This window comes from Vreelandella andesensis, from assembly GCF_003989795.1.
Classification (GTDB): domain Bacteria; phylum Pseudomonadota; class Gammaproteobacteria; order Pseudomonadales; family Halomonadaceae; genus Vreelandella; species Vreelandella andesensis.
In genome coordinates, this window is record NZ_RZHG01000012.1 from 57672 (window position 1) to 102119 (window position 44448).

Here is a 44448-nt window from a genome sequence, read left to right on the forward strand (position 1 = left end):
CATCAATACACGATTAGGCAGCGTCAGGTGGCCAACGGTCAGCGGTCGGAACAGATGCGGGTAAGCGGGCGTATGGTTCATCACGGCACTCCTTTATATTGTTAGGCTTTATAGTGTTGTACGAAAACTGCCTGCGCTCGCCGACTTTTCGTACTCTATCCAGAACGTCTTGTTAAGAATATTCAAACAAGCGTATGACATACGCTGCCTGACGTACAGCCCTTTACCCCCCCTTAATCTGTCACCTTTTAGCAGCCTTGCGAAACCATCAACCTTTGTGGCAAAGCACTTGCTCCTCTTGCGAAAGCACGTCACATTACCAGGCTAACGATAAGGGAACGCGCTATGCCATTGATTTACTTTTTACCTCCATTGGCCACTGTATTGATTTGGTCAGGGAATATGACGATTAACCAACTGGCCGTGGGTGCCATTGCGCCCAGCAGTATCGCTTTTCTGCGTTGGCTACTAGCACTAGCAGTAATGACACCCTTTGTACTCCCTGCGGTGTTACGTCATCGCGATGAAATACGCCGTCACTGGCCTAAACTGGCCTTGCTGGGACTACTTGGCATGGGGCTGTGGCAAGGGTTAGCCTACGTGGCAGCAGAAACAACGACTGCCACCAATATGGGCATTTTGGCAGCCATGGTGCCGCTGCTCACCGTACTTCTAAGCGCACTGATCCTACGCGAACCGCCTACACTTGGCGGCGTTGTTGGAGGTGTTTTGGCTTTTATTGGTGTCACCGTATTACTTGGGCGAGGCAACCCTTTGTCTCTATTGCAACTGCAGGTAGCCGCCGGTGACGCATTAATGGTGGTTGCCGCTACCTGCTACGCCCTCTACGGCGTCATGTTGAAGCGTTGGGCGATGAACCTTCCCCCTTGGGTAATGCTGTATGCCCAGGTCTGCTTTGCGGTTCTATTCCTACTGCCCCCCTATTTGATGGGTCCGATGACACCGGTGGACGGCCAAAATATAGGGTTAATCCTATACGCTGGCATTCCTGCCTCCATCATTACCACTTTTTTATGGATGCGCGCGGTGCGCCAAATCGGCGCGAATCAGTCGAGCATATTTATCAACTTGATGCCGCTATTTAGCGCATTGATTGCCATGGCGTTTTTAGGTGAACAGGTCGCTGGGTTCCACTTTATGGGCGGGCTACTCATCCTGGCAGGGGTCATCATGGCGCAAACGCTGACACGCCCGTTGGGGCGCACCGTCGCGACGGATAAAACGAGCAACGCTCAGCAATGATACAATAGGCTAACTTCACTCGACGGCCGGGAACCCCTGAATATGTCCCTAGAAGAATTACACCTTAATCTTCGCAACCTCACCAGCGATGACTACGAGCAGCTCAAAACGCTGATGGACGCGGTATATCACGACATCGGTGGTGCGTGGCCAAAGCACACCATTGACAAGCTCATCCAAGAATTCCCCGACGGCCAAATTGCCATTGAGGACGACGGTATGCTGGTGGGCGTAGCGCTGACGGTACAGGTCGATTATGACGAGTTTTCCAACCCGCATAAATATGACGACCTGATCGGCCATCGTGAAACTATCCTCAACGATGAGGATGGCGACGCTATGTACGGGCTAGATGTCCTTATCCATCCCGATTATCGCGGCTACCGCCTGGGCCGGCGTTTATATGAAGCGCGCAAAGAACTGTGCCGTTCGCACAACTTGCGGGCCATTCTAGCGGGTGGACGAATTCCCGAGTACCACCAGCACGCCAATGAGCTCACCCCAGCGGAGTATATTGACAAAGTTTCACGTAAAGAGATTTACGACCCGATTTTGTCGTTTCAGCTGGCGAACGACTTCCAGGTTAAACGCTTACTGCGTAAGTACTTGCCGGAAGATGAGCAGTCTCGCGGCTATGCCACGCTGTTAGAGTGGAACAACATTCTGTTCGAGCCCGCTGAAAGTGTGCTGGATACTCGCCCAACTCAAGTACGCATTGGTGCCGTGCAGTGGCAAATGCGTGAGTTCGCCTCAGTGGAAGCGGCCCTTCAACAAATCGAGTACTTTGTTGACGCACTGTCAGATTATCAAAGTGACTTCGCAGTCTTCCCGGAGTTGTTCAACGCACCGCTGATGGGCCTGCAAGACCGCTCGGCCCAGCAGGATCAAATGGGCGCGATTCGCTTTTTAGCAGGTTTCACTGATCGATTTAAAACCGAGCTTTCGCGGATGGCGGTGTCTTACAACATCAACATCGTCGGTGGTTCCATGATTGAAGTCGGTGACGATGACCGGCTCTACAATATTGCTTATTTGTTCCACCGGGACGGCGAAATCGAAAAACAGTCGAAGCTGCATATCACGCCGCAGGAGCGCCGCGACTGGGTAATCGAAGGCGGTGATAATCTGCAGGTGTTCGACACCGATGCAGGCCGCGTTGGCATTTTGATCTGCTACGACGTCGAGTTCCCAGAACTTGGCCGCCTGCTCGCTGACCAGGATATGGATATTCTGTTTGTACCGTTCTGGACAGATACCAAAAACGGCTACCTGCGTGTGCGCCACTGCGCCCAAGCGCGTGCTATTGAAAATGAGTGCTACGTAGTACTGTGCGGCAGCGTCGGCAACTTGCCCTCGATTGAGAACCTGGACATCCAATATGCGCAATCGGCCGTGTTCTCGCCGTCGGACTTCGCCTTCCCGCATGATGCAGTATTGGCGGAAACTACGCCTAACACCGAAATGATCTTCTTCTCGGATCTGGATCTGACCCGACTGACGGTTGTGCGTGCCGAGGGCTCGGTGACCAACCTGAAAGACCGCCGCAAAGATCTATTTGACCTGCGCTGGCGCGACTGGTCCTGGAAGTCTGGGGCTAATCTGGAAGAGTAAACCCATCACGCCGCCCACCAGGGCGGCGTGATTTTTTAAGCGCATCACTTGGTTCAATCAGGCCAAATAAGATGAGCGGGAACACGCCCTTTACTATCGAACACCACGCCTTCATCACGCAGCTTTTGATGCTGACGTTCAGCACCCCCGTGCTTGGCCAGTGTTAGCGAAGCCGCAATCACGCGATGCCAGGGCAATTGATGCCCTTCTGGTAAATGGCGCATTGCCGAACCGACCATGCGTGGCGTCGCCCCTTCAGTCATCGCGGCAATACGCCCATAGGTGGTTACCCGCCCTGCAGGAATCTGATCAACGATGGTATAAATCTGTTCGAGCAGTTCTGGTCGTGGCATTGTTTTCTCGCTGGCGCTTCGGCCCGCTGTTCAATGGCCTAAAAGGCCTCTTTGAGTGCCGAAGCGCTTAGCATCCCCCATGTTCAAACCTTTAGCAAAAGTGACCTCGAAATAAGGCCAACGCATTAGCGCATCGCGTTTATTTACGCATTGGCCACGCATTGGGGTCTACTTTGTTCGCCAACTTGGGGAATTTGCTTGGGTCAAATACGGGCTCTTTGCCCGCTTTAAGCTGGGCGTCGTAGTCGCGAAACAAGGCAAAGGCAATCGGCGACAACAGCAAAATAGCCACTAAGTTAATCACCGCCATCATTCCCATGGAAAGGTCCGCAAAATTCCAGATAGCCCCTAAACTGGCTACCGATCCCACCATCACCATGCCCAGTACCGCCAAGCGGTAAATCAAGACGGCGATGGGAGCACGACGGCCCGCTAGGTACTCAATATTAGATTCACCGTAAGAGTAGTTAGCGATCACCGAGGTAAACGCAAACAGCAAGATCGCCACGGCAATAAACATACCGCCCCAGTCGCCAACGTGACTAGAAAGTGCCATCTGAGTAAGCTGAATGCCATTATTTTCTTCGCCCGCCAGCAGTTCAGGCCCGGCCATAATGATGATAGCCGCCGTGGCAGTACAAATAACCAACGTGTCTAAGAACACCCCGAGCATTTGAATAAAGCCCTGCGCGGCAGGATGGTCTGGCCGAGTGCTGGCAGTCGCAGCCGCATTGGGTGCCGAGCCCAGTCCGGCTTCGTTGGAAAACAGACCGCGCTGAATACCATTCATAATGGCTTGGGAAATGGCATAACCCATGGCACCACCGGCGGCTTGCTCTAGACCAAATGCACTTTTTATGATGGTCATAAAGGCAGCGGGCAAGTCGCTAATATTGAGCGCTACCACGGCCAATGCTAGCACTAGGTACAAGAGTGCCATTAGCGGCACCACTAGCTCAGCAACTTTAGCAATCGATTTCAAGCCGCCAAAGATGATGGGGGCAACTACCGCCATCAGAACTAACCCCATGACCCAGGTGGGAATAGCAAATGCCTGCTCCATGGCCTGGGCGATGGAGTTAGCTTGAACGCTGTTAAACGCCAATCCAAACGCAATAATCAAACAGATCGAAAACAGCACCGCCAACCAGCGAAGCCCCAGACCACGCTCAATATAGCGTGCTGGGCCGCCACGGAACGTGTTATCACCGTGATCGACTTTATAGGCTTGAGCTAGGGTAGATTCTACAAAACTGGTCGCCATACCAACCATAGCAGTCATCCACATCCAGAAGATCGCGCCGGGGCCACCGAAATAAATCGCCACTGCGACACCCGCTAGGTTACCGGTGCCAACCCGTGCCGCCAAACTGGTGGAAAGTGCCTGAAACGACGATATACCGCCGTTAGACTGGCGTGAACTGCGCAACAGTTTGAACATGTGCCCAAAATAACGTACCTGGATACCCCGGGTCATGATGGTGAAATAGAGGCCAACACCGATCAGCAGATAAATCAGCACACTGCCCCATAGCAGCCCGTTGCCGCGATCAACCATCGCCGTCAACAGAGGAGGAAAAGTAAAATCCATAGATAACACGCCTTTTTTATGACAATGAAGGCGCATCATTCTTCACGACTGCACTAAAATGGCAAGAAAAATGGAAAAATTCCTTTCAGGCAGCAATTATCACTAACAAGATTTATTTCACCCACTTGCGCCGCTCACGTATGCTGTCGCTTTTTCAGTGGAATCGGTAGGAAACAGATGTCACCTACGTTACTAAAAGGCATTGGGCTGGTCATTGCGCTAGTGATACTCGGCATTATGTGGCGATGGCTTCAGCAGCAGGGCTTACTCACCCAAGCCAATCTGAGCGAATTAGCATCCACCATCGGCCAATGGAAGCAAGCTCCCTGGATGTTTGCTGCGGTGATAGGGATTTATACCGGCTCGTTGCTGGTTATGTTTCCGCTAAGCCTGTTGGTCGTGTTAACGGGGTTGCTGTTTGGCCCATTTTGGGGCCTGGCCTATGCTACCTTGGGCACGCTCAGTTCTTCAGTTGTATCTTACTGGGTAGGCCATTGGATGGGGCGTGATGCGCTCATGCACTATGGGGGGCGACATTTGCGCGGCCTTTCCGGCTATTTATCCAAGCGTGGCATTCGCACCATGACGATCATCAATCTGCTGCCCTTAGCGCCATTCACGCTCACCAACATGCTAGCAGGCGCATTTCACCTAAAGTTCCGCGACTATATGATTGGCTCGACGTTAGGTATTGTTCCAGGGCTAGCAGCGGTAATACTGCTGGGTAGCCAGCTTGGGGCACTATTCTCCGCAGCGTCTCGCCAAGAATGGGTACTCGCGATGTTAGGCCTTTCCGCTGGCGTAGGGTTGCTGTGGTTGCTAAAACGTATAGCAACCTCGCGCTCCGCTAAAAGCAAAAACAGCGAGACCTGAGCTGTAGGTTATTTCGCATGATATTTGGCCAGCACCTCGGCATAGAAATGTGCCACTGCCCCTGCGAACTTAGCGATATCGTAGTCACCAGCAAAGGTCTTTGCTTGCTTACCTAAGGTATCCCGCAATGCTTTATCTTCGACCAACGTCATCAGCCGCTGGCCCCATTTTTGCCTATTTTGCGGTGTTTTATAGCCATTAAATCCCTCTCTCACTACGTCATCAATACCACTAGAGCGTACCGCAACAACCGGCAAGCCAGCAGCCATGGCTTCTAAAATCACCATGCCCTGAGTTTCAGAGGTTGATGCAAACACAAAGATATCCCCTAAGTGGTAATAGCGCGGCATCTCCTCCGGCGGTACGGCTCCTACCAACGTCACTTGCTGCTCTAACCCTAACGCTTCTATATGCTGCTGAATGGTTTTTCGATCCGGGCCATCTCCAATCAACAACAAGCGCAGCGACTGATTCCCCTGGCTTTTCAATTCCGCCAATGCCTCCAACATGAAGCCAATATTTTTTTCTTGGCTAATTCTTGAAACACTCACTAAAACGGTATCTGCCGGGTCGATAGAAAGCTGTTGGCGCAGCTCTGTTAGCGCATCGCTATCCGTGTCGGCGAATCGCGCTGCATCAATGCCTGTGGGCTGGATCAATGTCGGCGTTTTCACCCCAATCATGCGCAGATACTCTTCTGCCGAATAGGTGGGAACGATGACGCCCTGACAACGGTTAGAAAAATGCTTGATCAAGGTATGAGAAATCAAATTACGAAACAGAGCCCCCGGAAGCGGCACAAAGTGGGCGTAGTGCTCTAGCCGAGTGTGATAAGTATAGATAACCGGCACACGTAGCCTCTTTCCCATCCACAATCCCATCGACCCCAGCCAAAACGGATGATGGACGTGAATAACATCGGGTTTAAAGCGGCGCAGGCAGCGACGAAAGCGTGCGCTAAACGGGTTGGTCAAACGGAACTCTCGCTTCTCACCAAACGCCATTACGGTGGGTATGCGCATGATCGTCTCATCGTCTTGCCACGCGTCCCGATAACGAGGCACCAGCAGCTGTACCTGATGTGTTAAATCGCTAAGCCCTTGACGAAGCCGTTCTACGGAAACCGATACGCCAGATACAAAGGGGAAGTAATTATTCGATATCATCGCCACCCGCAGGGACTTTTCCAGATACGGCGTTGGATCAATATCAAAATCTGGGTAATAGTGCCGCTCTTCAAAAATCAGCCGATATAAGCGCATCGAAAGCAGTGTTAAAAGCCCCACAATAAGTAGAAACCGAGGGTAGCTGACATAAAAAAACGCATATATGTTTGACCAGATACTTGCTGCCATCCGCCACCAGCCCGGACGATCCACATTGAGGCGAATGGGCGTTATGGTCACGTCTTCACCATTGACACCTACCACCACATAGTGATGAAAACTGTCATCGACATCCAGCAAAATGCCGCCAGCACCTCCCGTGGTAACGTAATCCACGCCATTCACCGTTTCGTGTGAGTAGAGCGACAAGTTTGCCGAAAATACGCTGTCCACCTCGTACTGCTCGGCCAAGCGCATGATTCCTTCACTCAGCCGCGAGTCACTGAGATAATTATTGGCCTCGAACAAGGGCGCATCGCCAATCACGTTATGCAGCGGCAAACCAATAAACATAAAACGATGCTGCGTTTGTGAGGCGGCCAACTCACGCTCTAACCAGTCTAACTGCCATGAAGTAGACGACTTACCCGTGCCATCCAAAAAGATAAAATGGCTTTCTCCCGCAACAAAGGAGTAAAAGTGCGGACCAAAATATTCATAAAACAGGTAGCTGCCGAAATCACTATCTTCGTTATCGCCATAGGTCAACACATACGGCACGCTTAGCTGCTCTAGGCTTTGATAAATCGCTTTGTAGCTCTCCTGCTGCCCTCCGCTCACCGCGTTGCCCGCCGACACCATAAAATCAATATTGCCCTGGTTCAGCCTGGGAATAATCTCTTCTCGAAATACACTGACCGAATTATTGATATTACCCACCACCGCAAAACGGTAATCGTCTCGTCCAGCGAGCTGATTGCGGATATCCGCCACTTCTTTAGTATGCAAGGACTCAAATTCAGGCTCAGCAACATAGAGCCATATCTGGTGGATAACCAGCCCCGTTACTAGCGCAAGGTTGAGCACAAACAGAAGTCTTAACCAGCGCTGACGAGTCAGGCGAGAAAAAAGTCGAAGCATGTAAGAGGCGCTTATTAAAAAAATCGTTAGAAAGAAATGGCCGGTTCGTCAATTCGCTTCGCAGCCAGTTATCGTTGCCAGCAGGCGGCGCGAGCCACCCTGCTCGCGATGCTCCCCCAACCACAAACCCTGCCACGTCCCTAGCGCTAAACGGCCGTCACGCACGGCTAACGTCAGCTGAGTACCTAGCAAGCTTGATGCGACATGGGCAGGCATGTCGTCTGGACCTTCAAGCGTGTGACGAAAATAACTAAGCTCTTCAGGTACTAAGCGGCGAATAAAGGCATCTAGGTCGTGCCGAACGTCAGGGTCAGAATTTTCGTTTAGCGTAAGCGAAGCAGAGGTATGCATTAATTGCAGATGCAGTAATCCTTGACTGCATTCGGCTAAGCACGGCAGCGCCCTGGCGATCTCATTGGTAATCAAATGAAAGCCCCTGGGCATTTCCGATAAGTGAATCTCTTGTTGATGCCACATAAACATTCCTTTGTTGTTGATATTATAAGAGGTTATTAGGTATAGGAATACCGTAGCCTATTTACGTTACTTGCCGGTAAAAGAGACGGCGGAAGAAGCCGTTCGTAGCGCTTATTTCGTCATACTGATAGATTTAACATTTATATACTATGCAGTAATGAGGAGCGTGTAATGCTCACTTCCCCACGAACATCAAGAAAGAAAGCAGTAAAAGCCGTTGGGCTAATGGCCTTTAGCGGTCTTGTGTTAACGGGATGCACAGGCATTCCCGACGGCACTGAGCCTGTCACAGGCTTTGAGCTTAACCGCTATTTAGGTCAATGGTATGAAATCGCCCGCCTGGACCATTCCTTTGAGCGCGATTTAGACTGTGTGACGGCAAACTACAGTCTGCGTGACGATGGCGGGGTGCGTGTTATCAATCTTGGATACAACCTTACAGAGCAAGAATGGAATGAAGCCGAAGGCCGCGCCTACTTTATTGATGATGAAAACGTTGGGCGATTAAAGGTCAGTTTCTTTGGCCCTTTCTACGGTGGCTATAACGTTCTAGAACTGGATGACGACTATCAATGGGCGTTAGTTTCAGGTCCAAACCGCGATTACCTATGGATTCTCTCACGCACACCAACCATGGAAAGCGCTGTAGAAGAGCGTCTGCGCCAACGCGTCGCCGAACTAAACTTTCCCACCGATGAATTGATCGACGTCGTACAAGATCAAACCTGTCCCAACAATTAATAACAGAAGGAGCCACTATGGCCCACCGTATTGCAGTTATCGCTGGCGACGGTATTGGCACTGAGGTCATGCCGGAAGGCATTCGCGCCCTGGAAGCTGCCGCAAAGCGCTTCAACCTTGATCTCGCTTTCACAACGTTTGAATTTGGCAGCTGTGACTACTATTTAGAGCACGGCAAAATGCTGCCCGACGACTGGTTCGAGCAGCTCAAGGATTTTGATGCGCTGTTTTACGGCGCCGTCGGCTGGCCCGACAAAGTGCCTGACCATATTTCGCTGTGGGGATCGCTGCTCCAATTTCGCCGTCAGTTTGACCAGTACATCAACCTGCGGCCCTGCAAACTCATGCCTGGCATCAAAAGCCCGCTAGCCGGCCGCGAGCCGGGTGATATCGATTTTTACGTGGTGCGCGAAAACACCGAAGGCGAGTATTCAAGTGTCGGTGGCAAGATGTTCGCAGGCACCGAGCGTGAAATTGTCCTGCAGGAGACGGTGATGAGCCGCATCGGCGTCGATCGCGTATTGAAGTATGCGTTTGACCTTGCACAAACCCGACCTCGTAAAAAACTCACCTCGGCCACCAAGTCCAACGGCATCTCAATCACCATGCCCTACTGGGATGAGCGTGTTGCCGAAATGGCCAAACAGTATCCCGACATTGCCGTGGACAAATTTCACATTGATATTCTGACCGCCAACTTTGTGCTGCATCCAGATTGGTTTGATGTGGTGGTGGGCAGTAACCTGTTTGGCGATATCCTTTCAGACCTTGGCCCCGCCTGTACAGGCACTATCGGCATTGCGCCTTCTGCTAACATCAACCCTGAAGGCAAATTCCCCAGCCTTTTTGAGCCGGTTCACGGCAGCGCACCAGACATCGCAGGCAAGGGTGTTGCCAACCCCATTGGCCAAATCTGGTCGGGGGCGATGATGCTAGAACACCTAGGCTACAAAGAAGCTTCAGAGGCGATGGTAAACGCCATTGAAGCCATATTGAGCGAAGGCAATAGCCAAGTGCTCACCCGTGATATTGGCGGACAAGGGAATACGCGCAGCCTAGGCCAAGCGATTGCTGAACGTATTGGCGGCTGACACAAACGCGAATGTTTTCGACGTCCTTCTTGGATTTTGTTAATGCTCCCCTGTTCTCGCCTTGCGCTTTTCGCGCTTCAGCACTAGTTTTTCTACATCCACTTATCTTGCATACATCTTTCTTAAAATTCTCTGCTAGAAAACAGCCACGGAGATAGGCATGACGATTTTCGAAGCATTACGAAAGGATCACGACATCCAGCGGGATTTGTTATCACGCTTGGTAGAAACCCAAGGCGACAGCGAAGAACGCAACACGCTCTACCAACAAGTGCGCGCCGAGCTTAACTATCATGCTAACGCCGAAGAACGAGCTCTCTATATCCCCATGATGAATATCGACCTGACCCAAGAAAAAGCTCGCCACAGTGTCGCAGAACATCATGAAATTGATGAAATGTTAGAGCTTCTAGACGATACCGAATACAGCGCAACCAACTGGCTAACCCACGCCAAGCAGTTACAGCATTTAGTCACCCACCACCTGGATGAAGAGGAACATGAGGTATTTCAACTGGCAGGTCGCGGCCTAAAAGAGCAGCAAAAGTCGTCGCTTGCCGAGCAGTATCTATCCGAAATGAAGCGCCAACGTTCAGAATAAACGTATAAATTTAGCAAAAACTAAACATGAAAACGCTTATGCAATAGTGGGCATAAGCGTTTTTTTTATCGATGGATTTTCATGTTCGCACCCGCGTTTTTCATGCTATCGACGTCTGCCCTTGTGGTTATGCTTCAGCGTGTTAAAGGTACACCATTACAAAAAACTGACGCACCCTGCTCAAGGAAAACTTCATGCTTGGCCAATGGCTTGATTGGACACTCGATGACAAACACCCTTCTCCGCGCTCAGGCCGCTTTGGCAGCGGCACCTACCAATTGCATGCGCAGGGGGTCTTAGAGATAACCCCAACTACCGTTCGCCCAGCGGCTCATGCCTGCGTGTTTTCAGCCGCAATACACGGTAACGAAACAGCCCCTGTAGAACTGCTGGGCAACTGGCTATCTGCGCTAGAGGCAGGCACGGTAACCCTTGGTGCTCCAGTGCTAGTAATTTTAGGCAACCTTCCCGCTTTGAAGACTCAGCAGCGGTTTGTTACCACTAACCTCAACCGCCTTTTTCAACGCGGACTGGCCGAAACGGGCGAAGAACCTGATCGGGCTCGCGAGCTAATGTCAGCAGTAGACGCCTTTTATGCTCGTCATCAGGCACTTCCCAGGCTCCATTACGATTTACATACGGCTATTCGCGACAGCCTCTACACTCGTTTCGTTGTAGAGCCCTACGCGGAAACCGTGATCGACCCGGAGCAGTGGGAATGGCTGGCAGCAGCAGATATGCAAGCGGTGCTACACCAGCATCAGCACAGCTGGACGTTTTCTCACTACAGTAAGCACTACCACGCCGCCCAAGCCTTCACCTTTGAGTTAGGTCGCGTTGCGCCGTTTGGAGAAAACGATATGGCTGCATTAACGCCAATGTTAACGCTCATTAGCGCACTTGGCGCTGGAGAACAGCCACCCCAAAAGCCCGCTAAAACGATGACGTTTTATCAAGTGCAACATGAGCTAATGCGCGAAGCAGAAACATTTAGTCTCTGTTTTGACGACGACGTGGCCAATTTCAGCCGCTTTGAACCGGGTACATGTCTCGCAAAAGATGGCGTAGCGGGTGATTTCATTGTAGGAGACACGCCGCTGCATGTGGTATTCCCCAATGCAACGGTAGAGATTGGCGCGCGGGCAGCGCTTCTGGTTGTTCCTATCCACGCCAGCTAACGATTGACACGTCCATACTAAGCAAAACTGTTAAAAATTGTTTTAACAATAATAACGTAGAGGCATTTCCAGGCTGATAAACGCGCATTAAAACAAACGTTTTTTCTTATTTATCAAATAAGGAAAGCACGTAATATGTGTAAGGCCTGATAGAATCGCCCCTTTTTTCGCGCCAGCCGCCTATTAAGCACGTGTTTTAAACCTGTTGCTGCTGCGGCAACCCTGTACTGGAGCCACTGTTATGGCTGATACGCCTACTCCCCTTGAAGTGCGCAATATAAAAAAGCGCTTTGGCGATACAGAAGTCCTGAAAGGCCTCTCTCTCGAAGCCCAAAAGGGTGATGTTATCACTCTGATTGGTGCATCGGGGTCTGGCAAAAGTACCTTCTTGCGCTGTATGAACCTCCTCGAACAGCCTGACGAGGGTGAATTGTTCGTCCATGGCGATCAAATTCGTTTTAAAACAACCAGACACGGCCGCGAACCTGCCGATTGGAAACAGGTTGTGCAAATGCGTGCCAAGCTGTCGATGGTGTTCCAGAGCTTTAATTTATGGGCCCACATGACATTGCTTGAAAACATCATCGAAGCGCCTATCTATGTACTAAAAAAACCCAAAAAAGAAGCTATCGAGCACGCACATGCACTGCTCGAACGCGTTGGGCTAAGTGCGCGCGCCGATGCCTACCCGGCGCAAATGTCCGGTGGTCAGCAGCAGCGTGGCGCGATTGCTAGGGCGCTCGCGATGGACCCAGAAGTCATGCTGTTTGATGAGCCTACGTCTGCCCTTGACCCGGAACTAGTCGGCGACGTGTTGAAGGTAATGCACGGCTTGGCCGATGAAGGGCGCACCATGGTGGTGGTCACTCATGAGATGAGCTTTGCCCGAGATGTATCCAGCAAGGTGATTTACCTGCACCAAGGGTTGGTAGAAGAAGCTGGTCCGCCTGCTGATGTGTTAGGCAACCCGCAGTCACCGCGCTTAAAGCAATTCCTGGCCCCCAAATATTGATCAGCGAGGCACACCATGCTTGATTTGCAAGGTTATGGCCCCCGCCTGATCGAAGGGGCGGGCGTTACAATTCAATTAGCGGTACTGTCGCTCATCTTAGCCATAATACTTGGCTTGTTAACGGCAACTGCCAAAATGTCACGCAACTGGTTCTTACGACGCACAGCGACGGTGTACACCACCGTGATTCGCGGCGTGCCGGACTTGGTGCTGATGATGTTGCTGTTCTTTGGTGGCCAGATCGGCGTCAACGCCATCAGCGACATGCTCTACTACAACTATGAAATTGATATCTATATTAATTTCAATGCTTTCGCAGCGGGTGTGATCACCATTGGGTTCATTTTCGGGGCCTACATGGGTGAAACCTTTCGCGGTGCATTTATGGCGGTAGATAATGGCCAGATCGAAGCGGGAAAAGCGTACGGCATGAGTAATGCCTTGGTATTCAGGCGCATTCGCTTTCCACAAATGATGCGCCACGCACTCCCCGGCTTATCCAACAATTGGATGGTGCTGCTTAAAACAACCGCACTCGTCTCAGTGATTGGCTTGACTGATATGGTTCGCGTGGCCGCAGAAGCTTCCCGTGCCACCCATGAACCCTTTGCTTTTCTACTTCCTGTAGCGGCGGTTTATTTGCTGATTGCTAGCGTATCCGAGTGGATTTTCGTGCGGCTACAAAAACGTTACGACATCGGCTTTGGGGGGCAGTGAAATGCTGGATATTTCTGCGTGGTTCAACGACCTGCTAGCTGGCAATTTAATTTTCACCCCCACCACGTTAGGCTACTACTGGGAAGGGTTAGTCATGACGACCCAGCTTGTATTCCTTTCATTGGTAGCAGGATTAGTGCTGGCAGTACCGCTTGCCATTATGCGCAGCTCAAAGCATAAATGGATTAGCTTACCGATCTATTTTTACACCTATATCTTTCGTGGCACGCCACTGCTGATTCAGCTATACATCATTTACTACGGCGTGGTGTTTATCGATGGCATCCAGGAAACATTTTTTTGGCCAATCCTTCGGGAAGCGTTCTACCCTGCCTTGATCGCTTTCACACTCAACACGGCAGCGTATACCACCGAGATTTTCCGAGGGGCTATTAAAGCGACGTCCAAAGGGGAAATTGAAGCTGCCAGGGCCTACGGCATGTCACAAAGCCTAATGATGCGGCGCATTATTATGCCCAGTGCCTTTCGGCGTGCCTTGCCCGCTTATGGCAACGAAGTCATCTTTATGCTGCATGCCAGCGCCATTGCCAGTGTTGTCACGCTGATGGATCTGACAGGGGCTGCCCGCTTCGTTTATGCGCGTTTTTACGCACCGTTTGATGCTTTCTTGTTTGTAGCGGCGATCTACCTTTGTCTTACGTTTGCCATTTTGTATTTCTTCCGATTTCTGGAGAAAAAGCTGCTGGCTCACTTACGGCCACAAAACACTTAGTAATAAAAACCACCTTGTTTGCTTTACCGTCAAACAAACGTTGGTTCATAGCACTGTTCCCTCTTTTCGTTCGCCCCAACCTAGGGTACGTTAAAAGGGATCACTTCTAGTGAATCTGATTTCTACGGAGTATAAGAATGAAAAAATTACTAACACTGTCTGTGCTTGGCCTTGCCATTGCTGCAGCGTCCTCTGCCCAGGCGCGGGACTACGACAATGTGCGCATTGGTGTCGACGTTCCCTACGAGCCAATGGAATACCGCACCGCCGATGGCGAGCTGACGGGGTTTGATATTGACCTTGGCAACGCACTATGTGAGCGCATGAGCGTGACCTGTGAGTGGGTCGAGCAAGAGTGGGACGGCATTATTCCTGGTCTAATGTCACGTAACTACGATGCCATCATATCTTCCATGACAATCAATGATGAGCGCCGCGAGCAAGTACTGTTTTCCGACCCCTATATCACTATGCCGTCTGCCTGGTTCGCACCCAGCGGCTTAAATATCAGTGAAGCCAATGAAGAAACCCTGAAAGGGAAAACGATTGGCGTGCAGCGCGGGACACTGCAAGATAATTACGTGACCGATAACTTTAACAGCGTTGCCAACATCAGCCGCTATTCCACTGCCGATGACATGGTGCTGGATATGGAAGCACAACGTTTGGATATCGTCTTCCTCGACTTCCCGATCGGCCAGTCGACGCTGTTAGAAAGTGAAGAAGCAGAATACGTCGTGGTTGGCGAGCGCATTAGCGAGCCAAAAGAGTATTTCGGTGACGGCTTTGGTATCGCCTTCCGCCAACGCGACGAAGCGCTGGCTGAGAAATTCAATAAAGCCCTTGCGGAACTTCAAGAAGACGGCACTTACGACGAAATCTTCGCTCGCTACTTTGGCGAAGAAGAGTAAGCGATAGCAGCCCGTGTATGCCTCCCCCTATCGGGGAGGCTTATACCGCGAGAAGCCATCATGCACACACACTACTTTTCAGCGCCGGCTCTGCCCTCAGCTCTATGCGCTCTTTGCCCAGATAATTGCAGCGAGATCGCCTGCTTTTATCTGAGTGAGTGGTTCGACGAATAGCCTTCCCCTTTTGGCACGCCCGTGCCATCCCACGCCCCTGCGCGTGATCTTAGTAATGCAAAAATAACGCATTACGCCCCTGCGCTTAGCGCATCCCACATGCTTTAGCTCATAAATAATCGCCGCTAGGCATGTTATCAATACCTAAAAATCGCTTCAGGAGACTACTATGCGTTATGCAACGCTACCCCTCGCCGCTATCTTAGCGGTTGGCTTTTCGACAGCTTTTGTTGCCCCCCATGTCGACGCCCGTGACTACGATGATATTCGTCTTGGTGTCGATGTCCCTTATGAACCTTTTATGTACCGTGAAGCAGACGGCACACTTAGCGGCTTTGAAATCGAGCTTGGCAACGCGGTTTGTGAGTACCTAGAAGCCAACTGCACCTGGGTCGAGCAGGACTGGGATGGTATTATTCCCGGCCTTCTCGCCCGTAATTACGATGCCATTATGTCATCCATGGCGATTACTGATGAGCGTGCCCAGCGTGTGCTGTTCTCAGAAGCCTATTACACAACGCCCAGCGCTTGGATCACCACGCAAGGGCGAGACATCGACATTGAAGACCGCGCCAGCCTAGAGGGTCTAACCGTGGGTGTTCAGCGGGCAACACTGCAAGATAACTACGTTACTGAGCTATACGGCGACGTACTAGAGATCCGTCGCTATACCGGTGTCGATGACGTAGTCACCGACTTAATGGCCGAGCGATTGGATCTTACCTTTATGGACTACCCGATTGCTGAAGCTGCGATTGAAATTGACACACCGGAAAGTGATTTCCAGCGCATTAGCGATTTTATCAAACAGCCTGAGCATATCTTCGGCAAAGGAGTTGGTGTGGCGTTTCGCCAACGCGACGACGCCCTGGCAGAGCGCTTCAACGAAGCACTAAGCGCCCTGAAAGAAGACGGCACCTACGATGAAATTATGAACCGCTACTTCAACTACGATGTACGCTTATAAGTACGGCCTGTAAGTACGGCCTGCAAGTACGGCCTGTAAGTACGGGCTATCAGTACTGATTATCAGTACTGACGATAAGCACGTTCTCTGCGCCGACCACTGGTCGGCGCACATTTACCACCTGCTGATTCCCTTGGGAAGCACATGCTGACTCTTGTTAAAAACGCCCAGCTTTTCTCGCCAGAACCCCGCGGCCTGTGCCATCTGCTTATCGCCGACCAGCGTATTGCAGCCATTTTAGAGGCGTCTGAACCGGTCAACCTAGGGCCATTAATTCCCACCGTCGATCTTGAAGGGCGTCGGGTCATTCCTGGCTTAGTTGACCCCTTGGTGCACTATATCGGTGGCGGCGGTGAAGGTGGATTTGGCAACCGAACGGCAGAACTCAGCTTGGAAGATGCCTATGCCTCAGGCGTCACGACGCTCGTTGGCGCCCTAGGCACCGATGCACTGACACGCACTCCCGCTAATTTGATCGGCAAAGCCCGCGAACTCGCCGCTGGGGGCTTAACCGCCTATGCCTACACCGGTTCTTATCAACTTCCTCCGGTAACGCTTACCGGCTCCATTGCCAGCGATATTCTCTATATTCCAGAGTTTATTGGCGTGGGCGAAGTCGCTATTAGCGATCACCGAGGGTCTCAACCAACCACCCAGGAGTTAACGCGACTTGCTTCCGATGCTCGTACTGCAGGCTTGCTGGCAGGAAAATCAGGGATAGTCTTCATCCATACCGGCGATGCCGACACCCACTTGGAACCGCTGCGCAACGTCGCGAAACACAGCGCAATTCCGCTTTCACAGTTCTACCCTACCCATATCAATCGTACCGCTGAATTATTTAAAGATGGCCTGCGCTTTGCTCGCGAGGGCGGGTTTATCGACTTCACTACCAGCACGACACCAGAGTTATTAGCAGGCGGCGAGGTACCCGCAGCAGAAGCCGTCGCCAGAGCGCTAAAAGCGCGCATTGACCCCCGTCAGATAAGCCTATCTTCAGATGCCAATGCCTCGCTGCCAGAGTTCGACGACCAGCGCCGCTTTGTGGGGTTAAAACCCGGCAGGCTAAACAGTTTATTTGAGGTGCTCGGCGAATGTATCGATGATCACCAAGTCGCGTTTGAGCATGCCGTCAGGTGTGCATCGACAACCGCTGCCGATACGCTAAAACTGCCCCGTAAAGGTCGCCTTACGGCAGGAACAGACGCAGACTTTATCGTGCTTGCCGAAGCGCGCTGGGCCATTGATCAGGTGTGGGCGTTGGGCAAACCCGTTTATGATAGTAACGCATGATATTGAAAGCCCCAGTTGAATGAGAGCCCCCGTTGAAGCGCTCTGCAGCAATATGGCTAAACGTGTAACGAACTTGCTCAGTCAAACCGAGTCTGTCATCCAGTAAGGAAATTCTCAAGGAAGTCTCATGGCTGAACAAACGACTGCAAATGCATCAACAGAGGCGGCTTCTTCCCATGATGCGCGCCCCTCTTCTCATTGGACCGCCTGGGGGCAATGGCTAGCGCTATTCACCATGACCGTGGATCACCTCACCCGCTATGTGCTACCGGGTGAGTGGGATTTAAGCTGGGCGGGTTCTTCTATTGGCCGCATCGCATTTCCGCTGTTTGCGGCGATGGTGGCCTGGCACGGACTGTTTAATACCCGTAACCCACTGCGTTACTCCCGCCGTATATTAGTGATTGGCCTAGTAGCTCAGTTACCTTACATGCTGATGCCACGCACATCCGACGACTTTATCCTTAACGTCTGCTTCACGCTTGCTTGCGGCTTAGCGTTGGGTGCGCTGGTTCGCCAAGGCTGGCAGCATTATCAACAGCAAACCCTTGGGTTAGCGTGGATAATGCTTGGCGCAGCCGTCGGGGTGACCGTTTGGTATCTGCTGGGTTTCTGGGTGGAGTACGGCCATAACGGTTTGCTACTAATTCCGCTATTAATGTTCGCCTTGCAGGCGTTAAACGAAACTCGCGACGCGCTGAAATCGCGCTTTTGGGCGGGTTTGGCCGCGTTTCCCGTGCTTTGGATTGCAGGGCAAATGAATGCTTCAGATATGGCAAAGTCGTTCACCGTAGGCACCTGTGTGGTGGTGCTAATGCTGGCGGCAGGTGCTGCCCAACGTATTCCCCCCGTCGCCCTGACCATGCCGCGCCGCCTATGGCTTGCTTGGTATCCAGGACACTTTGCCTTGATTGCGCTATGGCTGCTACTTAGCGGCCAACTGGCAGGTTAACCAACCAAAAAGCCGCCCTCGTTGGGCGGCTTCGCAGTAATAACCACTCAATCTAAAGCGAGGCTTCAAAACTCCACGCTACTGGCGGCGCATCGGGCAATAATGCTTGGCAAGCACGCACCTTTTCAAGCAGTTCAGCATGCGTGTCAGCGATGATATTGACATGTGCCAGCTTGCGCCCTGCACGCTCTTCCTTGTCATAACGGTGCAGGTGGGTATTGCCAATCGCCAGCATCGCGGCGTTGCCACCTTCCTGGCCAATCACGTTCACCATGCAGGTAGGCGCAATAGCTTGAGTACTGCCTAGCGGAAGACCTTGTACAGCGCGCAGATGGTTTTCAAACTGGCTGGTGACCGCGCCATCCATGGTCCAGTGGCCAGAATTGTGAACCCGTGGGGCCATCTCGTTAGCTAGCAAGTTGCCATCTCGTGTTTGAAATAACTCCAACGCCATCACGCCAACGTAATCCAGTTCATCCAACAGCATGCGAATATAACTGTCGGCGGTCTCTTGAACGCTGGCAGCTAAATCCGGCAACGGCGCAACGGAATAGCGCAAAATACCGCCCACATGCTGGTTTTCCGCCATGGGGTAAAACACGACCTCCCCATCGCGACCGCGCACAGCAATCATCGAGACTTCACGGACAAAATCGACAAATGCTTCAACGATTAGTTGTTGGTGGCCAATGCTGTTCCACGCCTCTATGGCCTGCTCCGGCGCTTTCAACACCGCCTGCCCTTTTCCGTCGTAACCCTCTGTCACCGATTTAGCGACAACAGGGCAGCCCAACTCATTAGCGGCCGCCTCAAGCTGTTCGGCGCTCTCAACAACACGATAAGCGGGGGTAGGTATGCCTAATCGGTCGAATAAGGCTTTTTCTTCAACACGGTTTTGGCACACCGCAATTGCTCTGCTACCAGGGTACACAGGCTTGTGTTGTTCTATTTGCTCAACCAGAGCCACCGGCAGGTGCTCAAATTCATAGGTCACCACATCGACCTTATCGAGAAATTCCGCTAAGTGCTGGTTATTGGGGTCGACAATCACCTCACCAATACCAGCGCTCGGGTTACCGGTCGTGTCTAAAAAGGTGAACCGATTGCCTAGCGGGTACCCAGCCAATGCCAACATGCGACCAAGCTGACCTGCACCCAACACACCGATGTTCTTTGAGATGCCAGCGTTCATTAACAGGGCTCCTTAATTCGCTTCCGCATCGGGGCGAGGATCTGGATTATCCAGCACCGTTTGGGTTTGCTCAGCGCGGAAGGTCTCAACCGCTTCACGCACCGCGGCGTCTTGCAAACCGACAATCTGCGCTGCCAACAAGCCAGCATTGGTCGCGCCCGCTTTACCAATCGCCAACGTACCAACGGCAATGCCACCCGGCATTTGCGCAATTGAAAGCAGCGAATCCAGGCCTTTCAATGCTTTGGATTCCACCGGCACCCCCAGCACCGGCAGCGGCGTTTGGGAAGCCACCATGCCGGGCAAGTGGGCAGCACCGCCAGCGCCCGCGACAATCACTTGCAGGCCACGCTCAGCGGCGCTTTTGGCGTAATCGAACAACAAGTCAGGGGTGCGATGAGCGGAGACAACGCGGGTTTCATAAGGAACGCCCAGCCGCTCTAACATCGCCACCGCGTGTTCCATGACAGGCCAGTCAGATTTCGACCCCATGATCACGCCCACTTTGGGTGCGCTGTTCGACATGCAAAAACTCCTCGGCCAAAGGGCCTGCTATAGCAATCAAGCGTTTAATGTGCCGTGTGTCGCAAGCGGCTCACCAGGAAATTAGAAGGCGCATAGTTTACCAGAGCCAGTCGCTGAGAGCGCGTTTGTAAATAGATCGAAATTTTAATCAAAGTAGCATTGAAAAGCGCGCGACTTGGCGGCATTGTGTGCTTGTCATTTCAGACTGATGGAGTCACATGAGTACGGCATACTCAACTGCTCACGCAGAAACGCTAGATCCTCCGCGAAGCAGCCCTGACCTCGATGTCAGGGATTTAGAAAAACGTACGCGCCTCATGCGTATTATTACCCGCCTGATCGCAGTATCAGACCTGGGAAGCCGCGAAATAGCCCGACGGGCTGGGCTTCCAGTGCAAAAGATCAGCGACCTGCTCGCCGGAAGGTTAGAGCATCTAGGCATTGACGAGCTCAATGTTCTACGTCGCACTTTAGAACTGGAGACGCCATAGCAACAGCTGCTATAGAGAATTTTTTAAAAAGCTATCTTAAAAACCATCTTAAAAGCTATCTTAAGAACCATCTTAAAACCTGTTTTACATGTGCTTTATTCCTATAATCCCCGTCCCAGCTCCTGGGACGGGGTCTCCGCTCTTCCACCGCTCTACAGCGGCGACCCAACAACGACACCACCCAGCGCCACGATAATTACGACTATCCACGCCGGTAGCTTCCAAACGGTAAGTAACAAAAAGCCCGTTAGCGCCAACACAAATTCATAAGGCCCAATAATCGCGCTTGTCCATACCGGTTGATACAGCGCCGCACCTAAAATACCGACTACTGCTGCATTAGCCCCGCGCATCAATGCCTGGGCGCTCTGCCAGCGGCGAAAATGATTCCAAAAGGGCAGCACTCCCACCAACAGCAAAAAACCGGGAATAAAGATCGCCAGCAATGCCAGCAGCGCACCAACAGCTCCATTCATACCCGGCAGCAGCGCGCCTAAATACGCAGCAAACGTGAACAGTGGCCCTGGTACCGCCTGCGCAGCGCCATAGCCTGCCAAGAATTCATCTGCACTCACCCAGCCAGACTGCACCACTTCCGCTTCTAACAGTGGCAAGACGACATGCCCGCCGCCAAACACCAGCGCGCCAGAACGATAAAACGCATCCGCCACCGTTAGCCACAAGGCACTGCCCGCCAGCAACGGAAGCACTACTAGCAGCGAAGCGAATAGCCCCAGCGCGATCATCCCTGCGCAGCGGGAGACCGGAAACTGCAGTGGCTCGCCAGGCGCGGCGGCGGCACTACTGCGGCATAGTACCAACCCCGCCATACCGCCCAGCACAATAGCGGCTACCTGCCCCAGCGGCCCGCTGACCATTACCACAACCAATATCGCCGCCAGCGCAATTCCGGCGCGGGTTTTATCTGGGCATAGGGTACGCGCCATCCCCCATACGGCGTGGGCCACAATGGCCACCGCGACGACTTTCAAGCCATGAATAATACCGCTGGCAATTGGACCATCCAGCACCGCCGCGCCAAAAGCAAATAACACCAACACAATGGCAGAAGGCAGCGTAAAGGCCAGCCATGCGATTGCCGCTCCCCACGGCCCAGCGCGCATCAGGCCTAAGGCAAAACCTACTTGGCTGCTCGCTGGCCCCGGCAAAAATTGGCACAGTGCAACAAGATCAGCATAGGCGCTTTCACTTAACCACTGGCGGCGTTCCACAAAGGCCGTACGGAAATAGCCCAAGTGTGCCACCGGGCCGCCAAACGAGGTGAGACCCAGAGCCAAAAACGCCCAAAATACTTCGCTTACCCGCCCGCGTGGCAATCCCTGTTGTGTCATTTTGCTCACCATTCACCCAATGAAAAAGCGCAAGGCTTTATTACTAGCCCTTGCGCTTGAACGCTTTATGACACGATTAATCAACATCGTTAAAAAGCAGACTTAAAAAACAGACTTAAAAAACAGACTTAAAAGGCAGAGTTAAAAACCAGAGTTAAACCTGCTTACGCTTAGTCTGTTATCGCCCCTGTACTGGCAGAACTCACTAATTTGGCGTATTTCGCCAGCACGCCTTTACGATAGCGCGGTTCTGGCTGCTGCCAGGCGGCCCGGCGACGCATCATTTCTTCATCACTGATATCCACCTCAATGGTGTCGGCTTCCGCGTCAATGGTAATCGCATCACCATCCTCTATCAGCGCCAGCGGGCCGCCATCAAAGGCTTCTGGCGATACGTGCCCGACAACAAAGCCATGGCTACCGCCAGAAAAACGGCCGTCGGTAATCAACGCCACATCATTGCCCAGGCCGCGCCCCATAATGGCAGAGGTGGGCGTGAGCATTTCGCGCATGCCGGGGCCACCTTTCGGGCCTTCATAGCGAATCACCACTACATCACCCGCGACTACCGTACCGTCGTTAATACGCGCTTGAGCTTCTTCTTCAGAGCCAAATACGCGAGCAGAACCGCTGAAGCGGGTGCCTTCTTTACCGGTAATCTTGGCCACCGCACCTTCCGGCGCCAAGTTGCCAAACAGAATACGCAGGTGGCTCTCGGCTTTAAGCGGATTCCCCAGCGGCGCAATAATCTGTTGATCCATTGGGTAAGGCTCAACGTCTGCTAAGTTTTCGGCCAGCGTTTTACCCGTCACTGTCAGGCAATCGCCGTGTAGCAGCCCGGCATCCAGCAGAATCTTCATCATCGGCTGAATCCCGCCAATCGCCACCAGTTCGCTCATCATATAGTGGCCACTGGGCCGCAGGTCAGCGATTACCGGTACGCGCTTGCCGATCTCGGTGAAGTCGGAAAGGGTCAGTTCCACGCCAATGGTGCGCGCCATACCAATCAAATGAAGCACCGCGTTAGTGGAACCGCCCAACGCAATCACCACGGTAATTGCGTTCTCAAACGCCTCGCGGGTCATGATGTCAGACGGTTTGATATCGCTAACCAGCAGCGCTAATACCGCCTCGCCAGCGGCCTTACAGTCGTCGCGCTTCTCTTGGGAAATAGCGTTCTGCGCCGAACTACCTGGAAGGCTCATGCCCAGCGCTTCAATGGCAGACGCCATGGTATTAGCGGTGTACATGCCGCCGCAGGAACCAGGACCAGGAATGGCGGTTTCTTCAATGTTTTTCAGCTCAATCAGATCGATATCACCACGGGAATGCGCGCCCATCGCTTCAAACACCGACACGATATCGGTATGGCCCTTGCCGGGCATAATGGTGCCACCGTAAACAAACACACTGGGGCGGTTCAACCGCGCCAAACCCATAATGCAGCCCGGCATATTTTTGTCGCAGCCGCCGATGGCCACTAGCCCATCAAAGCCCTCACAGCCCGCCACGGTTTCAATGGAATCGGCAATTACCTCGCGGGAAACCAGCGAATACTTCATGCCTTCCGTGCCATTGGCGATACCATCGGAAATCGTGATGGTGTTAAAAATCACCCCTTTGCCGCCCGCTGCATCGGCACCATCGCGGGCGAACTCAGCCAGCTCACCAATATGGCTATTGCAGGGCGTCACCATGCTCCAGGTAGACGCAACGCCCACCTGGGGCTTGGTAAAGTCATCATCATTAAACCCCACCGCCCGCAGCATCGCTCGGCTGGCCGCTTTGCCAGGGCCATCTACCACCTGGGCAGAATGACGGCGGGTATTATTAGTAGGCTCGCTCATGGGGAATTCCTCTTTGCTTGACTCACATCGCTTGACTCACGGTATCCGCATAGCTTGGCGATATAACGCGCATCCCGCAAGACACTTAACTTATGGCACCATAGTGTTACGCGCTATTCCCAATGCCTAATGCTGTGAAGGAACACCCCCGCATGCCTGCCAATTCACCGTGCTTACCAACACCGCTCTCGCCAACATCGCTTAAGCCAACGTCGCTTACCCCTGGCTTTATGGTGGTGCACGCAAATCGCCTGGAAGATTTGCGCGGGCTAGCCGTGCAGTGGATGCGTCTGCACCCGCTGGGGCCACTGGAAAATGAAACCATTCTGGTGCAGAGCAACGGTATTGGGCAGTGGTTAAAACTAGCACTGGCAGAAGACCCGGAAAATGGCGGCGCGGGTATCGCTGCCGCATTAGATGTCATGCTGCCTGCGCGGTTTCTATGGCAAGCCTACCGCACGGTGCTAACGCATATTGATCAGGATGGCGACGCGGTGCCGGAAACCTCGCCGTTTGATAAATCGCGTTTGGTCTGGCGGCTGTTGCGCCTGCTGCCTAGCCTATCCGGGCAGGAAGTGTTCGCGCCGCTGGCCCAGTTTTTGGAAGTCGACCGCGACCAGCGCAAACACTACCAGCTGGCCGAGCGGTTGGCGGATTTGTTTGACCAGTACCAGGTCTACCGCGCCGACTGGCTAGACGCCTGGGCCAACGGTGACGACGTACTGATTACCGCCAAAGGCGAAGCCCGCCCGCTGGAAGAACACCAGCGCTGGCAGCCCGCACTGTGGCGCATTCTGCGCGAAGACGTTGCCACCACCCAAGGCGAGGCAGGCCTCAACAGCAGCCGCGCCCAGGTACACCAGCGTTTCCTGAAAGCCACCGAGCAGCTAGAGGGCCAAGCCTGCCCGCCCGGCCTACCCCGTCGGCTGATTATTTTTGGTATTTCATCGCTGCCCCAACAAACTCTGGAAGCGCTGTCAGCGCTTTCTCGCTGCTGCCAAATTGTGCTGTGTGTACATAACCCTTGCCAGTTCTACTGGGCGGACATCATCGAACACAAAGATTTACTACGTGCCAACCGCTACCGCCAGCGGCGCAAAACCGGCATGCCGGAAGCGCTGGATGTGCTGGGCACCGGCGATGCCGACGATGCCCTGCATTTACACGCCCAGCCGCTGCTGGCCGCTTGGGGCAAGCAGGGCCGCGACTACCTGCGCCTGCTGGACGAACATGACGACACCGGCGGTTACCAGACGCTATTCGAGCAGCAGGCGCTACGCATTGATATGTTCGAGCCGTTTAACGGCGTTGATCGCAAATGCCTGCTCAGCCAACTGCAAGACGATATTCGCGAACTGCGCCCCGTGGCGGAAACCCAGGATCACTGGCCAGCGGTGCCTGCCGATGATGATTCTATTTTGTTTCATATTGCCCATGGCCCCCAGCGGGAAGTCGAGATTCTCCACGACCAACTGCTAGCAGCGTTCAGCGCCGACCCCAACCTGCGCCCGCGGGATATTATCGTCATGGTGCCGGATATCGACCGCTACGCGCCGCATATCGTTGCGGTGTTTGGTCAGTTGCAAAATGATGACCCACGGCATATTCCCTATACACTTTCCGACCAAGCCAGCCGCCACCGCCTGCCACTAATGATTGCCCTGGAAAAACTGCTGCGCCTGCCAGAACTGCGCCTATCGGTCAGCGATTTGCTGGACTTGCTCGATGTGCCCGCTTTACGCCAGCGCTTTGGGCTGGAAGAGCGCGACCTGCCGGTGCTAGAACGCTGGATGGAAGGCGCAGGCATTCGTTGGGGGCTGAATGCCAAGCAACGCCAAACCTTAGAACTACCTGGCGGGCTAAGCCAGAACACCTGGGCCTTTGGCCTGCGCCGCCTGCTGCTGGGCTACACCGTGGGTGAAGGCCATGCATGGCATGGAATTGAACCGTTTGACGATATCGGCGGGCTGGAAGCGGGTCTTGCCGGGCCGCTGGCCACCCTACTGGAAAAACTCGAAGCCACCTGGGAAATTTTCTGCCGGCCCACCAATGCGGCCAGCTGGGTAACGCGACTGCGCACGCTGCTGGAAACCTTCTTTCTCACCGACGATGCCCAAGAAAGCGTCATGCTCACCAAGCTGGAAAACGGCCTGCAACAGATGCTGGAAAGCAGTGAGGAAGCCCAGCTAACCGAACCGCTGCCGCTCTCCATGGTGCGCGAACACTGGCTAGCGCAGATTGACGAACACAGCCTTTCCCAGCGCTTTTTAGCCGGAGCCGTTAACTTCGCCACGTTAATGCCGATGCGTGCCATTCCGTTTAAGCGCGTGTGCCTGCTGGGCATGAACGACGGCGAGTACCCCCGCTCACAGCCGCCACTGGATTTTGACTTGATGGGCAGTGATTACCGCCCCGGCGACCGCTCCCGTCGGGAAGACGACCGCTACCTGTTTCTGGAAGCGCTGCTCTCCGCCCGGGATCAGCTCTATATTAGCTGGGTCGGCAGAAGCCAAATCGACAACTCGCCGCTACCGCCTTCAGTGCTGGTCGGCCAGCTGCGCGACCATCTGGCAGCAGGTTGGCAGAGTGACAACGGCACGCCGCTGCTGGAAGCGCTGACCACCGAGCACCCGCTGCAACCCTTCAGCCGCGCTTATTTTAACGATACGCAAAACAACGGTCGGCTGTTCACCTATGCCCACGAATGGCGCGACGTTCATGCACCGCGTACTTCACAAGCAACCCAAGCAACCCTTGTTGCGCCAGAAAACACCCCAACCAGTCTGACGCTCGGCCAGCTAGGCAGTTTTCTACGCGAACCGGCGCGCACTTTCTTCAACACTCGGCTAGGCGTCTATTTCGAGCAGGAAGCGTTGGCCGAGCTGGACGACGAACCCTTCGCGCTGGATGGCTTGCAAAACTGGCAGCTGCAAGACCGCCTGATCGCCGCCCAACGCCATGCCATCGACAACGGCGAACCGCGCATTGAAGCGCTCCACGACGCCCTTGAACGCTTCCAAGGCCAAGGCGTACTCGCCATGGGCGCCTTTGGCGAGCGCATGCGTAACGACCTCGCCGAGCCCATGGAAGCCCTGTTCACTGCCTACGAGGACGCCCTGGCCGCTTGGCCACACGCCCAGGATGCCCCAAGCGCCGTTCACCTCGAACATAACGGCATCACGCTGGAAGACTGGCTAGGCGAGCTACGCCAGGATGACGACGGCCACCGCTGCCGCCTGCTGTTGCTCAGCAGCAGCCTGATCAAGAAGGGCAAATACCAGTGGCATCACCTACTGCGCCACTGGGTTGCGCACTTGGCGGGCAACCTCAGCGGTCCGACGACCACACAGCTGCTTTCCAAGGCGGGCAATATCACCCTGGAGCCACTGGATGCCGACACTGCCCGCACGCACCTGAAAACCCAGTTAGGCCTCTGGCAGCAAGGCCTACAGGCCCCGCTACCGCTGGCAGCGCAGGCCGCTTTTGCCTGGCTGAACAAGCTCGGCACGCCGGACATCGCCCTGGAAAAAGGCCGGGAAAGTGACGCCTACGCCGCTGCTGAAAAAGTCTACGAAAACGGCTACCAGCACACCGGCGAAGCCTCCCAAAGCGCCTACCTCAGCCACCAATGGCCGCGCTTCGAACGGCTGTTTTTCGACCGCACCGAGGCGCTTGATGGTCAGACACACACCTTCGCCACGCTGACAGACGCCCTCTACGCCCCGCTGTTCAAGGCGGTAAAAAGGCCGGATATCAGCAAAACCCGCTAAAGTGCTAAGATTTCAACAAGGTCTTTAATAACGCCACTCAGGCAAGGAGCGTCTTCCATGCGTCTCACTCAAGCACAGCGCGACACCATTTTTTCAGCCGTACGCGAGTTTGCAGGGGCCCAGGTAGATATCCATGTGTTTGGCTCACGTCTGGATGATTCAAAGCGCGGCGGTGATGTTGATTTATTGTTGATGGCTCCGGCAGCCATTCCGCTGTTGACTTGCGCCGAACTTAAAATGGCACTGGAAGAACGTCTTCAGCTACCCGTGGATATTCTGACCTATATATCGGAATCAGAACCCACGCCTTTCCAGGCAATCGCGCTGGCCCAGTCACAGCCCATTGACACAGAGAAAGCCGCATGAGCCAGGCTGACACACCCACCCCACTCAACCCGCTTACGCTGCCGCTCCACGGTAGCCGCCTGATTGAAGCCAGTGCGGGCACGGGAAAAACCTTCACCATCGCGCTGGTGTATGTACGCCTAGTGCTGGGTGGCCAGCACAGCGAAGATGATACGGCCTTTGTGCACCCGCTGACGCCGCCGGAAATTCTCGTGGTCACCTTCACCAACGCTGCCACTCAGGAACTGCGTGAACGTATCCGCCACCGCTTGGTAGAAGCCGCCGCCGTGTTCAGAGCCAGCGATGAGGCCGGTGCCGACGCCCTGCTGCTTGAGCTTCGCAGCCAATACGCAGAAGCCACCTGGCCTGCCTGCGCCCGCCGCCTGGAACTTGCCGCTGAATGGATGGACGAAGCCGCGGTTTCCACCATTCACAGCTGGTGCTACCGCATGCTGCGCGAACACGCCTTTGATAGCGGCAGCCTGTTCTCGCTCAATCTGGAAAACGAACAGCGCGACCTGGAGCAGGAAGTGGTGCGCGATTACTGGCGCACCTTCTACTACCCGCTGGACGCCGACGCCCTGGGCAGCATTACCCGCTACTGGACATCGCCGGACGACCTTCACGGCGAGGTGCGCAAATTGCTCCATGAAAGCGACGCCCTTGGCAGCCAACGCCCTGCGCCAGCAGAAACATTAAGCACTGCAGAGGCCGAGCGCAGCGCCACGCTTGCCACACTGAAAGCGCCCTGGAGAACTTGGGTCGATGAACTACGTCAGCTTTTTGACGATGGCCAAAAAGCCAAGCACTTCGCCCCTGGCAAAATGCGCAAAGATCATCGAGGCAACTGGCTGGATAAAATTCAGCAATGGGCAGAAAGCGATCTTGTCAGTCCTGACATGGATAAAAAGGTCACTGCATGGAAACGACTGACACCTGCGGGTATTGCTGAAATCTGGAACGGAGCGCCGCCGATTCATCCAGCTTTTGAGGCGTTTGAGGCACTCCCCGCCGCCCTTAACGCCCTGCCGGAACCACGCAATGACCTGCTGATTCACGCCGTGCAGTGGTGCAAGGTGCGCCTGGAACGCGAGCAAGAGCGCCACGCCGAAATGGGCCCCAATGACCTGCTCACCCATCTGGACCGCGCCCTGCAAGGCCCCAACAAAGAGGCCCTGGCCGCGCAGATACTGCGCCAGTTCCCCGTGGCGCTGATTGATGAATTTCAGGACACCGACCCGATTCAGTACCGTATTTTCAACGCGGTGTATGACGTCGCCCACCCGCGCCGCGACGCCGCCATGCTGCTGATCGGCGACCCCAAGCAGGCCATTTACGCCTTTCGCGGCGCGGATATTTTCACCTACCTGCAGGCCAGAAAGCACACCTCTGGCCGACACGTCACTCTGAGCACCAACTTCCGTTCCAGCCGCGCCATGGTCGAGGCGGTAAACCACTGTTTCCACTACGCCGACCAGCACCCCGCCGGGGCTTTTTTATTCCGCGAAGCAGGCGGCGACAACCCGCTGCCGTTTCTGCAGGTGGCCGCCAAAGGCCGCGACGAACAGCTGGTTCACCAGGGCCAGCCGCTGCCCGCCATGACCCTGTGGCCAATGGAAAGTGACGAGGCGCTTTCCAAAACTGCTTATCAGCCGGAAATGGCCGAACGCTGCGCTTCATATATGACTGAACTGCTCAACGCAGGCCAGCAGGCGAAAAGCGGCTTTTATCAGGATGGAACCCTGACGCCGCTCAAGCCCTCGGACATGGCGGTACTGGTCAATGGCTTGCAGGAAGCCCGCGCCATTCGCCTAGCACTAGCCAGCCGTGGGGTGAAAAGTGTCTATCTTTCCGACCATGACAAGGTATTCAGCTCGCCGGTGGCCCCCCAGGTCGAACGCTGGCTGCGCGCCTGCGCCGAGCCGCTTGCCAGCTCCCGTCAGGCCGAAGCCCACCTGCGTGCCGCCCTGGCCACGCCGGTGCTGGGGCTAAGCCTTGCCGAACTTGACCACCTGCAGCAAAACGAACTGGCCTGGGAAGCACGGGTAGAGCAGTTCAGCCACTACCACCGCTTATGGCAGCGCCAGGGCGTGCTGCCACTGGTACGCCGCCTGATGGTCGATTTTGATATTCCCGCTCGCCTGCTGGCGAAGTTCGAAGACGGTGAGCGCTTACTCACTGACCTTCTGCACCTTGGCGAATTGCTGCAGCAGGCCAGCGCCGAGCTTGACGGCGAACATGCGCTGATCCGCTTTCTGTTTGACGCCATCGCCGACCCGGAAAGCCACGGCGACAGCCACAAACTGCGCCTGGAAAGCGACGCGGATCTGGTCAAGGTAATCACCATTCACAAATCCAAGGGGCTTGAGTATCCGCTGGTGTTTCTGCCCTTTATCGGCAACCATCGCCCGGTCAAGAAAGATGACATACCGCTGCGCTGGCACGATGGCCTGGGCAACCTGCAGCTCAGCCTGAACGGTGACGACGACACCCTGGCCACCGCCGACCGGGAACGCCTGGGCGAAGACCTGCGCAAACTTTACGTAGCGCTAACCCGCGCCCGCCACGCCACCTGGCTGGGGCTCGCCCCACTCAACGGGCTGGAAAACAGCGCCCTGGGCTACCTGATCAACGGCGGCCAGCCCATCGCCCCGGCCGCATTAACCACGGCGCTGAAAGCGCTGGCAGAAGGCAGTGACATCTGCATCAGTGAACCGCCAGCCCCCACGGCGCTGCGCTTTACGCCCCCTGAGCAAAACATGGCGCTGGGCCACGCCCGCACGCCAGCGCGCCCCGCCAGGGAACACTGGTGGATTGCCAGTTACTCGGCACTACGCCTTTCCGGCACCCTCACCGCCCCCATGGCCACGCCGCTGGAACCCACCACCGCTCAGGAAGCCACGGCCTTTGAAGTGCTGGATGAACCCCAAGAACTATCCCAAGAACTATCCCAGCCAGAGACTTTCCACCTGCACAAGTTTCCACGTGGCCCAGGCCCCGGCACCTTCCTGCACGGCTTGCTGGAATGGGCAGGCAGGCAAGGTTTTGAGGCCGCTGCCAACGACCAAGATTCACTCAACGACATGCTCTGGCGGCGCGTGCAACTACGCGGCTGGCAGGCATGGCAGGAACCACTGGCAGGCTGGCTTTCCAACCTACTGACCACGCCGCTACCGCTAGCCGCGCCGAACCAAACTAGCGTCGCGCTGACTGAACTCACCAGCTACCAAGTAGAACTAGAGTTCTGGCTGGCCGCCAAACGGGTTAATACCCAAGCCATTGATGCGCTGGTCAGTAAGCACTTACTGCCAGGGGTCGAGCGCCCCGCGCTAGATGCCGACACGCTGAACGGCATGCTCAAAGGCTTTATCGATTTAGCCTTTGAATACCAAGGGCGCTTTTACGTGTTGGACTGGAAATCGAATTATTTAGGGCCGAATGACAGCGATTACGAACCGGACGCCTTGCGCAATGCGCTGCTGGCTAAGCGCTACGATCTACAGGCTGCGCTTTACCTGCTGGCTATGCATCGGCTGTTAAAAGCGCGCCTGCCGGATTACGACCCCCACCAGCACCTGGGCGGCTCGATGACCGTGTTTCTGCGCGGCAGCCGCAGCGCTGGGCGCGGGGTATTTTCAGAGCCCGCCCCGGTGGAATTGATCGAAGCGCTGGATAGCCTGTTTGCAGGCAAGCCACTTTCACCTCAGCCTCATTCCACATCGCAGGAGGCTAGCGCATGAAGGACACCCAAACGTTTGACCTGTTTGGCGATGCCGTTGAAACACCGGATGCCCAGCCTTCCTCAGCCTCCGCGCCAGTAAGCGCTCACCTTGCGTTAAGCGATACCTCTGAATTACTAGCCCTCTGCGAGCGCTGGGTGGCGCGGGGCTGGCTACGGGATTTAGACCGCGCTTTAGTGCGTTTTTTAGCCACAGAAGCACCGGATGCCCCTGCGCTACTGCTTCTAGCTGCCGCCCTAGCCAGCCACCAGCTCGGCCGTGGCCACGTTTGCCTGGACTTAAACGCCACGCTCAACGCGCCGGATTTTGCCCTTTCGCTGCCGCCGGAAGGCGACGATTTAAGCGACCCGCCGCCGCTGCCCAGCGAGGTGCTGGCCACGCTCACACTCAAAGAATGGCAAGCCGCCTTGCACCACCCGCTACTGGTCAGTGATGGCCCTGGCAATACGCCACTGGTAGTAGTGAACGCTCACTCAGGTTTAGGTGCCAAGCAGCAAGCCAGCATCGGCACGCGGCTTTACCTACGCCGCTACTGGCAGTACGAACAAACCCTGCACCAGCAAATCGCCACGCGCCTGGAAGCGACGGCTGACGAGGCTCACCGCGACCTGCTGCCTCAAGCGCTGAACGTTCTGTTTGAAGACCGCGTGTTTGAAAACCATGTGCTTGAAAACCATGTGCTTGAAAACCATGTGCTTGAAAACCATGTGCTTGAAAACAGTGTATTTGAAAACGCCAGCACCCTGAACTGGCAGAAAACCGCCTGCGCCCTGGCCGCCCGCAGCCGCTTCGGCATTATTACCGGCGGCCCCGGCACCGGTAAAACCACCACCGTCGTGCGCTTGCTTGCCCTGCTGCAAACCTTGCAGCTGGCCCACTCGCCTAGCCAGCCGCTGCGCATTCGCCTGGCCGCCCCCACCGGCAAAGCCGCCGCCCGCCTGAATGAATCCATCGCCGGGCAGGTGGATAGCTTGCCGATAGCTCAGCTAGAAACGCTATTAAGTGAACACTCTTCTTCTGTACCCAACGAGATAGCGATTCCCACTGAAGTAACGACACTCCATAGGCTACTAGGCGCCCGCCCCGACACCCGGCATTTTCGCTACAACGCCGCCAACCCGCTGGCGCTGGATGTGCTGGTGATCGACGAAGCCTCCATGGTGGATATCGAGATGATGGCCGCTGTGCTGCGCGCCCTGCCCGCCAATGCCCAGTGCGTGCTACTGGGGGATAAAGACCAGCTGGCATCGGTAGAGGCTGGCTCAGTACTCGGCGATTTATGCCGTCGTGCTGAAGCCGCCCACTACACCCCGGCAACCGCCCAATGGCTTGCAAGCGCCACCGGCCAGCCGCTGCCCGATGCCTATATCGATGCCCAGGGCCAGCCGCTAGACCAAGCGATTACCATGCTGCGGGTCAGCCACCGCTTTGACGAATACAGCGGCATCGGCCAATTGGCCCAGGCGATCAATCAGCCCAGCCACGCGCAAAGTGATCGGGAAAAACAGCAGGCCGTTGACGCCGTACTGCGCCACGGCTACCCCGACCTGCACCACCTAACACTTTCTGAGGATGCCGCCCTGGATAAGCTGGTCATTCACGGCAGCGCAGATAAGTTTCTAAACGGTGGCGAAGGCCGCACCAACCACAACAATGAACCCATCGCCCCACCCACGGGCTACCGCCATTACCTGAAAACGCTCAACGCCCAGCGCCCGCGCGGGGAATCCTTCGAGGACAACCCAGCCGCTTTTGATACCTGGGCTTTTAAGGTGCTAAGCGCCTACAGCCATTTTCAGCTGCTATGCGCCCTGCGCAAAGGCCCCTGGGGAGTAGAAGGCCTGAACCTGCGCATCGCCAAAACCCTGCGCGGGGAAAAGCTGCTTTATGGCAGTGATGTCACGCTGGAGAAAGGCTGGTATGAAGGACGCCCGGTACTGGTGACCCAAAACGACTACGGCCTAAAGCTGATGAACGGCGATATCGGTATCACCCTGGCCGTGCCGGACCCGCGCTCACGTTCAGGCACGCCGGGTAAAACACTCTTGCGCGTTGCCTTCCCGACAAGCGACCCGGAAAAACCCATCCGCTGGGTGCTGCCCTCCCGCCTGCACGCGGTAGAAACCGTGTTCGCGATGACGGTACACAAATCCCAAGGCTCGGAGTTCCTGCACACCGCCCTACTGCTACCGCCAACCATCAACCCGATTCTCACCCGCGAGCTGGTCTACACCGGCATCACCCGCGCCCGCGACTGGCTCACGCTAGTAGAAGCCAAACGCGGGGTGCTGAATGAAGCGGTTACGAGGGAAGTGATGCGGGTGAGTGGGATGTAGAAGGTTATAATCAAAACCGACATTTGCGGGTGTTGGCAATGTCGGTGTTCGGCCAAAAGCGGTCTTTTAGCACCTGCGTATATAAAAGTCAGCGACTTGCGTCAGCCGATATTTTAGAACGAAATTTTCGGTGAAAACTGCTCATTTTGAACCACCATAAGAAACGCTTTAGGAGGGAGAGACATGAGCGCATTGCTGGTGGGTCACAATCTGTGATAAAGCTGAAGCCTGCCATTGAACGCACACCGCGATTTAAATGACCATAGGCGTCAACGGATATAAGTGGGCAAAGAGACCTTGTCGGCCATCAACGACTGCCCGCTCTCTTGATGTTGATAAAAGCGCCGCAGAGTGCTGCCAAAAACGCCTACTTTAAATAGGTAAATTAACTTCAGGCACTGATAGACTATCCAATGGTCTGGATCACGGAATATGTAGGATCAAAATAGCGGCCATGATTGACGTCCCAATAAAGCCATTAGTTTTACTTTCCCAGTGGAGGTTTTGGGCCATTTGTTTTGTGGTCGCGATCTTTGCGGCGCTGACGTGCCAGTGCATTACCGTTAGCTAATTGAACTAAGAACTCGACTTCGGCTTCACTTAAAGGCTGGCATTTGCGTTGTGACATAGCTACCAACTCCTAAGGGTAAAACTCAATATTACCTTTCCCTCATGACGCTTTAGTGAAAGAAAACTGATACCTGAAGCTGTGATGGCGACGCCAATACTTTTCCTATCACCGCCAGCGAGAATTTTTTTGATCACCGATACCGCCTAAATCGACCATCACATGCCTGCTAGGGCCGACTCTTGTTGCGTCGGTCGGCATCGAAGGCTGTTTTGTCATGCATCTCCACCAGCCTTCCAGCTCATACGCCGGTTCGAGCAGCAGTTGGCCATCGCTATCGGCGATGCGCTCCACCAGGCGCTGTACTGTCCAATAGTCGACAGCCTCCACACGCTAGGTATCCTGGTCGGCCATGGCTGTGGCCACGCCGCGTGGGTTCCATTTGACGATATAGTCGAAATTTCGACCGTCTTCGGCAAACGCTTGGCGGTGCTGCTCAATCAACGCCAGATAAGCCTTGCTGTCGAAGCCGCTGTCTTCTCGCAGCAAGATCGGTTGCTCGGTCAAGCCTCGGGCACGCGGCACTCTTACCAGGAGGGCATTGCTCTCCTTCATGGTAAGGGTGCTGCTTGCCGGGGTGCTGATTGCAGGGGCGCACCTCCAGGCCCAGGCATGCCCCTTCGTTGCCGAGGTAGGCAGCGATCAAAGTATAGCCATCGACCTTTTGATAGGCCCGCGAGACTCCTTCTTTGCTGGAGTTGCTGTTGTCCATGACGAAGATGTCTATGTTCAATCAGACATGGCCTTTTCGGCGGTGATGGGCACCTCGGCCAGCGACAGCAGGGTCGTGGATCAAGTCTCGGTGCGCATGCCCAGCGTGGTGGGGAAGCGGCGGCCGATACTGTCGACGCCGACGATTTCGGGACCCTGGCCAATGATCGGGAGGCCAACTGACTGGTGAGGGTGCGACTGCTAGCGCGGAATTTGATATTGGGCATGGAACAATCATGGCGAACGATGATAGTAGAATTATATAATTAATATCAATTAGTTATAATTATTTATAGATTTCGATCTCAAAGGTAGAGAGTTTAGGAACAGGATTGCAACCGCATTCAAGTGTTAGCTATAATAGGAATGATAATAATTAATATTTAAAAACCAAGGGATTTACATGAAAATGAAGTTTAGCCTTTCTCCGCGCTCTGTTTCTCACTCTACGCTTGTCGTGCTGTCATTTCTTATAACCGGCCCTACCCAGCTCGCGTTGGCTCAGGCCACGCCCTCGCCGACGCAATCAGGCGAAGACGCCCAGATGTTGAACCCAATTACCGTATTCGGTGAGGTGGATACATCGGCGCAGCGTGCGGTACAGCTGAAGGCTTCAGCGCCTAATTCAATTGAAGTCATCACAGCGGAGCAGTTACAGCAATATAACGAGCAAGCTCTGGGGGATGCTTTACGGCGCGTGCCAGGTGTCACTTACGACGGTGCCAACCGCTCGCGTGAAGTTCGCTTGAGGGGCCTGCCAGGAGAGTATACCCAGGTACTGGTTAACGGGCGCCCGATGATTGATGGTGAATCCAGGCGCGGTTTTGAAGTCGACCGAATCCCCACCGGGCTGGTAGAACGGATTGAGGTTGTACGCTCGCCGCGGGCCAGCCTGCCGGGCCAGGGCGCCGCAGGCACGGTGAATATTGTACTGAAAAATGGTGTCGATGAGATGCAACAATCCGAGCTTTCGGTTGGTGCTGGTCATCTGGAGGGCAATGGCGAACAGGGTGAGCTGAGTTTTTCAACTGCCACCACGGCGGGGCCTTTGGACATTATGCTGGCGGGCTCCCTGCAGCGCTTCCGCCGCAGCGAGAGCAAGGATGAGTTCGAGTTCGACGCCAGTGGAGCACCCGATGGTGGGGCCCTCGAACTCAACGAGCGTCGTTTTGACCAGGTCAATCTGATGCCACGGCTGGCGCTGCAAACCGAACAAATGGGGCGTTTCGAACTTGACCCGTTTTATCTGCGTACCACGGAATTTCGTGATGACATCGAGACTGATTTGGAAGCGGATCAAATAACGCGTGACCGGGTGAGTAACGAGAACCGTGAGCGTGTACGTGAGAGCTATGGCTTTCGCGCCGGCTGGCAACGCCATGTTACCAAGTCCGCCAAGTTGAGCCTGAATCTCGATTGGCAACGCGGAGAGACCGACACCGAGCGTGATGAAACGCGCTTCAACGCTGATGGCAGTGTGAACCGGGAACGCCAGCGGACTGAACTCATTGAACTGGAAATGACCCGCCCGGAAGCGACTCTACAAGTGCAAGCCAATGACCATTTATTGAATTTCGGTGTTGGTGCAGAGTTGCGCGGGCATGATGAAACAAACGGCGAGATTCGCAACGGGTCGCAGCGTCCTCCGCGCGAAGACCGGATATTCCAAATCGATGAGGATATCCTTTTCGCTTTTGCCGAAGATGTGTGGAAAGTGCGTGATAACTTGCAAGTCACTGGTGGCCTGCGCCTTGAAAACTCGGAAACCGAAACGACGGATTTTTTTGGCGAATCAAACGCCAATGATGCCGATTTTCTGTTGCCATCGCTTAATGCGGTGTTTAGCGCAACACCACAGACAGATCTGCGAATCGGCGTAGCGCGCACACTGCGGCGACCGGATTTGCGCGACCTGTCGCCATCTATCGATGAACAAGACGGCACGGCTGCTGATCCTGATATTCGGGGTAATCCACAGCAGGATCCGGAATCTATCTGGGGCCTAGACCTGGGTGTAGACCATTATTTTGCCAATGATCGTGGCCATGTTTCGCTCAATCTTTTTGAGCGGATGTTTGAGGATAAAATCGAAAAGGTGACTGAACAAGACGGCAATCGATTTGTCGCCACCCCACAGAACGTGGGCGATGCCCGAGCTAGAGGCATTGAACTTTCAGCGCGTGCTCCACTTGATAGCATTGGCCTTAATGATTTTACTCTCTGGGGCAACGCAGGTTATACCGACTCCAGCGTTGATGAAATCAACGGCGGTTCTCGGCCTTTCTTCAATCAACCAGATGCCTTCGGGAACCTCGGTCTCGATTACTTTGTTGCGCCCTGGAACACGACACTAGGCATTGCCGTAAATCACACCACGTCAGTTGATCAGACTCAACGGCTCACCGGCGGCGGTTTTCTTGACCAGTCTATTGAGTCACGCACACGGCTTGATCTATCCAGCAATACCGAGCTGGCCGATGGCCTGAACTTGTCGTTAAGCATCACTAATCTGCTCGGCCAGACTGAAGACCGGGTCGATCAGATTCTGGATAACAGTGGCGCAGTTATCTCTACTACCCGCACCAGCGAGCCCACTTACCAAGCGGTGTTTGCACGCCTGAACTGGACCTTTTGAAAGCTGCTTTTGCAGTCTCCCAATTTGAAGTGGGTGATTGAAACCGCTTTCGGGCAAGATTTCTGTTAATCTTGCCCGAATTTTTAATAGACAATCCGGGGTTAATTTCATTTTGAATATTCTCCGACGCTCCTTGGTTCAGGCAATGGCCCTCGGGCTAGTGGCCCCTTGGGCTTATGCCCGAGTACTTCGCGACCCGCGCGATCTGGCCGTTTCGGAAAATCAAAAGCGTATCGTTGCCCTCGACGCTTTTTTTGCGGAAATGCTGGCTGCGATGGGATTGCCGCCTGTGGCCATGCCGATGCGTGCTGGCGGCGCACCACCGCCGCACCTGGCAGACGCACTGGGCGATGTCGCTTCGGTTGGATTACACAGTGCGCCCGATTACGAGGCGGTTATTGGTATACGGCCTGATCTCATTGTCGGTCAGGCTGCTCGGTTTGCCACCGAGGCCTCCTTGCTGGAGTCCATAGCGCCAACGTTGCTGCTGAACGAGCCGGCAGACGACTGGCGCGAATTTATGACAGCATTGGCGAACGGGCTGGGTCGGCGAGCTGAGGCTGAACAGGCGATCAGTGCCTATGATCGGCGAGTCGCGAACATGCGTGAATCTCTTGGCAATCGCGGGCGCCGGCCCACGGTGCTGCTTTTGCGGGTGCGTCAGAAAGATATTCGGATTTACGGTGGTGAGCGGCGGGCAGGATTAGTGATGTACCACGACCTTGGGCTAGTGCCCCACACGCTGACCCCGACAGATAAAAAGAATATTACCATTTCAATGGAGATCATCCCGCAGATCGACGCCGATGTTCTGCTGCTTATGGCGGAAGACGAGGCGCGCATGAGTTCAATCGAGCAAACTGAATTGTGGCGCCGGTTGCCAGCGGTGCAAGCCGGACAAGTTCATCGCGTAAATATGGCATGGTGGAATCAGTCTATCGGGCCGATCAGTTTTGGGCGTATTCTCGATGATATCGGCACTATATTTGGACTGTCTGCATGATACTTCGCGAGTCACTGCGAGTATTATTAGTGCTGGTGATTATGATTAGCATTTTTGCCCTATCGCTAACACAGGGGGCAGGAAGCGCTGACGCGACAACGCTCTTGGAAGTGCTGAACGGCTTTGATCCGAGGAACACTGATCATCTGGTTATGCGCGATCTGCGCGTGCCCCGTGCGCTGGCCGCGATGATGGTTGGAGCTGCACTGGGCGTTGCTGGGGCGTTGATGCAGGGAGTAACACGCAACCCGCTGGCCAGCCCCACATTAATGGGATTGAATGCGGGTGCTGGTTTGGGGCTGGCTTGCACACTGGTCATTGCGCCCGGAGCTTCTTTTGTCGCGCTGATCGTCAGTGCTTTCCTGGGGGCCGGTATTGGCGTGGGGCTTTCACTCGGGCTGGGGCTGGCGGCGGGAGGTGCGTCAGCGCCGCTTCGGCTAGCACTGGCTGGTGCTGCGGTGTCAGCGCTGCTGGGAGCGATAGGCAGTGGTGTGGTGATCGTTGGCGAAATCGCTCAGGATGTACTTTTTTTCACAGCTGGCGGTGTGCAGGGAGTGGGCTGGGATGAACTCGGCCTGGCAGCGCCTTGGATCGTGATCGGACTGCTGATTGCGTTGCTATCCAGCCCTGCCGTATCGCTTCTATCGTTGGGGGAAGATGTCGCTGCCGCGCTGGGGGCGCGAGTCATCCTGACGCGCTCCGTTGCCGCCGTCGCAACGCTGTTACTTGCCGGTGCCGCAGTCGCCATTGCCGGGCAAGTCGGCTTTATCGGGCTGGCTGCTCCACATCTCGCACGCTTCATAGTTGGCCAGGATTATCGTCGGATTATTCCAATGGCCGGGCTTATCGGAGCCACCCTGCTGGTTGGGGCTGATCTTGCTGCACGGACGCTCAACCCGCCCCACGAAACGCCAGTGAGTCTTCTGACCGCGCTCATTGGCGCACCCGTGTTGATCTGGATAGCGCGACGCAGCGCGCGGGTATTATGACGAAAACTATGAAAACTGCTTCACCTATTCTCATCGTCGGGCTGGTCTTTTTGGCGTTGGCAACGTTATCGCTTGGGACTGGATCAATGAACATTGATCCACCTGCGCTGTTCAGCGCGCTCCTAGGCACGAGCGATCCGGGCACTTCGCTAATCGTTTGGTCGATACGGTTGCCGCGTCTGGTACTGGCAGCGCTTGCCGGTGCATCGCTGGCGCTCGCAGGGGCGGTTCTCCAGGGGATCACCCGGAATGGACTTGCCGATCCCGGCATTCTGGGGCTGACCGCCGGAGCGGGTCTTGCGGTGACGGGCCTCATCTGGTTGCAGTCCCATGGCATTGCAGTCGAGCCTCACTGGCGACCGGCTGCCGCTTTTGCGGGCGCAGCCTTCGCGGCACTCGTCACCGCTGTAGCCGCGCAGCGGGACGGTGCGATTGCACCCGTGCGCCTGCTGCTTGCCGGGATTGGCATGAACGCGTTGATTGGTGCGGCAACGCTAGTAATTGCCATGGGTCTTGATCAACAGCTTTACAGTGCGGCTGTGGTCTGGTTATCCGGTAGCCTGTCGGGGGCTGGCTGGTCCGCGAGCACCACACTGGCCCCTTGGCTTGCAATATTGGCGTTGGCATTGGCGGCACAGACCCGGCGGCTTGATTTATTATCGCTTGACGATGAAACCGCGGCGGGCAGAGGGCTTGCGGTCGATCGCTGTCGGCTGCGTGTTGCTGCAATCGCAGTGGGTCTTGCGGGGGCGGGAGTGGCCTTTTCCGGCGGGATCGGCTTTGTCGGCCTTGTTGCGCCCCATATGGCACGTCTTATGGTCGGGCCAAAACATGCGGTGGCGCTGCCGCTGGCGGCGCTTTGCGGAGCAGCGGTAACGGTTGCTGCTGATCTTATCGGCCGGACTGTCTTTGCGCCGCTAGAATTGCCAGCCGGGATTGTTGCCTCTGCTCTGGGAGCGCCCTGGTTCATCTGGCTCATGTGGAATGGAAAGGATAAGAAAGGATGACGATCGAAGCCCGCCACCTTCACTTTCACTACGACAACGAGACAGTGCTCAACGATTTGTCGCTTTCGATCATACCGGGCGAAATCACGGCGCTCGTAGGACCGAACGGATCAGGTAAATCAACGTTGCTTAAGGCCCTGTCGCGAATTCTGCGTCCACAAAGCGGCGAAGTGCTGTTGGAAGGTAAGCCGATTCAATCTTGGTCAGCACGGGCTGTCGCCCGCAGGTTGGCCTTGTTGCCACAATCTCCCGAAGCCCCCATGGGGCTTAGCGTGCGCGATCTCGCAGGCTATGGGCGCCACCCCTGGCGCCGGGCCTTTCAAGGCTCGGGTCCAGAGGATCGCGCGGCGGTGGATCGAGCGCTGGGACTCACCGGGATGACGTCGTTTGCCGACCGCATGCTGGGATCCCTGTCGGGTGGCCAGAGACAGCGCGCGTGGATTGCCATGGCGCTGTCGCAGGAGACCGATGTGTTGATGCTTGACGAGCCAACCAGTTTTTTGGATATGGCTCATCAGGTTGAGTTGATGCAGCTTGTCGAGAGGCTGAATGTCGAAGAGGGCCGAACGATTGTCATTGTACTCCACGATCTCAATCAGGCCGCGAGAATCGCGCATCGCATGGTTGTGCTTAATCAAGGATCAATTGCCGCCGACGGCAAGCCAGCGGAGGTAATGACGGCGCAGATGCTGCGCCGGGTTTTCGGGGTCGAATCAGACCTCATCTCAGACCCGCGTAGGGGAACCCCTCTGTGTTTACCTTATGCCGCCTATTTCAGCGGGCCCGATCTCGAACCCTGACTTTCGACTTCACATCATGTTTAGTGCTTTCATGGCGCGCCTTTAGCGATTTGAAGTCGCCTGTCTTTTTCCTGTATTTGCCACGTTCGAGGTGTAGCCGTGCAAAAGGGATCTGAAAGGAATGAAAGTAGTTATGCCTCATCGGCCACCGAAACCACCTCGCCACCGAACCGATGGCTGAATCGCACCGTCGTTGGCACTGGCATCACCAGCGCGCTGGGTGATTTCTGCTAAGAGACCACCACCGTTATCCTGCCGGGCTTGCTGGCGGTGCTGGGCGTCCCTGCCGCTGCGCTCGGCATTATCGAAGGCATCGCCGACGCGGTGGCCGCTTTCACCAAGATGTTCTCAGGTTACATCGCCGACAAATTGGGGCATCGCAAGCTTCTGGTGCTGGCCGGTTATGGCCTGACGCCGGTGGGACAGGTGCTGATCGCCCTGGCCGTCGGATGGCCTTTGCTGTTGCTTGGCCGCGTCGTGTCCTGGTTCGGTAAACGGTTGCGTGGCCCGCTGCGTGACGCCATCGTGATACAGGCTGTGTCTCCGGAAACACGTGGCCGCGTCTTCGACTTTCACCGCGCCGCCGACAGTATTGGTGCGGTCGCCGGTCCGCTGCTGGGGGTCGCCTTGCTGGGGTGGGCGCAGCGAGGCACTCATCGACCGCGACTCCAAACGCAAGGAGTCTGCGGAGCAGCTCTACGCCCGCGTCAACCAGCGCGCTATCTGACTGGAGTCATCACATGGCCACTCAGCAAGATTCTCAGGCACCTAGCGTTTCCAAGTGCATGAGACTGCTATGTATATGCATAGGTGCTAAAAGACCGCTAAGGGTCGACATCGATCATTAACTAACCTTAGTACATTACGAGCGTGAATTGAGCCATTCTTTGACCTCCACCAGATGGAGGATCTTGCCATGAACTTTTCGACTGAAATCTCCTTTACTCCTTGGAATAAAGGCAAGTTGGTTGGGCAGAAGGCACCACTGCGTCTTAGAGATATCTGGGCCATCCTTGTTCGCCTACAGCTTGCCAAAAAAACGAGAGACCTCGCCCTCTTCAATTTAGCCATCGATAGCAAATTACGGGGCTGCGACCTCGTAAATTTGCGAGTACGGGATATAGCACATGGTGCGTGTATATCCCCACGGGCCATTGTGATGCAGCAAAAAACGCAGCGACCCGTCCAGTTCGAAATAACCGAGCAAACTCGTATCACTATTATGGACTGGATACAGCTTGCTCAACTCAGAAACGAAGACTTCTTGTTTCCCAGCCGAATCAACAGCGCAAAGCATCTCTCCACGCGCCAATATGCCCGTATCGTGAAAGCCTGGGTCACCGAAATAGGTTTAGATGCCTCAACCTATGGCACGCACACGATGCGTCGTACAAAAGCGTCGCTGATATACCGTCGCACGAAAAACTTGAGGGCAGTGCAATTACTTCTGGGTCATACGAAGCTGGAAAGCACCGTCAGATATCTAGGGATAGAGGTAGATGATGCTTTGGAAATGGCAGAACAGACAGAAGTTTGATAGGGACAAACGACGGCCCATATCGGTCCGTCGTTACCCAGCCAAACATGGCCTGTTAGCACTCACGCATACAGGCTCAAAGCCTCCCACTGTGGGTTAATAATGCTTTAGCTTAGGGATGGAATCGAGCTTTCTCGATCATAGAAAACCGAATCGATGCAGGATAAGAAGAAAGCAAGGTACAGTTGATAAACATTATGTAATAACATAACATTCAATTCCTTAGCTTTTTCCCGCAACCTTTCTTCCTCGAAAACACTCCGGAATTTTTGCATGCCTAGCTTTCCTTTTATGCTCACTTCGCTCGCCAGCGCCCTGCTCATGGCAACACCTTCATGGGCCGCAGATAATCATCAGGGCCACGACCATCACGACCATGCGTCTGAACATGCTGACAACGGCCACAAGGATCAGCAATTCAACCTGGATATTTCCCTGACGCTGGAAGGCATCTACCACAACCGCTTTTCCGGTGAAGCGCATTCACCTGCCGGTTTTGGCCACGGCGGGCACGATGACCACGGGCATGACGATCATGGCCACGGACACGAAGGCCACGCACTGAAAGATGGCTTTAACCTGGGCCATTCGGAAGTTGTTGTGCAAGGCAGCAGCCACTACTTGAATGGTACGGCTGTGGTTTCCCTCAGCGAAGACGATATCGAGCTGGAAGAAGCTTACCTCAGCACGCGCCAACTGCCTGCCGACCTGACGCTAAAGGCTGGTAAATTCCTTTCTGACGTAGGCTATATCAAT

Annotated in this window: 37 protein-coding genes and 3 pseudogenes (1 of these 40 cut by a window edge); 28 read left to right on the plus strand and 12 right to left on the minus strand. The window is 54.8% G+C overall.

The features are described from left to right. Window positions 1-81 carry the beginning of an NADPH-dependent 2,4-dienoyl-CoA reductase gene (locus ELY33_RS06560; RefSeq protein ID WP_126945710.1) on the minus strand. The gene continues 1941 nt to the left of window position 1, outside the view, so only the first 81 of its 2022 coding nucleotides appear in the window; its start codon is at window positions 79-81; its stop codon lies beyond the left edge, outside the window. 264 nt (window positions 82-345) lie between these two features. On the opposite strand from ELY33_RS06560, the gene ELY33_RS06565 reads away from it, so the two are divergent. Further along, the gene (locus ELY33_RS06565; protein ID WP_126945713.1) at window positions 346-1263 is read left to right on the plus strand and encodes a DMT family transporter; all 918 of its coding nucleotides are present in this window, start codon (window positions 346-348) and stop codon (window positions 1261-1263) included. Window positions 1264-1305: 42 nt separating this feature from the next. Next, window positions 1306-2874 (plus strand): carbon-nitrogen hydrolase family protein, encoded by a 1569-nt coding sequence (locus tag ELY33_RS06570; RefSeq protein WP_126945716.1) that lies wholly within the window; start codon window positions 1306-1308, stop codon window positions 2872-2874. A 53-nt stretch (window positions 2875-2927) separates the two neighbouring features. Here ELY33_RS06570 and ELY33_RS06575 read toward each other — a convergent pair whose 3' ends face one another. Further along, the gene (locus ELY33_RS06575) at window positions 2928-3227 is read right to left on the minus strand and encodes an MGMT family protein (protein WP_126945719.1); all 300 of its coding nucleotides are present in this window, start codon (window positions 3225-3227) and stop codon (window positions 2928-2930) included. Window positions 3228-3366: 139 nt separating this feature from the next. Then, window positions 3367-4818 (minus strand): alanine/glycine:cation symporter family protein, encoded by a 1452-nt coding sequence (locus ELY33_RS06580; protein ID WP_126945722.1) that lies wholly within the window; start codon window positions 4816-4818, stop codon window positions 3367-3369. 177 nt (window positions 4819-4995) lie between these two features. On the opposite strand from ELY33_RS06580, the gene ELY33_RS06585 reads away from it, so the two are divergent. Further along, complete coding sequence (locus ELY33_RS06585; protein ID WP_126945725.1) at window positions 4996-5691, plus strand: TVP38/TMEM64 family protein; 696 nt, start codon at window positions 4996-4998, stop codon at window positions 5689-5691. An 8-nt stretch (window positions 5692-5699) separates the two neighbouring features. Here the strand turns inward: ELY33_RS06585 and ELY33_RS06590 are convergent, their stop codons facing one another. Together ELY33_RS06590 and ELY33_RS06595 are read right to left on the minus strand one after the other, a co-directional pair. After that, complete coding sequence (locus ELY33_RS06590; RefSeq protein ID WP_126945728.1) at window positions 5700-7937, minus strand: glycosyltransferase; 2238 nt, start codon at window positions 7935-7937, stop codon at window positions 5700-5702. Between the two features lie 48 nt (window positions 7938-7985). Then, window positions 7986-8414, minus strand: a complete 429-nt coding sequence (locus ELY33_RS06595) for a secondary thiamine-phosphate synthase enzyme YjbQ (RefSeq protein ID WP_126945731.1) — start codon at window positions 8412-8414, stop codon at window positions 7986-7988. 225 nt (window positions 8415-8639) lie between these two features. Between ELY33_RS06595 and ELY33_RS06600 the strand changes: the two genes are divergently transcribed. The 11 genes from ELY33_RS06600 (at window position 8640) to ELY33_RS06650 (ending at window position 18784) form a co-directional block, all read left to right on the plus strand. Continuing rightward, window positions 8640-9155, plus strand: a complete 516-nt coding sequence (locus ELY33_RS06600; RefSeq protein WP_126945816.1) for a lipocalin family protein — start codon at window positions 8640-8642, stop codon at window positions 9153-9155. A gap of 17 nt (window positions 9156-9172) precedes the next feature. After that, the gene (locus ELY33_RS06605; protein ID WP_126945734.1) at window positions 9173-10246 is read left to right on the plus strand and encodes a tartrate dehydrogenase; all 1074 of its coding nucleotides are present in this window, start codon (window positions 9173-9175) and stop codon (window positions 10244-10246) included. 160 nt (window positions 10247-10406) lie between these two features. Next, complete coding sequence (locus tag ELY33_RS06610) at window positions 10407-10847, plus strand: hemerythrin domain-containing protein (protein ID WP_126945737.1); 441 nt, start codon at window positions 10407-10409, stop codon at window positions 10845-10847. Between the two features lie 194 nt (window positions 10848-11041). Continuing rightward, complete coding sequence (locus tag ELY33_RS06615) at window positions 11042-12025, plus strand: succinylglutamate desuccinylase (RefSeq protein ID WP_126945740.1); 984 nt, start codon at window positions 11042-11044, stop codon at window positions 12023-12025. A 241-nt stretch (window positions 12026-12266) separates the two neighbouring features. Continuing rightward, complete coding sequence (locus ELY33_RS06620; protein ID WP_126945743.1) at window positions 12267-13037, plus strand: ABC transporter ATP-binding protein; 771 nt, start codon at window positions 12267-12269, stop codon at window positions 13035-13037. Between the two features lie 15 nt (window positions 13038-13052). Next, window positions 13053-13754: an ABC transporter permease gene (locus tag ELY33_RS06625; protein WP_126945745.1), complete on the plus strand. Its 702-nt coding sequence runs from the start codon at window positions 13053-13055 to the stop codon at window positions 13752-13754. 1 nt (window position 13755) lies between these two features. Then, window positions 13756-14487 carry an ABC transporter permease gene (locus ELY33_RS06630; protein ID WP_126945748.1) on the plus strand — a complete coding sequence of 244 codons (732 nt, stop codon included), beginning with the start codon at window positions 13756-13758 and terminating at the stop codon, window positions 14485-14487. Window positions 14488-14624: 137 nt separating this feature from the next. Then, a complete protein-coding gene (locus ELY33_RS06635) occupies window positions 14625-15398 on the plus strand; it encodes a transporter substrate-binding domain-containing protein (protein ID WP_126945751.1) in 774 nt (257 codons plus the stop codon). Window positions 15399-15741: 343 nt separating this feature from the next. After that, entirely contained in the window at window positions 15742-16539 is a 798-nt protein-coding gene (locus ELY33_RS06640; protein ID WP_126945754.1) for a transporter substrate-binding domain-containing protein, read from the plus strand. Between the two features lie 144 nt (window positions 16540-16683). Continuing rightward, on the plus strand, window positions 16684-17832 hold the full coding sequence (gene iadA / locus ELY33_RS06645; RefSeq protein ID WP_126945757.1) for a beta-aspartyl-peptidase: 1149 nt from the start codon (window positions 16684-16686) through the stop codon (window positions 17830-17832). Between the two features lie 127 nt (window positions 17833-17959). After that, window positions 17960-18784, plus strand: coding sequence for a TraX family protein (locus ELY33_RS06650; protein ID WP_126945760.1), 825 nt, complete (start codon window positions 17960-17962; stop codon window positions 18782-18784). 52 nt (window positions 18785-18836) lie between these two features. On the opposite strand, the gene ELY33_RS06655 is transcribed toward ELY33_RS06650, so the two are convergent. Together ELY33_RS06655 and purE are read right to left on the minus strand one after the other, a co-directional pair. Further along, window positions 18837-19976, minus strand: coding sequence for a 5-(carboxyamino)imidazole ribonucleotide synthase (locus ELY33_RS06655; protein ID WP_126945762.1), 1140 nt, complete (start codon window positions 19974-19976; stop codon window positions 18837-18839). 12 nt (window positions 19977-19988) lie between these two features. After that, window positions 19989-20501 (minus strand): 5-(carboxyamino)imidazole ribonucleotide mutase, encoded by a 513-nt coding sequence (purE, locus tag ELY33_RS06660; RefSeq protein WP_126945765.1) that lies wholly within the window; start codon window positions 20499-20501, stop codon window positions 19989-19991. Window positions 20502-20719: 218 nt separating this feature from the next. On the opposite strand from purE, the gene ELY33_RS06665 reads away from it, so the two are divergent. Further along, window positions 20720-20992 carry an XRE family transcriptional regulator gene (locus ELY33_RS06665; protein WP_009721646.1) on the plus strand — a complete coding sequence of 91 codons (273 nt, stop codon included), beginning with the start codon at window positions 20720-20722 and terminating at the stop codon, window positions 20990-20992. 152 nt (window positions 20993-21144) lie between these two features. Here ELY33_RS06665 and chrA read toward each other — a convergent pair whose 3' ends face one another. Together chrA and ilvD are read right to left on the minus strand one after the other, a co-directional pair. Next, window positions 21145-22344, minus strand: coding sequence for a chromate efflux transporter (gene chrA / locus ELY33_RS06670; RefSeq protein WP_208644209.1), 1200 nt, complete (start codon window positions 22342-22344; stop codon window positions 21145-21147). Between the two features lie 170 nt (window positions 22345-22514). Further along, on the minus strand, window positions 22515-24191 hold the full coding sequence (gene ilvD / locus ELY33_RS06675; RefSeq protein ID WP_126945771.1) for a dihydroxy-acid dehydratase: 1677 nt from the start codon (window positions 24189-24191) through the stop codon (window positions 22515-22517). 152 nt (window positions 24192-24343) lie between these two features. Here ilvD and recC point away from each other — a divergent pair, with 152 nt between their 5' ends. From recC to recD, 4 genes are read left to right on the plus strand one after another with little or no spacing between them, the layout of a single operon-like run. Next, entirely contained in the window at window positions 24344-27961 is a 3618-nt protein-coding gene (recC, locus tag ELY33_RS06680; RefSeq protein WP_126945774.1) for an exodeoxyribonuclease V subunit gamma, read from the plus strand. A 57-nt stretch (window positions 27962-28018) separates the two neighbouring features. Next, window positions 28019-28327 (plus strand): nucleotidyltransferase family protein, encoded by a 309-nt coding sequence (locus tag ELY33_RS06685; protein WP_126945777.1) that lies wholly within the window; start codon window positions 28019-28021, stop codon window positions 28325-28327. Then, window positions 28324-32046 carry an exodeoxyribonuclease V subunit beta gene (gene recB, locus ELY33_RS06690; RefSeq protein ID WP_126945780.1) on the plus strand — a complete coding sequence of 1241 codons (3723 nt, stop codon included), beginning with the start codon at window positions 28324-28326 and terminating at the stop codon, window positions 32044-32046. The genes ELY33_RS06685 and recB overlap by 4 nt, the downstream gene beginning before the upstream one ends. After that, window positions 32043-34382 carry an exodeoxyribonuclease V subunit alpha gene (recD, locus tag ELY33_RS06695; protein WP_126945783.1) on the plus strand — a complete coding sequence of 780 codons (2340 nt, stop codon included), beginning with the start codon at window positions 32043-32045 and terminating at the stop codon, window positions 34380-34382. Before recB ends, recD begins: the two co-directional genes overlap by 4 nt. A 484-nt stretch (window positions 34383-34866) precedes the next feature. Here the strand turns inward: recD and ELY33_RS17815 are convergent, their stop codons facing one another. Together ELY33_RS17815 and ELY33_RS18365 are read right to left on the minus strand one after the other, a co-directional pair. Beyond that, window positions 34867-35010: a hypothetical protein gene (locus ELY33_RS17815; protein WP_167470051.1), complete on the minus strand. Its 144-nt coding sequence runs from the start codon at window positions 35008-35010 to the stop codon at window positions 34867-34869. Window positions 35011-35214: 204 nt separating this feature from the next. After that, a pseudogene (locus ELY33_RS18365) lies at window positions 35215-35948 on the minus strand (transposase family protein); the annotation flags it as partial. 176 nt (window positions 35949-36124) lie between these two features. On the opposite strand from ELY33_RS18365, the gene ELY33_RS06705 reads away from it, so the two are divergent. The 8 genes and pseudogenes from ELY33_RS06705 to ELY33_RS06740 form a co-directional block, all read left to right on the plus strand. Further along, complete coding sequence (locus ELY33_RS06705) at window positions 36125-38356, plus strand: TonB-dependent receptor plug domain-containing protein (protein ID WP_126945789.1); 2232 nt, start codon at window positions 36125-36127, stop codon at window positions 38354-38356. A gap of 145 nt (window positions 38357-38501) precedes the next feature. After that, window positions 38502-39359 carry an iron-siderophore ABC transporter substrate-binding protein gene (locus tag ELY33_RS06710; protein WP_126945792.1) on the plus strand — a complete coding sequence of 286 codons (858 nt, stop codon included), beginning with the start codon at window positions 38502-38504 and terminating at the stop codon, window positions 39357-39359. Further along, window positions 39356-40348, plus strand: coding sequence for a FecCD family ABC transporter permease (locus ELY33_RS06715; RefSeq protein ID WP_126945795.1), 993 nt, complete (start codon window positions 39356-39358; stop codon window positions 40346-40348). The genes ELY33_RS06710 and ELY33_RS06715 overlap by 4 nt, the downstream gene beginning before the upstream one ends. Window positions 40349-40356: 8 nt before the next feature. Next, window positions 40357-41355, plus strand: coding sequence for a FecCD family ABC transporter permease (locus ELY33_RS06720; protein ID WP_167470052.1), 999 nt, complete (start codon window positions 40357-40359; stop codon window positions 41353-41355). Beyond that, window positions 41352-42155: an ABC transporter ATP-binding protein gene (locus tag ELY33_RS06725; protein WP_126945801.1), complete on the plus strand. Its 804-nt coding sequence runs from the start codon at window positions 41352-41354 to the stop codon at window positions 42153-42155. Before ELY33_RS06720 ends, ELY33_RS06725 begins: the two co-directional genes overlap by 4 nt. Before the next feature lie 99 nt (window positions 42156-42254). After that, the gene (locus ELY33_RS18215) at window positions 42255-42389 is read left to right on the plus strand and encodes a hypothetical protein (RefSeq protein WP_279629871.1); all 135 of its coding nucleotides are present in this window, start codon (window positions 42255-42257) and stop codon (window positions 42387-42389) included. Window positions 42390-42407: 18 nt separating this feature from the next. Then, on the plus strand, window positions 42408-42944 hold the full coding sequence (locus ELY33_RS06730) for an MFS transporter (protein WP_279629872.1): 537 nt from the start codon (window positions 42408-42410) through the stop codon (window positions 42942-42944). 127 nt (window positions 42945-43071) lie between these two features. Continuing rightward, window positions 43072-43629: pseudogene (locus ELY33_RS06740) on the plus strand (tyrosine-type recombinase/integrase); the annotation flags it as partial. A gap of 9 nt (window positions 43630-43638) precedes the next feature. On the opposite strand, the gene ELY33_RS18425 reads toward ELY33_RS06740, so the two are convergent. Next, window positions 43639-43713, minus strand: a complete 75-nt coding sequence (locus tag ELY33_RS18425; protein WP_479694254.1) for a hypothetical protein — start codon at window positions 43711-43713, stop codon at window positions 43639-43641. 252 nt (window positions 43714-43965) lie between these two features. On the opposite strand from ELY33_RS18425, the pseudogene ELY33_RS06745 reads away from it, so the two are divergent. Then, a pseudogene (locus ELY33_RS06745) lies at window positions 43966-44448 on the plus strand (TonB-dependent receptor); the annotation flags it as partial.

Excerpts from the sequence above, each read along its gene's own strand:
- ELY33_RS06565 (WP_126945713.1), top strand. The coding sequence starts at position 346 with ATGCCATTGATTTACTTTTTACCTCCATTGGCCACTGTATTGATTTGG.
- ELY33_RS06570 (WP_126945716.1), top strand. The coding sequence starts at position 1,306 with ATGTCCCTAGAAGAATTACACCTTAATCTTCGCAACCTCACCAGCGAT.
- ELY33_RS06575 (WP_126945719.1), bottom strand. The coding sequence starts at position 3,227 with ATGCCACGACCAGAACTGCTCGAACAGATTTATACCATCGTTGATCAG.
- ELY33_RS06580 (WP_126945722.1), bottom strand. The coding sequence starts at position 4,818 with ATGGATTTTACTTTTCCTCCTCTGTTGACGGCGATGGTTGATCGCGGC.
- ELY33_RS06585 (WP_126945725.1), top strand. The coding sequence starts at position 4,996 with ATGTCACCTACGTTACTAAAAGGCATTGGGCTGGTCATTGCGCTAGTG.
- ELY33_RS06590 (WP_126945728.1), bottom strand. The coding sequence starts at position 7,937 with ATGCTTCGACTTTTTTCTCGCCTGACTCGTCAGCGCTGGTTAAGACTT.
- ELY33_RS06595 (WP_126945731.1), bottom strand. The coding sequence starts at position 8,414 with ATGTGGCATCAACAAGAGATTCACTTATCGGAAATGCCCAGGGGCTTT.
- ELY33_RS06600 (WP_126945816.1), top strand. The coding sequence starts at position 8,640 with ATGGCCTTTAGCGGTCTTGTGTTAACGGGATGCACAGGCATTCCCGAC.
- ELY33_RS06605 (WP_126945734.1), top strand. The coding sequence starts at position 9,173 with ATGGCCCACCGTATTGCAGTTATCGCTGGCGACGGTATTGGCACTGAG.
- ELY33_RS06610 (WP_126945737.1), top strand. The coding sequence starts at position 10,407 with ATGACGATTTTCGAAGCATTACGAAAGGATCACGACATCCAGCGGGAT.
- ELY33_RS06615 (WP_126945740.1), top strand. The coding sequence starts at position 11,042 with ATGCTTGGCCAATGGCTTGATTGGACACTCGATGACAAACACCCTTCT.
- ELY33_RS06620 (WP_126945743.1), top strand. The coding sequence starts at position 12,267 with ATGGCTGATACGCCTACTCCCCTTGAAGTGCGCAATATAAAAAAGCGC.
- ELY33_RS06625 (WP_126945745.1), top strand. The coding sequence starts at position 13,053 with ATGCTTGATTTGCAAGGTTATGGCCCCCGCCTGATCGAAGGGGCGGGC.
- ELY33_RS06630 (WP_126945748.1), top strand. The coding sequence starts at position 13,756 with ATGCTGGATATTTCTGCGTGGTTCAACGACCTGCTAGCTGGCAATTTA.
- ELY33_RS06635 (WP_126945751.1), top strand. The coding sequence starts at position 14,625 with ATGAAAAAATTACTAACACTGTCTGTGCTTGGCCTTGCCATTGCTGCA.
- ELY33_RS06640 (WP_126945754.1), top strand. The coding sequence starts at position 15,742 with ATGCGTTATGCAACGCTACCCCTCGCCGCTATCTTAGCGGTTGGCTTT.
- iadA (WP_126945757.1), top strand. The coding sequence starts at position 16,684 with ATGCTGACTCTTGTTAAAAACGCCCAGCTTTTCTCGCCAGAACCCCGC.
- ELY33_RS06650 (WP_126945760.1), top strand. The coding sequence starts at position 17,960 with ATGGCTGAACAAACGACTGCAAATGCATCAACAGAGGCGGCTTCTTCC.
- ELY33_RS06655 (WP_126945762.1), bottom strand. The coding sequence starts at position 19,976 with ATGAACGCTGGCATCTCAAAGAACATCGGTGTGTTGGGTGCAGGTCAG.
- purE (WP_126945765.1), bottom strand. The coding sequence starts at position 20,501 with ATGTCGAACAGCGCACCCAAAGTGGGCGTGATCATGGGGTCGAAATCT.
- ELY33_RS06665 (WP_009721646.1), top strand. The coding sequence starts at position 20,720 with ATGAGTACGGCATACTCAACTGCTCACGCAGAAACGCTAGATCCTCCG.
- chrA (WP_208644209.1), bottom strand. The coding sequence starts at position 22,344 with ATGACACAACAGGGATTGCCACGCGGGCGGGTAAGCGAAGTATTTTGG.
- ilvD (WP_126945771.1), bottom strand. The coding sequence starts at position 24,191 with ATGAGCGAGCCTACTAATAATACCCGCCGTCATTCTGCCCAGGTGGTA.
- recC (WP_126945774.1), top strand. The coding sequence starts at position 24,344 with ATGCCTGCCAATTCACCGTGCTTACCAACACCGCTCTCGCCAACATCG.
- ELY33_RS06685 (WP_126945777.1), top strand. The coding sequence starts at position 28,019 with ATGCGTCTCACTCAAGCACAGCGCGACACCATTTTTTCAGCCGTACGC.
- recB (WP_126945780.1), top strand. The coding sequence starts at position 28,324 with ATGAGCCAGGCTGACACACCCACCCCACTCAACCCGCTTACGCTGCCG.
- recD (WP_126945783.1), top strand. The coding sequence starts at position 32,043 with ATGAAGGACACCCAAACGTTTGACCTGTTTGGCGATGCCGTTGAAACA.
- ELY33_RS17815 (WP_167470051.1), bottom strand. The coding sequence starts at position 35,010 with ATGTCACAACGCAAATGCCAGCCTTTAAGTGAAGCCGAAGTCGAGTTC.
- ELY33_RS06705 (WP_126945789.1), top strand. The coding sequence starts at position 36,125 with ATGAAAATGAAGTTTAGCCTTTCTCCGCGCTCTGTTTCTCACTCTACG.
- ELY33_RS06710 (WP_126945792.1), top strand. The coding sequence starts at position 38,502 with ATGGCCCTCGGGCTAGTGGCCCCTTGGGCTTATGCCCGAGTACTTCGC.
- ELY33_RS06715 (WP_126945795.1), top strand. The coding sequence starts at position 39,356 with ATGATACTTCGCGAGTCACTGCGAGTATTATTAGTGCTGGTGATTATG.
- ELY33_RS06720 (WP_167470052.1), top strand. The coding sequence starts at position 40,357 with ATGAAAACTGCTTCACCTATTCTCATCGTCGGGCTGGTCTTTTTGGCG.
- ELY33_RS06725 (WP_126945801.1), top strand. The coding sequence starts at position 41,352 with ATGACGATCGAAGCCCGCCACCTTCACTTTCACTACGACAACGAGACA.